Annotated in this window: 47 protein-coding genes (1 of these 47 running past the window's edge); 26 read left to right on the forward strand and 21 right to left on the reverse strand. The window is 62.1% G+C overall.

From position 1 onward, the window contains the following. The 3 genes from F6X62_RS05420 to F6X62_RS05430 all read left to right on the forward strand — a co-directional run. Nucleotides 1-2751 (forward strand): DUF637 domain-containing protein (locus F6X62_RS05420; protein ID WP_178117525.1); only part of this gene is annotated, 2751 nt, incomplete at its 5' end. A gap of 2 nt (nucleotides 2752-2753) precedes the next feature. Next, nucleotides 2754-3308 (forward strand): hypothetical protein, encoded by a 555-nt coding sequence (locus tag F6X62_RS05425; RefSeq protein ID WP_153772904.1) that lies wholly within the window; start codon nucleotides 2754-2756, stop codon nucleotides 3306-3308. 246 nt (nucleotides 3309-3554) lie between these two features. Next, nucleotides 3555-4421, forward strand: a complete 867-nt coding sequence (locus F6X62_RS05430) for a hypothetical protein (RefSeq protein WP_153772905.1) — start codon at nucleotides 3555-3557, stop codon at nucleotides 4419-4421. On the opposite strand, the gene nfi is transcribed toward F6X62_RS05430, so the two are convergent. Next, nucleotides 4405-5103, reverse strand: a complete 699-nt coding sequence (gene nfi / locus F6X62_RS05435) for a deoxyribonuclease V (RefSeq protein ID WP_153772906.1) — start codon at nucleotides 5101-5103, stop codon at nucleotides 4405-4407. The two genes, F6X62_RS05430 and nfi, sit on opposite strands and share 17 nt — an antisense overlap. Before the next feature lie 145 nt (nucleotides 5104-5248). Beyond that, nucleotides 5249-5602 carry a hypothetical protein gene (locus F6X62_RS05440; protein ID WP_063543983.1) on the reverse strand — a complete coding sequence of 118 codons (354 nt, stop codon included), beginning with the start codon at nucleotides 5600-5602 and terminating at the stop codon, nucleotides 5249-5251. Nucleotides 5603-5933: 331 nt separating this feature from the next. Here F6X62_RS05440 and F6X62_RS05445 point away from each other — a divergent pair, with 331 nt between their 5' ends. Continuing rightward, the gene (locus F6X62_RS05445; RefSeq protein ID WP_063543985.1) at nucleotides 5934-10799 is read left to right on the forward strand and encodes an NAD-glutamate dehydrogenase; all 4866 of its coding nucleotides are present in this window, start codon (nucleotides 5934-5936) and stop codon (nucleotides 10797-10799) included. 120 nt (nucleotides 10800-10919) lie between these two features. Here F6X62_RS05445 and F6X62_RS05450 read toward each other — a convergent pair whose 3' ends face one another. Next, nucleotides 10920-11738, reverse strand: a complete 819-nt coding sequence (locus F6X62_RS05450) for a pyruvate, water dikinase regulatory protein (protein ID WP_054892475.1) — start codon at nucleotides 11736-11738, stop codon at nucleotides 10920-10922. A 181-nt stretch (nucleotides 11739-11919) separates the two neighbouring features. Between F6X62_RS05450 and ppsA the strand changes: the two genes are divergently transcribed. From ppsA to F6X62_RS05490, 8 genes are all read left to right on the forward strand, one after another. Further along, entirely contained in the window at nucleotides 11920-14295 is a 2376-nt protein-coding gene (gene ppsA, locus F6X62_RS05455) for a phosphoenolpyruvate synthase (protein ID WP_054892474.1), read from the forward strand. Between the two features lie 167 nt (nucleotides 14296-14462). Then, nucleotides 14463-15428 carry an alpha/beta fold hydrolase gene (locus tag F6X62_RS05460; RefSeq protein ID WP_153772907.1) on the forward strand — a complete coding sequence of 322 codons (966 nt, stop codon included), beginning with the start codon at nucleotides 14463-14465 and terminating at the stop codon, nucleotides 15426-15428. 122 nt (nucleotides 15429-15550) lie between these two features. After that, on the forward strand, nucleotides 15551-16042 hold the full coding sequence (gene rraA / locus F6X62_RS05465) for a ribonuclease E activity regulator RraA (RefSeq protein ID WP_054892472.1): 492 nt from the start codon (nucleotides 15551-15553) through the stop codon (nucleotides 16040-16042). Nucleotides 16043-16069: 27 nt separating this feature from the next. Further along, nucleotides 16070-17065 (forward strand): zinc transporter ZntB, encoded by a 996-nt coding sequence (locus F6X62_RS05470; RefSeq protein ID WP_153772908.1) that lies wholly within the window; start codon nucleotides 16070-16072, stop codon nucleotides 17063-17065. A gap of 98 nt (nucleotides 17066-17163) precedes the next feature. After that, the gene (locus tag F6X62_RS05475) at nucleotides 17164-17418 is read left to right on the forward strand and encodes a hypothetical protein (protein WP_054892470.1); all 255 of its coding nucleotides are present in this window, start codon (nucleotides 17164-17166) and stop codon (nucleotides 17416-17418) included. A 2-nt stretch (nucleotides 17419-17420) separates the two neighbouring features. Beyond that, entirely contained in the window at nucleotides 17421-18245 is an 825-nt protein-coding gene (locus F6X62_RS05480; protein WP_054892469.1) for a mechanosensitive ion channel domain-containing protein, read from the forward strand. Nucleotides 18246-18356: 111 nt separating this feature from the next. Continuing rightward, nucleotides 18357-18923 carry an RNA polymerase sigma factor SigX gene (gene sigX, locus F6X62_RS05485; protein ID WP_054892468.1) on the forward strand — a complete coding sequence of 189 codons (567 nt, stop codon included), beginning with the start codon at nucleotides 18357-18359 and terminating at the stop codon, nucleotides 18921-18923. A 111-nt stretch (nucleotides 18924-19034) separates the two neighbouring features. Beyond that, nucleotides 19035-20072: an OmpA family protein gene (locus F6X62_RS05490; RefSeq protein ID WP_054892467.1), complete on the forward strand. Its 1038-nt coding sequence runs from the start codon at nucleotides 19035-19037 to the stop codon at nucleotides 20070-20072. 131 nt (nucleotides 20073-20203) lie between these two features. Here F6X62_RS05490 and F6X62_RS05495 read toward each other — a convergent pair whose 3' ends face one another. The 4 genes from F6X62_RS05495 to F6X62_RS05510 form a co-directional block, all read right to left on the reverse strand. Continuing rightward, nucleotides 20204-21874, reverse strand: a complete 1671-nt coding sequence (locus tag F6X62_RS05495; RefSeq protein WP_153772909.1) for a bifunctional protein-serine/threonine kinase/phosphatase — start codon at nucleotides 21872-21874, stop codon at nucleotides 20204-20206. Nucleotides 21875-21878: 4 nt separating this feature from the next. Then, entirely contained in the window at nucleotides 21879-23090 is a 1212-nt protein-coding gene (locus F6X62_RS05500) for a NarK/NasA family nitrate transporter (RefSeq protein ID WP_054892465.1), read from the reverse strand. 181 nt (nucleotides 23091-23271) lie between these two features. Next, on the reverse strand, nucleotides 23272-23847 hold the full coding sequence (locus F6X62_RS05505; RefSeq protein WP_153772910.1) for an ANTAR domain-containing response regulator: 576 nt from the start codon (nucleotides 23845-23847) through the stop codon (nucleotides 23272-23274). An 11-nt stretch (nucleotides 23848-23858) separates the two neighbouring features. Further along, nucleotides 23859-25073 carry a CmpA/NrtA family ABC transporter substrate-binding protein gene (locus F6X62_RS05510; protein ID WP_153772911.1) on the reverse strand — a complete coding sequence of 405 codons (1215 nt, stop codon included), beginning with the start codon at nucleotides 25071-25073 and terminating at the stop codon, nucleotides 23859-23861. 128 nt (nucleotides 25074-25201) lie between these two features. On the opposite strand from F6X62_RS05510, the gene F6X62_RS05515 reads away from it, so the two are divergent. Next, on the forward strand, nucleotides 25202-26224 hold the full coding sequence (locus F6X62_RS05515; RefSeq protein WP_063543995.1) for a quinone-dependent dihydroorotate dehydrogenase: 1023 nt from the start codon (nucleotides 25202-25204) through the stop codon (nucleotides 26222-26224). A 102-nt stretch (nucleotides 26225-26326) separates the two neighbouring features. On the opposite strand, the gene rmf is transcribed toward F6X62_RS05515, so the two are convergent. Then, nucleotides 26327-26542 carry a ribosome modulation factor gene (gene rmf, locus F6X62_RS05520; RefSeq protein WP_080642046.1) on the reverse strand — a complete coding sequence of 72 codons (216 nt, stop codon included), beginning with the start codon at nucleotides 26540-26542 and terminating at the stop codon, nucleotides 26327-26329. Between the two features lie 549 nt (nucleotides 26543-27091). Between rmf and rlmKL the strand changes: the two genes are divergently transcribed. Both rlmKL and F6X62_RS05530 read left to right on the forward strand, forming a co-directional pair. Then, entirely contained in the window at nucleotides 27092-29284 is a 2193-nt protein-coding gene (rlmKL, locus tag F6X62_RS05525) for a bifunctional 23S rRNA (guanine(2069)-N(7))-methyltransferase RlmK/23S rRNA (guanine(2445)-N(2))-methyltransferase RlmL (RefSeq protein WP_063543997.1), read from the forward strand. Between the two features lie 94 nt (nucleotides 29285-29378). Continuing rightward, nucleotides 29379-31766 carry a diguanylate cyclase gene (locus F6X62_RS05530; RefSeq protein WP_153772912.1) on the forward strand — a complete coding sequence of 796 codons (2388 nt, stop codon included), beginning with the start codon at nucleotides 29379-29381 and terminating at the stop codon, nucleotides 31764-31766. A 41-nt stretch (nucleotides 31767-31807) separates the two neighbouring features. Here the strand turns inward: F6X62_RS05530 and dacB are convergent, their stop codons facing one another. Further along, a complete protein-coding gene (gene dacB, locus F6X62_RS05535; RefSeq protein WP_153772913.1) occupies nucleotides 31808-33271 on the reverse strand; it encodes a D-alanyl-D-alanine carboxypeptidase/D-alanyl-D-alanine-endopeptidase in 1464 nt (487 codons plus the stop codon). A 186-nt stretch (nucleotides 33272-33457) separates the two neighbouring features. Here dacB and F6X62_RS05540 point away from each other — a divergent pair, with 186 nt between their 5' ends. Then, entirely contained in the window at nucleotides 33458-33802 is a 345-nt protein-coding gene (locus tag F6X62_RS05540) for a YggL family protein (protein ID WP_054892459.1), read from the forward strand. 7 nt (nucleotides 33803-33809) lie between these two features. Here F6X62_RS05540 and F6X62_RS05545 read toward each other — a convergent pair whose 3' ends face one another. From F6X62_RS05545 to F6X62_RS05570, 6 genes are all read right to left on the reverse strand, one after another. After that, complete coding sequence (locus tag F6X62_RS05545; protein WP_153772914.1) at nucleotides 33810-37409, reverse strand: ATP-binding protein; 3600 nt, start codon at nucleotides 37407-37409, stop codon at nucleotides 33810-33812. A gap of 8 nt (nucleotides 37410-37417) precedes the next feature. Then, nucleotides 37418-38038 carry a response regulator transcription factor gene (locus F6X62_RS05550; RefSeq protein ID WP_063544006.1) on the reverse strand — a complete coding sequence of 207 codons (621 nt, stop codon included), beginning with the start codon at nucleotides 38036-38038 and terminating at the stop codon, nucleotides 37418-37420. A 277-nt stretch (nucleotides 38039-38315) separates the two neighbouring features. Beyond that, nucleotides 38316-39647, reverse strand: coding sequence for a deoxyguanosinetriphosphate triphosphohydrolase (locus F6X62_RS05555; RefSeq protein ID WP_125930368.1), 1332 nt, complete (start codon nucleotides 39645-39647; stop codon nucleotides 38316-38318). 75 nt (nucleotides 39648-39722) lie between these two features. Beyond that, nucleotides 39723-40052: a hypothetical protein gene (locus F6X62_RS05560; RefSeq protein ID WP_054892455.1), complete on the reverse strand. Its 330-nt coding sequence runs from the start codon at nucleotides 40050-40052 to the stop codon at nucleotides 39723-39725. Further along, the gene (locus F6X62_RS05565) at nucleotides 40049-40423 is read right to left on the reverse strand and encodes a phage holin family protein (RefSeq protein WP_054892454.1); all 375 of its coding nucleotides are present in this window, start codon (nucleotides 40421-40423) and stop codon (nucleotides 40049-40051) included. Before F6X62_RS05565 ends, F6X62_RS05560 begins: the two co-directional genes overlap by 4 nt. Before the next feature lie 9 nt (nucleotides 40424-40432). Next, a complete protein-coding gene (locus tag F6X62_RS05570; protein ID WP_054892453.1) occupies nucleotides 40433-40747 on the reverse strand; it encodes a YqjD family protein in 315 nt (104 codons plus the stop codon). Nucleotides 40748-41059: 312 nt separating this feature from the next. Here F6X62_RS05570 and F6X62_RS05575 point away from each other — a divergent pair, with 312 nt between their 5' ends. From F6X62_RS05575 to F6X62_RS05595, 5 genes are all read left to right on the forward strand, one after another. Beyond that, nucleotides 41060-42268, forward strand: a complete 1209-nt coding sequence (locus F6X62_RS05575; RefSeq protein WP_153772915.1) for an ammonium transporter — start codon at nucleotides 41060-41062, stop codon at nucleotides 42266-42268. Between the two features lie 68 nt (nucleotides 42269-42336). Then, entirely contained in the window at nucleotides 42337-42573 is a 237-nt protein-coding gene (locus F6X62_RS05580) for a glutaredoxin family protein (RefSeq protein ID WP_063544014.1), read from the forward strand. Between the two features lie 90 nt (nucleotides 42574-42663). Then, nucleotides 42664-43095, forward strand: coding sequence for a D-Ala-D-Ala carboxypeptidase family metallohydrolase (locus F6X62_RS05585; RefSeq protein ID WP_153772916.1), 432 nt, complete (start codon nucleotides 42664-42666; stop codon nucleotides 43093-43095). 71 nt (nucleotides 43096-43166) lie between these two features. After that, on the forward strand, nucleotides 43167-43475 hold the full coding sequence (locus F6X62_RS05590) for a hypothetical protein (RefSeq protein WP_054892451.1): 309 nt from the start codon (nucleotides 43167-43169) through the stop codon (nucleotides 43473-43475). Nucleotides 43476-43524: 49 nt separating this feature from the next. Continuing rightward, nucleotides 43525-44409, forward strand: a complete 885-nt coding sequence (locus F6X62_RS05595; RefSeq protein WP_153772917.1) for a pseudouridine synthase — start codon at nucleotides 43525-43527, stop codon at nucleotides 44407-44409. A 37-nt stretch (nucleotides 44410-44446) separates the two neighbouring features. On the opposite strand, the gene F6X62_RS05600 is transcribed toward F6X62_RS05595, so the two are convergent. The 3 genes from F6X62_RS05600 to acnA all read right to left on the reverse strand — a co-directional run bounded on the left by F6X62_RS05600 (nucleotide 44447) and on the right by acnA (nucleotide 49833). Next, complete coding sequence (locus F6X62_RS05600) at nucleotides 44447-46012, reverse strand: PAS domain-containing methyl-accepting chemotaxis protein (protein WP_153772918.1); 1566 nt, start codon at nucleotides 46010-46012, stop codon at nucleotides 44447-44449. A 199-nt stretch (nucleotides 46013-46211) separates the two neighbouring features. Further along, on the reverse strand, nucleotides 46212-46988 hold the full coding sequence (locus F6X62_RS05605) for a CPBP family intramembrane glutamic endopeptidase (protein WP_153772919.1): 777 nt from the start codon (nucleotides 46986-46988) through the stop codon (nucleotides 46212-46214). 103 nt (nucleotides 46989-47091) lie between these two features. Further along, nucleotides 47092-49833, reverse strand: coding sequence for an aconitate hydratase AcnA (gene acnA / locus F6X62_RS05610; protein ID WP_153772920.1), 2742 nt, complete (start codon nucleotides 49831-49833; stop codon nucleotides 47092-47094). Nucleotides 49834-50047: 214 nt separating this feature from the next. On the opposite strand from acnA, the gene rlmM reads away from it, so the two are divergent. From rlmM to F6X62_RS05630, 4 genes are all read left to right on the forward strand, one after another. Next, a complete protein-coding gene (gene rlmM / locus F6X62_RS05615; RefSeq protein WP_054892446.1) occupies nucleotides 50048-51112 on the forward strand; it encodes a 23S rRNA (cytidine(2498)-2'-O)-methyltransferase RlmM in 1065 nt (354 codons plus the stop codon). An 81-nt stretch (nucleotides 51113-51193) separates the two neighbouring features. After that, nucleotides 51194-51436, forward strand: coding sequence for a sulfurtransferase TusA (gene tusA, locus F6X62_RS05620; RefSeq protein WP_054892445.1), 243 nt, complete (start codon nucleotides 51194-51196; stop codon nucleotides 51434-51436). A gap of 56 nt (nucleotides 51437-51492) precedes the next feature. After that, complete coding sequence (pdxB, locus tag F6X62_RS05625; RefSeq protein ID WP_153772921.1) at nucleotides 51493-52635, forward strand: 4-phosphoerythronate dehydrogenase PdxB; 1143 nt, start codon at nucleotides 51493-51495, stop codon at nucleotides 52633-52635. 195 nt (nucleotides 52636-52830) lie between these two features. Further along, entirely contained in the window at nucleotides 52831-55026 is a 2196-nt protein-coding gene (locus tag F6X62_RS05630) for a TonB-dependent siderophore receptor (protein ID WP_153772922.1), read from the forward strand. 113 nt (nucleotides 55027-55139) lie between these two features. Here the strand turns inward: F6X62_RS05630 and F6X62_RS05635 are convergent, their stop codons facing one another. Together F6X62_RS05635 and F6X62_RS05640 are read right to left on the reverse strand one after the other, a co-directional pair. Beyond that, nucleotides 55140-56216: a pyridoxal phosphate-dependent aminotransferase gene (locus F6X62_RS05635; RefSeq protein WP_153772923.1), complete on the reverse strand. Its 1077-nt coding sequence runs from the start codon at nucleotides 56214-56216 to the stop codon at nucleotides 55140-55142. 70 nt (nucleotides 56217-56286) lie between these two features. Beyond that, entirely contained in the window at nucleotides 56287-56892 is a 606-nt protein-coding gene (locus tag F6X62_RS05640; RefSeq protein WP_153772924.1) for a biliverdin-producing heme oxygenase, read from the reverse strand. Between the two features lie 97 nt (nucleotides 56893-56989). On the opposite strand from F6X62_RS05640, the gene F6X62_RS05645 reads away from it, so the two are divergent. Next, nucleotides 56990-57535 carry a histidine phosphatase family protein gene (locus tag F6X62_RS05645; RefSeq protein WP_153772925.1) on the forward strand — a complete coding sequence of 182 codons (546 nt, stop codon included), beginning with the start codon at nucleotides 56990-56992 and terminating at the stop codon, nucleotides 57533-57535. Nucleotides 57536-57543: 8 nt separating this feature from the next. Here the strand turns inward: F6X62_RS05645 and F6X62_RS05650 are convergent, their stop codons facing one another. Next, a protein-coding gene (locus F6X62_RS05650) for a sulfite exporter TauE/SafE family protein (protein WP_054892440.1) crosses the window boundary here: on the reverse strand, nucleotides 57544-57671 show its 3' portion. 658 nt of this gene lie beyond the right edge of the window; 128 of the gene's 786 nt are visible here — the last part of the coding sequence; its start codon lies off the right edge, out of view — the gene reads right to left on this strand; its stop codon occupies nucleotides 57544-57546.

Below are 57671 nucleotides of genomic sequence, written 5' to 3' on the forward strand. Positions count from 1 at the left end.
CGCCTGGACATGCTCGCCACCGACTCGATCCGCAACGCCCAGGGCGGGATCATCGCCGGTCGTGAAGTGAGCCTGACCGCGCTGACCGGCGATGTGATCAACGAACGCAGCGTTACCCGCCTGGAAGGCCGGGCCGGTGGCGAGCATGTGACCAAGGACCTGGTCGACACTGCAGCACGCATCGAGGCGGCGAACGACCTGACCGTCACCGCCGGGCGCGATATCGGCAACGTGGGTGGGGTGGTCAAGGCGGGTGGCGATATCAGGCTGGATGCCGGTCGCGACCTGTCCATCGTCAGCCAGGAAGGCGTCGACAGCCACGAGTATCAACGCCGCCGTGTCAGCGGCCACGACACCAGCATCACCCAGTACGGCAGCGAGATCAGCGCAGGTGGCAACCTCACCGCCACGGCAGGTCAGGACCTGAGCATCGTTGCCAGCGAAGTCGAGGCACGCCGCGACCTGGCCCTGCAGGCCGGCCGCGACGTGACCCTGGCTGCTGCGGCGAACGAGGAGCACAGCTACGCCAAGGGCAAGAAGGGCAAGACCAAGTACGAGCGACAGGAGGATGACGTCGAGCAGCAGTCTGCCGTGGTGAAGGCCGGCGGCGACCTGGCCATCGACGCCGGACGTGACCTGCGCCTCGTGGCGAGCAAAGTCAGCGCCGGCGAGGAAGCCTACCTGGTGGCGGGCGACAAGCTGGAGCTGTTGGCGGCCAACGACAGCCAGTACTCGCTGTACGACATGAGCAAGAAAGGCGGCTGGGGCAGCAAGCAGACCCAGCGCGACGAAGTCACCGACGTCAAGGCGGTGGGCAGCGAAGTCAGCAGCGGTGGCGACCTGACGCTCAAGAGCGGCGGCGATCAGTTGTACCAGGGGGCGAAGCTCGCCTCGGGTGCTGATCTGACCATTGATAGTGGCGGCGCGGTGACGTTCGAGGCGGTCAAGGACCTGCATCAGGAGAGTCACGAGAAGAGCAAGTCCAACGTTGGCTGGTTCAGCATGAAGGGCGAGGGCCGTACGGATGAAACGGTTCGCCAGAGCGAGCTGGTCGCCAAAGGCGACCTGGTGATCAATGCCGTTGGCAAGATTCATGTGGATGTGCGCCAGGTCAACCAGCAGACGGTGAGCGAGTCCATCGATGCCATGGTCAAGGCCGATCCCAAGCTGGCCTGGCTCAAGCAGGTCGAAGCACAAGGTGGCGTGGACTGGCGTCAGGTCAAGGAAATCCACGACTCGTTCAAGTACAGCAATTCGGGGCTGGGGCCGGCTGCTCAGCTCGCGATTGCGATCGTCATGGCGGCCGTCGTCGGCCCTGCCGCAGCGGCTTGGGCCAACGGCGGTGTCGCTGGAGCCGCCGTCGGGGCCGTTGCCACGGGCGCTGCGACCAATGCTTCGGTAAGCGTCGTCAATAATCGAGGCAATCTGGGGGCTGTGGTCAAGGATGTGACCTCCTCCGATGCGATGAAAGGCTATGTCATTTCGGGTGTGGCTGCAGGTCTGACAGCGGCCTATTTCGATGGCTGGACGGGAACGAAAACTGACCCAGTCACGGGCAAAGTCCTTGGGCCCGAACTGAACACGATCAAAGGCGTAGGTCAGTTCGCAGCCAACCAGACGTTGCAGAATGGCACCTCCCTGCTGCTGAGCAAGGCCCTTGGGCAGGGCGGCAGTGCCAGCGATGCGTTGAAAAGCGCGCTGTTCAATACGCTGGCGGCAGCCAGTTTCAATGCGGTGGGGGATTACACCAAGCAGTTCGGCATCGAGAACGGCAGCCTCCCCAAGATTGCCATCCATGCGATGGTGGGTGGCTTGCTGTCGAAGGCCACTGGCGGTGACTTCAGAACGGGTGCTTTGGCGGGGGGCGCGAATGAAGCGCTGGTGGTACAGCTCGACAAGCTGGTTGGAGGAAATGAAAACCTGCTGACCATGAGCTCGCAGATCGTCGGGGTGCTGGCGGCGGCAAGCCAGGAGGATGCCGATGCCAGTTCGTTGGACAAAGCCGCATGGGTCGCCAAGAACGGCACGCAATACAACTATCTGGAACACCTGGATGTCCTGGCTTTTGCCAAAGACATGAATGGCTGTGGTACGGACGAAAGCTGTCAGACGGACAAGTGGATAAAAGAGAAATACGACGACGAGAGCTTGCGTAACGTAGAGGATGCCCAGAATACTTACGGGCCTCAAAGAGCCAAGGAGAAATCGCTTCAGATCGCCCAAAGCATAGACACACTGATGTCTGTCCAGTGTACGACGGCTAGGTGCGAAACATACAAGACAGCTCTATTGGAGCGCTCGATTGACAGCTATGCGCGCCTGAGTAAAGTCCTGAACGAATGGGCGCCTACGCTGGACCGCCTGGGGCTTGTTGGTGGCGCTGCTGCAGGTAAACAGGCCGGGTCTAGGCCTGTTGGAGTACCTGAACGTGCGGAGCTTGCGCAGGTTCAGCGGGCAGTGGACTATCTTGCAGGGACAAAAGCAACATCGATTGAGTTTTTGCCGAAAGCTACGCGGAATAGTGCAGGACAGATAGAGGCGAACATTACTCAGAGCAGCGCCATAAAGACTCTTGAGTCTAATGGTTATAAAAAGACAATTTCTCAAGATGGCTCAGTTACTGTGTTAACTAATGGAGGGAAAACCTATCGATTCTATCCATCTTCAACGTCCACAGGGCAGCCGTCCGCGTCGTTGACTATAGAAGGGGTGAAAAAACCAACTGCGAAAATCAGGTTTTCAGGAGAGTAGTCGTGACTGTTTTGAACGTTGAAGATAAAGATTTGAATTCTTTTCTTGATAGGCTGTCAGGTGTCATAGATTTTAATAAAGACTTGCCGGCGAATGTTTTCGTTGGTGGTGGATTTCTGTTTTGGTTTTTTGAGAGACCATTGCTCTGCTTTTCTGAAATTTTTTCGGGATTGGTATCGAATAGCCTTTCCAGTTTTAAGTCAGATGTTTTTATAAAGTTTTCAGGTGATGAGCGATTAAGTAACTCTTGTTTTTCCTTCGATGGAAACGATTTAGAGAAAGATGTTCGTTATTTGAGTAAAAGGTTTGAAAATTTTTTTGATGGAACAGTTGGTTATCCAATAGTTTTATGCGATAGCGCGTGCAAATGGGTTGCCTTCGAAAGCGCATATGAGGAATTTGGCGTTGTTGCTGTGAAAAAATCAGAGCTTCAAGAGGGTTTTTACGAGTACTTAAACTCAAATTTGATCTCGATGGATGAGTTGGCTGAACTGGCATCCAGTTGCACCGCGGAAGGTATAATCGCAAAGGCTCTGATCTCTTCCTATTCTAACTAATCGGGCAAAAGCAGCAGGGCGTGCCACTGAAGCGGGCTCCATTTTACTCAACAGCGTAATCTGGTCAAAAGATCCCTTTCAGTATAGTGGGAATAAGGACTCGGTACCCCAAGGTATCAATTGATGATGTGAAAGTGGCCACCTACAAGCTGGCACCGAAGCGGGGCAGGTGGATAAATTCGAGGCGTGCTCGAACTGTAGCGGTTTACTGAAGGATGCCGATGTGATTACCGGAAGGAAGCTCTGATGATTATCAAAAGAAATGCGATAAGCAACCAGGGCGGATTGTGGACTTTTCGGGGCGTACCCTATACCGGGGGAGCGTTGGAGTTCTCGAATGGTCATGTGGTTGGAGGAGGTATGTATGAAGATGGCCGCTATGTTGATGGCTACCGCAGCGAGTTTATTATTGGGGAGGTGCGTAATAGTATCGAAATGGAGCGAGACTATACGGGGGAGCAGTTTTATTGGGGGGATAGTGTCTACAATGGATTTTCCTATGAGTTCAGTGGTGATGTATGTGTCAGCGAGCGCTTGTATGAATATGGCTGGGTGATAGAGGAAGTAACATATTTCCCAGATGGACAGTTGCGAACTGTCGAGATCGGGGAGGATGTTCCACAGAGTTATGGGTGGTTCGAAGGCGGTGGACTGGAAGCGATGACGGTTCACCAGAATAATATTTTCATGTTTTCCTTGATATTTTCATTGGAAGGTCTGACGCGGTTGACTCTGTTGGGTGACTATTTTTCTAAACTACCGCAAGTGATCGGGTGCATAAGGTTTCCTGTGTTGCGTGATAAAGCGGAGCTCTCCTCTCTTAAGTATGCGTCCCGGGTTTCACTCATTGGAGATGGTATTGACAAGGCTGTGGTTGATTACATCTTTATGGGGGGCAATGAGCGCTGTATCAGAGAGTTAGAGCTGGATGGTGTCAATGGTACACCGGAAATTCTGCAGTGTTTGAAAAATTATCAGCAGTTGAGTGTATTGAAAGTTGTGGTCGCTAAGGATTGCGTTGACTGGTGGCGTGAAGGGTGCGTCCAGTTTCAGGTACTTTGTCCCGAATGTGACGTATATTTAAATAATCGGAAGGTTAGTTTGGAAGGGTGATGGGGTGTTTGTTCTGTTCGTAGAATTGCCTTCCGTATCGATCTGCAAGCCGGGTCGTTTCTGGTAGTCGATAGTGGCGTGTTGCATTCAATACCCAGTGACAGGCAGTTTCAAGGGAGATTCGGTGGCCGATTGAAACGAACACGGGTTTTACATTTTTTTGAGTCCTGAGCGCGGCCCCGATCAGTTTGTCGCCGTCGAACAGGCCTGATTGGCATCCCCTTTCATTAAGCGGAGGTGCGTATTCACCAATGAAGCGACTTTTTCCGCATCCAATAGTAGGTATGTCATAAAGTACCCCCAAATGCGATGCCAAGCCAAACCGACGAGGGTGAGCTATACCTTGCCCGTCGCAGATGATCAGGTCAGGTCGGTGGGTTATAGCCGATAAGAGCTTTACGATAGAAGGTAGTTCTCTAAACGAAAAAAGACCAGGCACATAGGGAAACGAAGTCGTACCCGACCATGCATGCTCTTCGATGATTTCCAGGCTTTCTGCGTCAACCACAACAATAGAGGCTATGAGTGTATCGTTTTCTTTGTGGTAGGCGACATCAATGCCTGCGATACTAGAAATAGGCCCAAGCTGATCTTGCTTGACTACAAGTTTAGATAGTCGTATCTGTAGATCGATAGCCTCGCTTGGGGTTATATCCCAAGGGTGTTGTATGACTGGCTGCATGTGGACTGTTCTCGCTAAATCAAATGGGTGAGGTTGTCGCGCTGATCGGCAAGTACACAAAGGCGACCCTTGGGTCGCCTTTGTTGTGTGCGCTGTCGATGCTTGCTTACCCCTGTGCGGGCTGACCCGCAACGGGAGCGCCGTCTCAGATCTCGGAAACGAACGTCCCCGTTCCCTCGAGAATATTGCGCAGCGTCAGCGCCACTTCCTCCAGATCGCTTCCGGCCGACGTAAGCAGGATCTCCAGCGATTCATCACCCCTGAGTGCATCCCGATCCCCTGGTGAAACCTCGATCAGCAGGCGCTCGGCACTCAAGGTCACTTTCAGCCCGTCCAGCGTCGACGGTTCGTCGTCCAGCGTGAGATCGACGGTGTCTTCGTCCGGATAGCGGGTGAGCAGGAACATCTGGCCCTTGTCGCTGTGGCAGCACAGGGTCGCCATGTTGTCTTCCTCGTCATCGCAGGGGGTGGCGAAGAGCAGGGCGGTTTTCAGTTGCATGGGCAGCTCGGTTCAAGGAAATGAAATGCGATTGTGCCAGTCTGGGCCTTGCGCATAAACGCAATGTTACCGCCCTTTGACCGAATATGTCGCAGCGCTGCAAGCCGGGATGACCGCTCAGTCGTTAAGCTGCCCAGTTGATGGACAACCGTAAAGACACAGCCACCGGCAGTCGTCTTTGCAGCTGCCCATCCCTGGAACATGGACGCGAAGGAAGCGTCCTACGCCTTGGTTTTACCGTCTTCCTGCTACGGGTTGACTATCGTTGATCCGTACATGGCGCACGTACACGACGCTTCACCTATAACAAAGCCCAAGCGGAGTACCACAGATGGCGTTTTTCACCGCAGCCAGCAAAGCCGACTTCCAGCATCAACTGCAGGCGGCCCTGGCGCAGCACATCAGCGAGCAGTCCCTGCCACAAGTGGCGCTGTTCGCCGAACAGTTCTTCGGCATCATCTCTCTGGACGAACTCACCCAGCGTCGGCTGTCCGACCTGGCCGGCTGCACCCTCTCTGCCTGGCGCACCATCGAGCGCTTCGACCCGAACACTGCGCAAGTGCGGGTCTACAACCCTGACTACGAACGCCACGGCTGGCAGTCCACGCACACCGTGGTCGAAGTCCTGCACCATGACCTGCCGTTCCTGGTCGACTCGGTACGCACCGAACTCAACCGCCGCGGCTACAGCATCCACACCCTGCAGACCACCGTGCTCAGCGCCCGCCGCGGGCCGAAGGGCGAGCTGCTCGAACTGCTGCCCAAGGGCACCCAGGGTGAAGGCGTCAGCCACGAGTCGCTGATGTACCTGGAGATCGACCGCTGCGCCAATGCCGCCGAGCTGACCAGCCTGACCCGCGAGCTGGAGCTGGTACTGGCCGATGTGCGCGTCGTCGTCGCCGACTTCGACCCGATGAAGGCCAAGGTCCGCGACCTGCTGGCGCTGGTGGGCGAAAACGCCTTCGGCCCGGCGCAGAACGACAAGGCCGAGGTGCAGAGCTTCCTCACCTGGCTGCTGGACAACCACTTCACCTTCCTCGGCTATGAAGAGTTCGTGGTCGAGTCCGACGCTGCCGGCGGCAGCCTGGTCTACGACGAATCGTCCTTCCTCGGCCTGCCGCGCGTGCTGCGCAGCGGCCTGAGCAATGAAGACCTGCGCATCGAGGACTACGCCGTCAGCTACCTGCGCGAGCCGCGCCTGCTGTCGTTCGCCAAGGCTTCGCAACCAAGCCGCGTGCACCGTCCGGCTTACCCGGACTACGTGTCGATTCGCCAGATCGATGCCGATGGCAAGGTCATCAAGGAATGCCGCTTCATGGGCCTGTACACCTCGACGGTGTACGGTGAAAGCGTGTACACCATCCCGTACATCCGCGGGAAAGTCGCCGAGATCGAGCGCCGTTCGCACTTCGATCCCAAGGCGCACCTGGGCAAGGAACTCACGCAGGTGCTCGAAGTGCTGCCGCGCGACGACCTGTTCCAGACCCCGATCGACGAGCTGTTCAACACCGTCATGTCGATCGTGCAGATCCAGGAGCGCAACAAGATCCGCGTGTTCCTGCGCAAGGACCCGTACGGACGCTTCTGCTACTGCCTGGCCTACGTACCGCGTGAAATCTACTCCACCGAAGTGCGCCAGAAGATCCAGCAGGTGCTGATGGAGCGCCTGAAGGCTACCGACTGTGAGTTCTGGACCTTCTTCTCCGAGTCGGTGCTGGCACGTGTGCAGTTGATCCTGCGGGTCGACCCGAAGAACCGCATCGACATCGACCCGCAGCAGCTGGAAAACGAAGTGATCCAGGCCTGCCGCTCGTGGCAGGACGACTTCTCGGCGCTGGTGGTGGAGAACTTCGGCGAAGCCCAGGGCACCAACATCCTCGCCGACTTCCCCAAGGGCTTCCCGGCGGGTTACCGCGAGCGCTTCGCTGCGCATTCGGCGGTGGTGGACATGCAGCATGTGCTGGCATTGTCCGAAGCCAAGCCGCTGGCCATGAGCTTCTACCAGCCACTCACCCAACTGGGCGAGCGCCAGCTGCACTGCAAGCTGTACCACGCCGACACGCCGCTGGCGCTGTCCGACGTGCTGCCGATCCTGGAGAACCTCGGCCTGCGCGTGCTGGGTGAATTCCCGTACCGCCTGCGCCACGCCAACGGTCGCGAGTTCTGGATCCATGACTTCGCCTTCACCTACAGCGAAGGCCTGAACCTGGACCTGCAGCAGCTCAACGACACCCTGCAGGATGCCTTCATCCACATCGTCAAGGGCGACGCCGAGAACGACGCGTTCAACCGCCTGGTGCTCACCGCTGGCCTGCCATGGCGCGATGTGGCACTGCTGCGCGCCTATGCCCGCTACATGAAGCAGATCCGCCTGGGCTTCGATCTGGGCTACATCGCCAGCACCCTGAACAACCACACCGACATCGCCCGCGAGCTGACGCGGTTGTTCAAGACCCGCTTCTACCTCGCGCGCAAGCTCGGCCAGGATGACCTGGACGACAAGCAGCAGCGCCTGGAGCAGGCGATCCTCACCGCCCTGGACGACGTCCAGGTGCTCAACGAGGACCGCATCCTGCGTCGCTACCTGGACCTGATCAAGGCCACCCTGCGCACCAACTTCTACCAGCCCGACGCCGCTGGCCAGAGCAAGTCGTACTTCAGCTTCAAGTTCAACCCGCGCCTGATTCCCGAGCTGCCCAAGCCCGTACCGAAATTCGAGATCTTCGTCTATTCGCCGCGGGTCGAAGGCGTGCACCTGCGCTTTGGCAACGTCGCCCGCGGCGGCCTGCGCTGGTCGGACCGCGAGGAAGACTACCGCACCGAAGTGCTGGGCCTGGTCAAGGCGCAGCAGGTGAAGAACTCGGTGATCGTGCCGGTCGGCGCCAAGGGCGGCTTCCTGCCGCGTCGCCTGCCACTGGGTGGCGGCCGCGACGAGATCGCCGCCGAGGGTATCGCCTGCTACCGCATCTTCATCAGTGGCCTGCTCGACATCACCGACAACCTCAAGGACGGTGGGGTGGTGCCGCCGGCCAACGTGGTGCGTCATGACGACGACGACCCCTACCTGGTAGTAGCTGCAGACAAAGGCACCGCGACTTTCTCCGACATCGCCAACGGCATCGCCAACGACTACGGCTTCTGGCTCGGCGATGCCTTCGCCTCCGGTGGTTCGGCTGGCTACGACCATAAAGGCATGGGCATCACTGCCCGTGGCGCCTGGGTGGGCGTGCAGCGCCACTTCCGTGAGCGCGGCATCAACGTGCAGGAAGATCCGATCACCGTGGTCGGCATCGGCGACATGGCCGGCGACGTGTTCGGCAACGGCCTGCTGATGTCCGACAAGCTGCAACTGGTAGCCGCATTCAACCACCTGCACATCTTCGTCGACCCGAATCCGGACCCGGCCACCAGCTTCGCCGAGCGCAAGCGCCTGTTCGAGCTGCCGCGTTCGGCCTGGACCGACTACAACAGCGCGATCATGTCCGAAGGCGGCGGGATCTTCCCGCGTAGCGCCAAGAGCATCGCCATCAGCCCGCAGATGAAGGAACGCTTCGCCATCGAAGCCGACCGCCTTACCCCGACCGAACTGCTGCATGCATTGCTGCAGGCGCCGGTCGACCTGCTGTGGAATGGCGGCATCGGCACCTACGTCAAGGCCAGCAGCGAAAGCCACGCCGATGTCGGCGACAAGGCCAACGACGCCCTGCGCGTCAACGGCAACGAGCTGCGCTGCAAGGTGGTGGGCGAGGGCGGCAACCTTGGCATGACCCAGCTCGGTCGCGTCGAGTTCGGCCTGCATGGCGGCGCCACCAACACCGACTTCATCGACAACGCCGGTGGCGTGGACTGCTCCGACCACGAGGTCAACATCAAGATCCTGCTCAACGAAGTGGTGCAGGCTGGCGACATGACCGAGAAGCAGCGCAACCAGCTGCTGGGCAGCATGACCGAGGAAGTTTCCTCGCTGGTGCTCGGCAACAACTACAAGCAGACCCAGGCCCTGTCGCTTGCGGCCCGCCGCGCCCGCGAGCGGATCGCCGAGTACAAGCGCCTGATGGCCGACCTCGAGTCGCGGGGCAAGCTGGACCGCGCCATCGAGTTCCTGCCGACCGAAGAGCAACTGGCCGAACGCCTGGCGGCCGGCCAGGGCCTGACCCGTGCCGAGCTGTCGGTGCTGATCTCGTACAGCAAGATCGATCTCAAGGAGCAACTGCTCAAGTCGCTGGTGCCGGACGACGACTACCTGACCCGTGACATGGAGACGGCGTTCCCGCCGTCACTGGTCAGCAAGTTCGCCGAGGCCATGCGCCGTCACCGCCTCAAGCGCGAGATCGTCAGCAACCAGATCGCCAACGACCTGGTCAACAACATGGGCATCACCTTCGTGCAGCGCCTGAAGGAGTCCACCGGCATGAGCCCGGCCAACGTTGCCGGTGCGTATGTGATCGTGCGCGACATCTTCCACCTGCCGCACTGGTTCCGCCAGATCGAGGCCCTGGACTACCAGGTGCCCGCCGAGATCCAGCTGACCCTCATGGACGAGCTGATGCGCCTGGGACGTCGTGCCACCCGCTGGTTCCTGCGCAGCCGTCGCAACGAGCAGGATGCCGGTCGTGACGCTGCCCATTTCGGGCCGAAGATCGCGCAACTGGGGCTCAAGCTCGACGAACTGCTGGAAGGGCCGACCCGCGAACGCTGGCAGGCGCGCTACCAGGGCTTCGTCGAAGCCGGGGTGCCGGAGTTGCTGGCGCGCATGGTGGCAGGCACTACTCACCTGTACACTCTGCTGCCGATCATCGAAGCTTCGGATGTCACCGGTCACGATCCGGCGCAGGTGGCCAAGGCGTTCTTCGCCGTGGGCAGCGCGCTCGACCTGACCTGGTACCTGCAGGAAATCAGCAACCTGCCAGTGGAGAACAACTGGCAGGCCCTGGCCCGCGAAGCGTTCCGCGACGACATCGACCTGCAGCAGCGCGCGATCACCATTTCCGTGTTGCAGATGGCCGATGCACCGGACGACATGGACGCCCGCGTGGCCCTGTGGGCCGAGCAGCACCGGGTGATGGTCGAGCGCTGGCGCGCCATGCTGGACGACCTGCGCAACGCCACAGGCACCGACTATGCGATGTACGCGGTGGCCAACCGCGAGCTGGTCGACCTGGCGCTGAGTGGGCAGTCGGTGGTGATTCCATCCTGACCTTGGCCCTGAAATGAAAAAGCCCCGGCAGCAATGCCGGGGCTTTTTTGTTCGTCTCTAGCGGCCCTGTGGGCTGTGGCTCGCCGCTGCGACTTGCCCGCTAAAAGGCTTCCGCCGATCTTACTTGAACCGCCGCTCCACGCCTTTCTCCACGAGAATCTTCGCCGAAATCTCTTCCACCGAAAAATGCGTGGAGTTGATGTTGGGAATGTTCTCCCGGCGGAACAGGTTCTCCACCTCGCGCACTTCGAATTCGCACTGGGCAAAGCTCGAATAGCGGCTGTTGGGTTTGCGTTCGTGGCGAATGGCGGTCAGGCGGTCGGGGTCGATGGTCAGGCCGAACAGCTTGTTGTGGTGCTTTTTCAGCACCGCTGGCAACTGCAGGCGCTCCATGTCGTCTTCGGTCAGCGGGTAGTTGGCGGCGCGGATGCCGAACTGCATGGCCATGTACAGGCAGGTTGGTGTCTTGCCGCAGCGCGACACACCCACCAGGATCAGGTCGGCCTTGTCGTAGTAATGGGTGCGCGCACCATCGTCGTTGTCCAGGGCGAAGTTGACTGCCTCGATGCGCTCCATGTAGTTGGAATTGCCACCGATCGAGTGTGATTTGCCCACGGAATACGACGAATGGGCGGTCAATTCCTGCTCGAGCGGGGATAAAAACGTCGAAAAGATGTCGATCATGAAGCCATTGGACGTAGCCATGACCTCGCGGATGTCCTGGTTGACGATGGTATCGAAGATAATGGGGCGCACACCGTCGCGCTCGGCCGCGGCATTGATCTGCTGGACCATGGCGCGCGCCTTGTCGAGCGTATCGATGTAGGGGCGGGTGAATTTGGCGAAGGGAATGCTTTCGAACTGCGCCAGCAGGCTTTGGCCCAGTGTTTCGGCCGTGATGCCGGTACCGTCGGAGATGAAGAACGCGGATCGTTTCATTTGCACCTGAGGCCTTAAGCTGCCGAATGTTTCTGGATATGATAGGTTCGGTTTGCCGAACGCGGTCGTTCGGCATTCTCACTTATTTTCCAGGTCCAGGCCACAAGCGTCCCGGCCCAGCCGCAGAGTCGACAGGCGGGCGCCCTTGAGCTTTTCCAATACAGTTAGTGGAGAGATCACCTTGGTAGAGTACGTAGTTTCCCTCGATAAGCTCGGCGTCCATGATGTGGAGCATGTGGGGGGCAAGAACGCATCCCTGGGCGAGATGATCAGTAATCTTGCCGGTGCCGGCGTATCGGTGCCGGGCGGCTTTGCCACTACGGCTCAGGCGTATCGCGACTTTCTCGAACAAAGTGGCCTGAACGACCGCATCCATGCCGCGCTCGACGCGCTGGATGTCGACGATGTCAACGCCTTGGCCAAGACCGGCGCACAGATTCGCCAGTGGGTGATGGAGGCCGATTTCCCGGCACGTCTGGACGCCGAAATCCGCACCGCCTTCGCCGAAATGGCTGCCGGCAACGACAACATGGCCGTGGCCGTGCGCTCTTCGGCGACCGCCGAAGACTTGCCGGATGCTTCGTTCGCCGGCCAGCAGGAAACCTTCCTCAATATCCGTGGCGTCGACAACGTGATCCGCGCGGCCAAGGAAGTGTTCGCCTCGCTGTTCAACGACCGCGCCATTTCCTACCGCGTGCACCAGGGCTTCGACCACAAGCTGGTCGCCCTGTCGGCCGGCGTGCAGCGCATGGTGCGTTCGGAAACCGGCACCGCTGGCGTCATGTTCACCCTCGACACCGAGTCGGGCTTCCGCGATGTGGTGTTCATCACCGGCGCCTACGGCCTGGGTGAAACCGTCGTGCAGGGTGCGGTCAACCCTGACGAATTCTACGTGCACAAGAACACCCTGCAGGCAGGCCGCCCGGCCATCCTGCGCCGCAACCTGGGCAGCAAGGCGATCAAGATGGTCTACGGCGACGAAGCCAAGGCCGGTCGTTCGGTCAAGACTGTCGAGGTCGACCGTGCCGAGCGTGCGCGCTTCTGCCTGAGCGACGCCGAGGTCAACGAACTCGCCAAGCAGGCGATGATCATCGAGCAGCACTACCAGCGCCCGATGGACATCGAATGGGCCAAGGACGGTGACGACGGCAAGCTGTACATCGTGCAGGCTCGCCCCGAGACCGTGAAGAGCCGCGCCAGCGCCAATGTCATGGAGCGCTACCTGCTTAAAGAGAAGGGCACGGTATTGGTCGAAGGTCGCGCCATTGGCCAGCGTATCGGCGCCGGCAAGGTCCGCGTGATCCACGATGTGTCCGAGATGGACAAGGTGCAGCCAGGCGACGTACTGGTTTCCGACATGACCGACCCGGACTGGGAACCGGTCATGAAGCGCGCCAGCGCCATCGTCACCAACCGTGGCGGACGCACCTGCCACGCCGCGATCATCGCCCGTGAGCTGGGTATCCCGGCCGTGGTCGGTTGCGGCAACGCCACCCAGGTGTTGAAAGATGGCCAGGGCGTGACCGTATCCTGCGCCGAAGGCGACACCGGCTTCATTTTCGAGGGCGAGCTGGGCTTCGACGTCAAGCAGAACTCGGTGGATGCCATGCCGGAGCTGCCGTTCAAGATCATGATGAACGTCGGCAACCCCGACCGCGCCTTCGATTTCGCCCAACTGCCCAATGCGGGCGTGGGTCTGGCGCGCCTGGAGTTCATCATCAACCGCATGATCGGCGTGCACCCCAAGGCTCTGCTCAACTACGCCGGCCTGCCGCCTGAGCTGAAAGAGAGCGTCGACAAGCGCATCGCTGGCTACAGCGATCCGGTGGGCTTCTATGTCGAGAAGCTGGTCGAGGGCATCAGCACCCTGGCCGCAGCTTTCTACCCGAAAAAGGTGATCGTGCGCCTGTCGGACTTCAAGTCCAACGAGTATGCCAACCTGATCGGCGGCAAGCTCTACGAGCCTGAAGAAGAAAACCCGATGCTGGGCTTCCGCGGTGCCTCGCGCTACATCAGCGAGTCGTTCCGTGACTGCTTCGAGCTCGAGTGCCGCGCCCTCAAGCGCGTGCGCAACGAGATGGGCCTGACCAATGTCGAGATCATGGTGCCGTTCGTGCGCACCCTGGGCGAAGCCAGCCAGGTCGTCGACCTGCTCGCCGAGAATGGCCTGGCTCGCGGCGACAATGGACTGCGCGTGATCATGATGTGCGAGCTGCCGTCCAACGCCATCCTCGCCGAAGAGTTCCTGGAATACTTCGACGGCTTCTCGATCGGCTCCAACGACCTGACCCAGCTTACCCTGGGCCTGGACCGCGACTCGGGGATCATCGCCCACCTGTTCGACGAGCGAAATCCTGCGGTCAAGAAGCTGCTGGCCAATGCCATCGCCGCGTGCAACAAGGCTGGCAAGTACATCGGCATCTGCGGCCAGGGCCCATCGGACCACCCTGACCTCGCCAAGTGGCTGATGGAGCAGGGCATCGAGAGCGTCTCGCTGAACCCGGACTCGGTACTCGAGACCTGGTTCTTCCTGGCCGAAGGTCAGGGCGCCGCTTGATGTAACCCGCGCGGGGCGCGTCCTGACGCGCTTCGCGTTTCTGCCTTTTCGCGGGCAAACCCGCTGCCACCGAGCCCTGTGGCAGCGGGTTTGCCCGCGAATGCGCTGCAGCCCAGGTTCAGCGTGGCAGTTCCCCTTCCTGTTTCCCCTTTTCATTCTGTGAATCCATGCAAAGCAGCAGCACCCTTTTTCCCGTGGCCCTGCTCAGTGCCGAGCGCCGCGGCGACCTCTGTGAAGACGTTTACCGGATCAAGGCGGGCAACAGCCCCGACGCCAGTGTCGAACTGGCCCTGACCCGTCTCGGGCTTGCCGATCAGCACGCCACCCCCGGGGTGCCGGTGATTCTCCTGCACGGCAGTTTCTCCAATCGTCGTTTCTGGTACTCGCCCAAGGGCATTGGCCTGGGTGCTTTCCTCGCACGTGCCGGTTTCGACGTGTGGATTCCGGAAATGCGCGGGCATGGCCTGTCGCCGCGCAACCGCCAGTGGCGACAGAACACCGTGGCCGACTACGCGCGTTTCGACCTGCCGGTGATCGGCGCCTTCGTCCAGGAAATGGCCGGCCAGGCGCCGCACTGGATTGGCCATTCGCTGGGCGGCACCACCTTGGCGGCCGCACTGGGTGGCGGCTACCTGGACAGCGCCTGCGTGGCCAGCGTGGCGTTGTTCGGCACCCAGGTCAGCCGGGTCTACTGGCCGTTGAAAGTGCCGCCCGTGGCGTGGGGGGCGCGCTTGCTGGTCAAGCGTTTTGCCCAGCTCTCCGGCCCCAGGTTGAAGCGTGGGCCGGAGGACGAGCCGATCGGGCTGGCCCTGGAAAGCTTGCGTTGGCATGGCCTGTTCGGCCGTTTCGGAGTCAAGGACCGAGACTGGTGGGCGGGGTTGGCGCAGATGGATGTACCGCTGCTGGCGGTCGCGGGTGCGGCGGATTTCCAGGATCCGGTGTGGGCCTGTCGCAAACTGTTCGAGCAGTGGGGCGATGAACGCAAGCAGTTCCTGCGCCTGGGCCGTGAAGAGGGCTTCGAAGCCTTCGGGCATGTCGACATGCTGGTGAGCAAGGCGGCGCAGACGCAGGTGTGGCCGCTGGTGGCGCGCTGGCTGAGCGACGTTCAGGCGCCGCCCGCCACAATTGAGTAAGCAGGTCATTCGCGGGCAAGTCGTAGCGCCGAACTGACTGCCTGGTCCCGGATGACTGCAACGGCCTTCAGGGTGTAGCCTTGGCCGATACCCGCTTTCGTTGTGACTGACAGGAGCTTCTCATGCAGCATTACGTAACGCCCGACCTGTGCGACGCCTACCCGGACCTGGTCCAGGTGCTGGAGCCGATGTTCAGCAATTTCGGCGGCCGCGATTCCTTCGGCGGCCAGATCGTCACCATCAAGTGCTTCGAGGACAACTCCCTGGTCAAGGAGCAGGTCGAGCTCGACGGCAAGGGCAAGGTCCTGGTGGTCGATGGCGGCGGATCGCTGCGCCGGGCGCTGCTGGGCGACATGCTCGCGGAAAAAGCGGCGAAGAATGGCTGGGAAGGCCTGGTGATCTACGGCTGTGTGCGTGACGTGGATGTGCTGGTGCAGACCGATGTCGGCGTGCAGGCCCTGGCCAGCCATCCGATGAAGACCGACAAGCGCGGCATTGGCGACCTCGACGTCGTGGTCAGCTTTGCCGGCGTCACTTTTCGCCCCGGCGAATACATCTACGCCGACAACAATGGCGTGATCGTCTCGCCAAGCCCCCTGAAAATGCCGGAGTGATGCGCCGCGCGCGCTGATGGAGCATTGATGTTCGAGGAAGACAACGCGCAGTGGGGGCTGGTCCATGCCCTGGTGCTCGACGGCAAGGGAGGCGCGCGCGCCATTGCCCGTACCGAGTTGGACAACCTGCAATTGCAGGCGCAAGAGAGCCTGTGGTTGCACTGGGACCGCAGTCATCCGCAAACCCGCACCTGGCTGCTGCACGACAGCGGCCTGAGCGAGTTCGCCTGCGACCTTCTGCTCGAGGAGAACACTCGCCCACGCCTGCTGGCGTTGGCCAACGAGCAGTTGCTGCTGTTTCTGCGCGGGGTCAACCTCAACCCTGGCGCAGAGCCGGAAGACATGGTCTCGGTGCGCATCTTCGCCGAAGCGCAGCGCGTCATTTCGTTGCGGCTGCGGCCTTTGCGCGCGAGCGATGAAGTCTTGCAGCAACTGGATGAGGGCAGGGGGCCGAAATCGGCCTCCGAACTGCTGCTGCTGATGGGTGAACTGTTGACCGAAAAGGTCCAGGCACTGGTCAGCGACCTGTCCGAAGCGGTCGATCTCGAGGAAGAAAAGGTAGAATCCGACGAACGGTATAGCCCGGCCCAGGGCAACCTGCAGCAGATTCGTCGTCGTGCCGCCGGCCTGCGTCGCTTCCTGGCGCCGCAGCGTGACATCTATGCTCAGCTTTCGCGCAACAAGTGGAGTTGGTTCGCCGACGCCGATGCCGATTACTGGAACGAGCTGAACAACAGCCTGATCCGTTATCTCGAGGAGCTGGAACTGGCCCGAGAGCGCGCTGCGCTGGTGCTGGAAGGCGAGGACCGGCGGCGCAGCGAGCGGATGAACCGGACCATGTACCGCTTCGGCATCATCACCTGCATCTTCCTGCCGATGAGCTTCATCACCGGCCTGCTCGGCATCAATGTCGGTGGTATTCCAGGGGCCGAGAACCCCTACGGCTTCCTGTTCGCCTGCCTGGTGGTGTTGGGGCTGGCCGCAGGGCAATGGTGGTTGTTGCGCAAGTTGCGCTGGGTCTGAGCGACGATCACGTATGTATTTTGAAACATTCGTCCCACATCGCTGTGTGACCCGTTGGCCAGAGCTCTCGTCTTTGACTGACATCACGCGAGGTGCCCATGCACGATCCGTTTGAAGAATCCCTGCGCGACCTGCTCAAGGCGTCGCCGTCCGGCCATGACCGAGATGACGATGCCTGCCTGGGGCGCGTGCTCAAAACCGCCAACCGTCAGGTTGGCGCGGGCGATCTGTTCAGCCTGCTGGGCCGCTGGAGCCAGGCGCTGCTGATCGCTGTCAACAATGGCTCGGCGCATGTCGCGCCGGTGCGCCGTACCCCTGCCGCTGGCAGACAGAAAGCTGATAAGGCCGATTGAATATGGAACTCGATCTCTGGACCCAGAGCCTGGTCACCGCCATGACTGCCCTTTGGACCAAGGTGGCGAACTTCATCCCCAACCTGTTCGGCGCGCTGGTCGTGGTGCTGCTCGGTTTCGTGGTGGCCAAGCTGCTCGACACACTGCTGTCCAAGCTGCTCGCCAAGTTCGGTCTCGACCGCCTGATGAGCGGGACCGGGCTGACCAAGATGCTCGGCCGAGTCGGTATCCAGGTGCCGATCTCGACCTTGATCGGCAAGATCGTCTACTGGTTCATCCTACTGATCTTCCTGGTTTCCGCCGCCGAATCGCTGGGCCTGGAGCGGGTTTCCGCCACCCTCGACATGCTTGCCCTCTACCTGCCCAAAGTATTTGGTGCGGCGCTGGTATTGCTGGCCGGTGTACTGCTGGCGCAACTGGTCAACGGCCTGGTGCGCGGCGCTGCCGAAGGCATCGGCCTGGAATACGCAGCGGGCGTCGGGCGCATTGCCCAGGGGCTGGTCATCATCATCGCGATCTCGGTGGCGATCAGCCAGCTTGAGGTCAAGACCGACCTGCTCAACCATGTGATCGTCATCGGATTGATTACCGTTGGTCTGGCCGTGGCCCTGGCAATGGGCCTGGGCAGCCGGGAAATCGCCGGACAGATCCTTGCCGGGATCTACGTGCGCGAGTTGTATCAGGTTGGCCAGCAGGTGCGGATTGGAGAGGTCGAAGGGCATATCGAAGAGATCGGGACGGTCAAGACGACGCTGCTGACCGATGATGGCGAGTTGGTGTCGCTGTCCAATCGGGTGCTGCTCGAGCAGCGCGTCAATAGCCGCTAACCGCACAAAGCTGTTAATGTATGCCGCCGCAAAAATCGGCCCAAGGGCTGAGCGGCGACATTGACCTGACTGTCGGCCAGATCCGTTTTGAATAAAGTCTATTCGCCGCCCATGCGTTACGACCCCCGCGAGCTCACCGACGAGGAGTTGGTGGCGCGTTCGCATGAGGAGCTGTTTCATGTTACCCGCGCCTATGAGGAACTCATGCGGCGCTACCAGCGGACCCTGTTCAACGTCTGTGCACGTTATCTGGGGAACGATCGGGATGCTGACGATGTCTGTCAGGAGGTCATGCTGAAAGTGTTGTACGGCCTGAAGAATTTCGAGGGCAAATCGAAGTTCAAGACCTGGCTCTACAGCATCACCTACAACGAATGTATCACCCAGTACCGCAAGGAGCGTCGCAAGAGAAGGTTGATGGATGCCCTGAGCCTGGACCCCGTCGAAGAGGCGTCCGAGGACAAGGCTCCGAAACCTGAAGAAAAAGGCGGGCTGGATAAATGGCTGGTGTATGTGAACCCGATCGACCGGGAGATTCTGGTGCTACGTTTTGTCGCAGAGCTGGAGTTTCAGGAGATCGCCGACATCATGCACATGGGCCTGAGCGCCACGAAAATGCGTTACAAGCGTGCGCTCGACAAGCTTCGTGAGAAATTTGCGGACTCGGCTGAAACTTAGTCTTATGCAAATGGCTCAAACGAATCGGCAAGGTCTGCTAGACTTGCCGTCGAGTTGTCCCCCCGGATTTTGGTGGGGCTGCTTAACTATCACCAGATGGGGATTTAACGGATGAAATTGAAAAATACCTTGGGCTTGGCCATTGGTTCGCTCGTAGCCGCCACCTCGATTGGCGCTATGGCACAAGGCCAAGGCGCCGTCGAAACCGAGATCTTCTACAAGAAGGAGTTCTTCGACAGCCAGCGCGACTTCAAGAACGACGGCAACCTGTTCGGCGGCTCGATCGGTTACTTCCTGACCGACGACGTTGAACTGCGTCTGGGCTACGACGAAGTTCACAACGCTCGTGGCGACGACGGCAAGAACATCAAGGGCTCGAACACCGCCCTGGATGCCGTTTACCACTTCAACAACCCGTACGACGCTATCCGTCCGTACGTTTCGGCTGGTTTCTCCCACCAGTCGCTGGGCCAGACCGGCCGTGGCGGTCGTGACCACTCCACCTTCGCCAACCTGGGCGCTGGTGCCAAGTGGTACATCACCGACATGTTCTACGCCCGTGCCGGCGTTGAAGCCCAATACAACATCGACAAAGGTGACACCGAGTGGGCACCGAGCGTCGGCGTTGGCCTGAACTTCGGCGGTAGCCCGAAGCAGTCCGCAGCTCCTGCTCCTGCTCCGGTTGCCGAAGTCTGCACCGACAGCGACAACGACGGCGTCTGCGACAACGTCGACAAGTGCCCTGACACCCCGGCCAACGTTACCGTTGACGCCGACGGCTGCCCGGCTGCCGCTGAAAACGTCCGCGTTGAGCTGGACGTGAAGTTCGACTTCGACAAGTCGGTCGTCAAGCCTAACAGCTACGGCGACATCAAGAACCTGGCTGACTTCATGAAGCAGTACCCACAAACCACCACCGTGGTTGAAGGTCACACTGACTCCGTAGGTCCAGACGCTTACAACCAGAAGCTGTCCGAGCGTCGTGCCAATGCTGTCAAGCAGGTTCTGACCCAGCAGTACGGCATCGAATCCAACCGTGTTGACTCGGTTGGCTACGGTGAGACCCGTCCAGTTGCTGACAACGCCACCGAAGCTGGCCGCGCCGTTAACCGTCGCGTAGAAGCTCAGGTAGAAGCCCAGGCCAAGTAACTGGTTTGAAGCTTCACGAAAAACCCGGCCTCGGCCGGGTTTTTCTTTGCCTGGGATTTGGGAAGCGGGCCTGCATCTCGGTGCCCTGCATTTGTAGGAGCGGGCTTGCCCGCGAATGATCCCGCCCAGGCTCACCCTTTAAGCAGGATGTACAGCAGCACCAGGTTCAACACCATCGACAACAGCGCCAAGGTTCGCCAGACCTTCAGCGGCTCGCGCTCCAGCAGGGGGCGAGGGCGCATGGCCAACTCCTGGCGGTCACCGCGTTCGAGCAGCAGCAGCCATTGTTCGGCAGTTTCGAAACGTTGTGCAGGGTCCACCGAGACGGCTTTTTCCAGGCTGCGCTGCAACCATTCCGGCAGGTCGGGACGATAGCGCGCAGCATTGACTGGCGTTGCGAAGCGTGGGCGCTGGAACGCCTCGACTTCGCCATACGGATAGTGCCCGGTCAGCAGGTAGTACAGGGTCACGCCAACGGCATAGAGATCCTGACGGGGTGTCGGCGGCTCACCATCGAAGGCTTCCGGGGCAATGAACGAAGGTGTGCCGGGCAGATCGTGCGGTTGATCCTCTGACAGCCCTGGGCAATACGCCAGGCCGAAATCCAGCAGGCGCAGTTGACCATCTTCACCCAGGTGCAGGTTTTCCGGCTTGATATCGCGGTGCAGCAGGTTGCGCCGGTGCAGCACGCCCACCGCCTGCAGCAACTGGCGCGTCAGTTCCAGCCATTGTGGTAGTGGCAAGGGCCCATGCTCGGCGAACAGGCTGGCAAGCGTCTGTCCGGGATATTGGCGCATGAGGTAGTACAGGTGCTGGCGCTGGCTGGCGGCATTCACCTCGGGGAAGTGTCGGCCAGCAACCCGGCGCAGAAACCATTCTTCGAGCAGCAGCCGCTGGGCGGCGCCTTGATCGGTTTCGCGGGCCGGTGGGAGGGTCTTGAGCAACCATGTCTGGCCCTGGGCATCCTTGACCTGGTAGAGCAAGGATTGTCGGCTCTGGGCGAGCAGCCCCTCAACACACCAGCCATCGATGCGCTGGCCCGTACGCAGGGCGGTTGGTATCGGCCATTCCTGCAACTGCGCAAGGGTGTCGCCCAGATTCGCCGAGCCCGGTTGTTCGACCCTGACCAGCAATGCGCTGGCGTTGTCCTGGCTGCCACACAGGTGCGCGGTGGCGACCAGGGTATCGGCGGCCACCTGCAAGTCAGGCTGCTCACGCAGGATCGACAGGATCTGCTGATCGCTCAGGCTTGACCAGACACCATCGCTGAGCAGCACGAAGCACTCGCCTGGCTGCAGTTCACCCTCCCGGTAATCGACCAGCAGGTGTTGGTCCAGACCCAAGGCGCGCTTGAGCACATGATGCATCCCTGGCTGGTCCCAGACATGGTCATCGCTCAGGCACGACAGGCGACCGTCGTGCCAGTGGTAGGCGCGGCAGTCGCCGACATGGGCGAGGGTGAACCGCTTGCCGCGCAGCACCAGGGCGGTCAGCGTGGTCATCAGCGGTTGACCGTTGCCCTGGGCACGCAGCCAGCGGTTCTGCGCCAGCAGCAGCCGATCCAAGGCCTGGGCCACCCCCCAGGTGGCGGGGGTGGAATAGTAGTCCAGTGCCAAGGCCTGCAGGCTGGCCCTGGCGGCCAGGCCACCATCGGCGCACTGGCTGACGCCGTCGGCGATGGCGAACAGGTAGCCCTTGCTGGCGGCCAGCTCTGCGGCCGGGGTGACCAGGCGCAGGGCATCCTGGTTTTCCGGGCGCGGGCCGGTGGCGCTGGCCTGGGCGAACGCCAGTTGCAAGCTCATGCGGTCAGACCCGCGCCGCCGTTACGGCAGCCGAACCCCAGGTGGTGCGCCAGCGACGCTTGACCCCATACAGGCCGAACCAGGCGAGCAACCCCAGGCTGGCGAACAGCCACAGGCCAAGCTGATAGTCGCCGCTGTGCTGCTTGATTGCACCCAGGCCTGCCGCCAGCAGGAAGCCGCCGATACCACCGGCCATGCCGATCAGGCCGGTCATGACCCCGATTTCCTGGCGGAAGCGTTGCGGCACCAATTGGAACACCGCACCGTTGCCAGCGCCCAGGCCAAGCATGGCGCTGACGAACAGGGCCAGGGCTGCCGCGGCGCTGGACAGGTTGAAGCCGACCGCAGCGATGCACACCGCCGCCACACTGTACATCCCGAGCAAGGTGCGGATGCCACCGAAACGGTCGGCGAGGGCCCCGCCCAGCGGGCGCATGAGGCTGCCGGCGAATACGCAGGCCGCCGTGTAGTAGCCGGCGGTGATCGGGCTCAGGCCATACTGGTCGCTGAAGTAGCCCGGCAGGGCGCTGGCCAGGCCGATGAAGCCACCGAAGGTGACGCTGTAGAAGAACATGAACCACCAGCTGTCACGGTCGCCCAGGGCCTTGAAATAGTCGGCCATCGCCTTGGGCTTGGGGCGCTGTGGGGCGTTGCGTGCCAGCAGGGCAAAGGCCACGAGAGTGATCACCAGCGGGATGACGGCGAAACCGAACACGTTGTTCCAGCCGAAACCTGCGGCCAGCACCGGGGCGAGCAGGGCTGCGAACACCGTTCCGGAATTACCCGCACCAGCGATGCCCATGGCCTTGCCTTGGTGCTGAGGTGGATACCACTGCGACGCCAACGGCAGCGACACGGCGAACGAGGCACCTGCAACGCCGAGGAACACGCCCAGCAGCAGCGCCTGTTCGTAACTGTGGATGCCCATGAACCAGGCGCAGGCCAGGGCGACGATTACCACGACCTGGCCGATCAGCCCGGCAGTCTTGGGAGACAGTCGGTCGACCAGCATGCCCATGATAAAGCGCAATATGGCACCGGCCAGGATCGGTGTTGCGACCATCAGGCCCCGTTGCTGGGCAGTCAGCTGCAGGTCGGCGGAGATCTGCACCGCCAAGGGACCGAGCAGGTACCAGACCATGAAGCTCAGGTCGAAGTAGAGGAAGGCAGCAAACAGCGTAGGCACATGCCCGGATTTCCAGAAGCTCGTATTCATTGAACACCTCGCGCGGCTTGCAACGGTTGTCATGCCCTGCCTGCGCAGGGCGCAAATGAAAAAGACGTCGCTACCCGGTCCATCAGCGTGGAGGGGAGAGCGACGTCTTTGTCGGGATGATGTGGCAACCGCCGTTGGCTACCTGAGCTATTGGCTGAGCAAGAGCCGGGCCAACATCGACTCAGCCAAGCATCTCGGACATGGCGATGATCTGCTCGGCCACCTGAATCAGCTTCTGCTGACGGCTCATGGCCTGGCGACGCATCAGGGTGTAGGCCTGCTCTTCATTGCAGTCCTTCATCTTCATCAGCAGGCCCTTGGCCTGTTCGATGCGCTTGCGTTCGGCCAATTGCTGGTCGCGAGCCAGCAGCTGCGCCTTGAGCGCCTGGTCGCTCTCGAAGCGGGCCATGGCCACGTCGAGGATCGGCTGCAGGCGCGCTGCATGGATGCCTTCGACGATGTAGGCGCTGACGCCGGCCTGGATCGCCTGGCGCATCACCCTCGGATCATGCTCGTCGGTGAACAGCACGATGGGCCGTGGCTGGTCGCGACTGACCAGCACCACCTGTTCCATCACATCTCGACCCGGTGACTCGGTATCGATCAGCACGACATCCGGACGCACCGTTTCGACGCAGGTAGGCAGGTCGATGGTCAGCCCCGGCGCCTCGATCACATCGAAGCCAGTTTCGATCAGGGCGGCCTTGAGGCGACCGACCTTCTTCTCGGTATCATCGATCAGCAGAATACGCAGCATGGTGGCCACCTTCACGAACCAACCCGCATGTGCGGGGCGTCATCCAGGGCGTGCAGGCGGAAACTGCGGGCATAGGCATGGGGGTCGCTGCCGTCCCAGCGGATGCCGTCGATCAGCAGGCTGCTGCGCATCGGTTCATCTGCGCAGGGCACGCCCACGGCCTGGGCTGCTTCACGGTACAGCGCCAGTTGCTGCACACGCGTGGCCACCGCCAGGTAGTCCGGATCCTCGCGCAGCAGGCCCCAGCGTCGGAACTGGGTCATGAACCACATGCCGTCGGACAGATAGGGCAGGTTCGCCCGACCTTGGTCATGCACGCGCAGGGCGTGACGATCCTGCCAGCGGTTGCCCAGCCCGTCGTGGTAGTCGCCCAGCAGGCGCGGTTCGATGTTGCTGACTGGCGTATCCAGGTAGGCCCTGCCGCTGAGCAGTTGCGCCGTACCTCGGCGATTTTCCGCGCTTTGCTCGATGAAACGGCTGGCGGCGAGTATCGCCTTGATCAGTGCGCGGGCGCTGTTGGGGTAGTGCTCGACGAAAGCGCGTGTGCTGGCCAGAACCTTTTCTGGATGGTCCGGCCAGATCGATTGACTGGTTGCCAGGGTGAAACCCTGGTTCTGCCCCACGGCGTCTGCCGACCAGGGCTCGCCGGCACAGAAGCCATCAATGCGCCCGGCCTGCAGGTGCGCGACCATCTGTGCCGGTGGCACCACCACGCTGTCGACATCGTGCAACGGGTGGATGCCCTGGCTGGCCAGCCAGTAGTACAGCCACATGGCGTGGGTGCCGGTGGGAAACGTCTGGGCGAAGGTCAGGCGTGCGCCACGCTGGTGCACCAGCCGTGCCAGTGCTTCAGGGCTGGTCACGCCCTTGCGCTGCAGTTCCGGGGAAAGGTTGATGGCCTGGGCATTCTGATTCAGGCCCATGAGCACCGCCATATCATTGGCCACGGCACCGCCCATGCCCAGGTGCATGGCGTAGACCAGCCCGTACAGGCAGTGGGCAGCATCCAGTTCGCCGCTGGCGAGTTTGTCTCGGGTCCCGGCCCAGGAGGCCTGACGCTGCAGATTGAGGGTCAGACCCTGGAGCTGGGCGAAGCCCTGCGTGGCCGCGACCACCACCGAGGCGCAGTCGGTCAGGGCCATGAAACCGATGTTCAGGCTGGGTTTCTCGGGTGCATCGCTGCCGTTGACCCAGGCCAAGGGTGTTGTCGGAGGGGCTGTGTTCACGAAATATCCTCACCCGTACCGATCGGGTTGCCAGCGCTTCGAAGCAACCCATGTGCCAAGGCCCTGTCGCGCGGACGGCGCGCTGGCTATAATCGCATCCCTCACTCACCCCCGAGTCCTGCCTGCCCATGTATACCCTGGCCCGCCAGCTGCTGTTCAAGCTCTCCCCGGAAACCTCCCACGACCTGTCGCTCGACCTCATCGGCGCCGGTGGCCGCCTTGGCCTCAATGGCCTGCTGTGCAAGCGCCCGGCCTCGGTGCCGGTGACCGTCATGGGCTTGAACTTCGCCAACCCCGTGGGCCTTGCCGCAGGCCTGGACAAGAACGGCGCGGCGATCGATGGCTTCGCCCAGCTCGGCTTCGGCTTCGTCGAGATCGGCACTGTCACCCCGCGGCCACAGCCTGGCAATCCGAAGCCACGGTTGTTCCGCCTGCCGGAAGCGACTGCGATCATCAACCGCATGGGCTTCAACAACCTGGGTGTGGATCACCTGCTGGAACGGGTGCGCGCGGCGCGTTATGACGGCGTGCTGGGCATCAACATCGGCAAGAATTTCGACACGCCAGTCGAGCGTGCCCAGGACGACTACCTGATCTGCCTCGAAAAAGTCTACACCCAGGCCAGCTACATCACGGTCAACGTCAGCTCGCCCAACACTCCCGGCCTGCGCAGCCTGCAATTCGGTGATTCGCTCAAGCAACTGCTCGACGCGCTGGCCGAGCGTCGTGAGCAGCTGGCGAGCGAGCACGGCAAACGCGTGCCGCTGGCGATCAAGATCGCACCGGACATGAGCGATGAGGAAACCGCGCTGGTGGCGGCAGCCCTGGTCGAGTCGGGCATGGATGCGGTAATCGCGACCAATACCACTTTGGGTCGCGAAGGGGTCGAAGGGCTGCCGTTCGGGGGCGAGGCGGGTGGGCTTTCCGGGGCGCCGGTGCTGGAGAAGAGCACTCACATCGTCAAGGTGCTGGCTGCTGAACTGGGCGGCAAGTTGCCGATCATCGCTGCGGGCGGAATCACCGAAGGTCGCCATGCCGCCGAGAAAATCGCGGCCGGTGCGAGCCTGGTGCAGATCTATTCGGGCTTCATCTACAAGGGCCCTGCACTGATTCGCGAAGCGGTGGATGCAATTGCGGCGCTGCCCCGCTAACAAAGACGCGGCCCAATAAAAAGGGCCCCTTCAAGGGGCCCCTGGGCCGCAGCCCGCCGCCCGGATGGGGCGTGCATGGTGACTCGAATTCAGTGTCCTCGTTCAGCCAACGGCGTGATTTTCGTTGAGTCTCTGGATGCCAGCGGTGCCGGTCATGCCGTCCCAGTTGTCGCCGCGACCTTCACGCCAACCGTTGATCCATGCCTGGCGAACGGATGGCAGATTGAAGGGGCAAAGTTCGCGGGATTTGCCGGTTACCCCGTATTGGTAGCCACGTGAATATGCTCTTTCCAACGGATCACGCTTAAGTCTTCTCATAGGGTGTTGCCCTCACTTGTTGACTGTAATGTCCCGTCGGCCTCTCCGAGGCCGGGCAGAATCTTTCTGCCGGTTTTGCGCTCGCTGCCGGCGTGGCGAGCTGAAAGTGCCGCCTCGTTGCGAAGCGGCCTGAGGTCAGTTCTAACCAATGCGGGTCACAGTGTGAATGATCAATTTGTCATAAGGACGTAACCTTTCCAGGGGTGAGGGGATAAGTAAATAAATGCGACTCAACCTTGTTTAGGTTTTGTCCCGCTATGATGAGGGTTTGCCGATGATTGAAATCATTTGGCCATTGGCGCCATCGAACTGACGCAACATCTGGTAATGCGACGAAGGGTCACATCGATGCCTTCGTTAGACGAAATTTTCACACTGCCCGACGATCAAACCGCCTTGCGCCACCTGGCGCTGGATGTCGATCGGGTGGCCCGGTTTGCCGAATGATCGGCACGCCACCCGGATACCTGCTGGAAGGGTATCCGGCAAACTCAGGCAACAGCGATGCGTCGCGTTGCCAGCACACAGCCCAGAGGCTCTGGAATCTACATGTCGGACTCACTCGAACTCTATCTCACCTGCCCCAAAGGCCTGGAAGGGCTGCTTGCGGAAGAAGCCCGCGGCCTGGGCCTGGCCGACGTGCGCGAGCACACCTCGGCGATCCGCGGCGCGGCCGACATGGAAACTGCCTACCGGCTGTGCCTCTGGTCGCGCCTGGCCAACCGCGTGCTGTTGGTGGTCAAGCGCTTCGCCATGAAAAACGCCGACGACCTCTATGATGGCGTGCACGGTGTCGACTGGCAGGACCACCTGGCCGCCGACGGCACCCTGGCGGTGGAGTTCAGTGGCCATGGATCGGGCATCGACAACACCCACTTCGGTGCGCTCAAGGTCAAGGACGCCATTGTCGACAAGCTGCGCAACCGTGAAGGCCAGCGCCCATCCGTGGACAAGATCGACCCCGACCTGCGTGTCCACCTGCGCCTGGACCGCGGCGAAGCCATCCTGTCCATCGACCTTTCCGGCCACAGCCTGCACCAACGCGGCTACCGCCTGCAGCAGGGTGCTGCACCGCTCAAGGAAAACCTGGCTGCCGCGGTGTTGATCCGCGCCGGTTGGCCGCGTATTGCCGCCGAGGGCGGCGCGTTGGCCGACCCCATGTGCGGTGTCGGGACCTTCCTCGTCGAAGCTGCGATGATTGCCGCCGATATTGCACCGAACCTCAAGCGCGAGCGTTGGGGCTTCAGTGCCTGGCAGGGCCATGTCCCAGCGCTGTGGCGCAAGGTGCATGACGAGGCCCAGGCCCGTGCCCAGGCGGGCCTGGCCAAGCCGCCTTTGTGGATTCGCGGCTACGAGGCCGATCCGCGGTTGATTCAGCCCGGACGCAACAACGTCGAGCGCGCAGGCCTGGGTGACTGGGTGAAGATCTACCAGGGCGAAGTCGCCAGCTTCGAGCCGCGCCCGGACCAGAACCAGAAAGGCCTGGTCATCAGCAACCCGCCCTATGGCGAGCGTCTGGGGGACGAGGCGAGCCTGCTCTACCTCTACCAGAACCTCGGCGAGCGCCTGCGCCAGGCCTGCATGGGCTGGGAAGCGGCGGTGTTCACCGGCGCACCCGAATTGGGCAAGCGCATGGGCATCCGCAGCCACAAGCAGTATGCGTTCTGGAACGGTGCGCTGCCGTGCAAGCTGTTGCTGTTCAAGGTCCAGCCCGACCAGTTCGTGACGGGTGAGCGTCGCCCGACCGATGATCAGGCCGGCGACTCGCGTGCGGCACCGGCCGTGGCCCATGAACCGGCACGCCTTTCCGAAGGCGCGCAGATGTTCGCCAACCGCTTGCAGAAGAATCTGAAGCAGCTGGGCAAGTGGGCCCGCCGCGAGCAGGTCGACTGCTACCGTCTGTACGATGCCGACATGCCCGAATATGCCCTGGCGGTCGACCTGTATCATGATTGGGTGCACGTTCAGGAGTACGCGGCGCCGCGTTCGGTCGACCCGGACAAGGCCCAGGCGCGCCTGCTCGATGCCTTGGCGGCGATTCCCCAGGCCCTGGGTGTCGATCCTCAGCGCGTGGTGCTCAAGCGCCGCGAGCGTCAGGGTGGCACACGCCAGTATGAGCGTCAGGCCACGGAAGGGCGCTTCCAGGAAGTCAGCGAAGGCGGCGTCAAGCTGCTGGTCAACCTGACCGACTACCTGGACACCGGCCTGTTCCTCGATCACCGTCCGATTCGTCTGCGTATCCAGCGCGAAGCATCGGGCAAGCGCTTCCTCAACCTGTTCTGCTACACCGCTACCGCCACCGTGCATGCGGCCAAGGGTGGTGCGCGCAGTACCACCAGCGTCGACCTGTCGAAAACCTACCTGGATTGGGCGCGGCGCAACCTGTCGCTCAATGGCTTCTCCGAGCGCAACCGCCTGGAACAGAGCGATGTGATGGCCTGGCTGGAGAATGCCCAGGACAGCTACGACCTGATCTTCATCGACCCACCGACCTTCTCCAACTCCAAGCGCATGGAGGGGGTGTTCGACGTGCAGCGTGACCACGTGCGTCTGCTCGACCTGGCGATGGCGCGTCTGGCGCCGGGGGGCGTGTTGTACTTCTCCAACAACTTCCGCAAGTTCCAGCTCGACGAGCACCTGCTCGAGCGCTATGCGGTGGAAGAGATCAGCGCACAGACCCTGGATCCGGACTTTGCCCGCAATAACCGCATCCACCGCGCCTGGCGCCTGCAGCTACGCTGAAGAGAAGAAGTGCATTGCAGGGCTGATGGCTAATGGCTATAAATCAGCTCAGGGCCGAACAATTCGCAGGACGCTGACGTGGTGAGAATGCTCTATGTCGAGGGTGCGTGCGAAGATGTTCGGCCTGATCAGCGAGGCGCTCTCGGCCTGGGCCGTTGCGCTGTTCGCGCTGGTGGCCGGCGGGTTGCTCACTGCTGCGCTGGCCTTCGCCGCCCACGCCTTCTACAAGCAGCAGTTGCGTCAGCGCTTCGAGCTGCTGGCCAGTGAGCGCTACAGCCGTATCGCCGAACGCTTCGAGGATCAGGAACAGCGCCTGGACGGTCTGCGGCGCTTCTTCACCTATTCCAGTGACATTCTCCCCGAGGAGTTCGACGGTTACGCCCGCCCCTTGTTGCACCGTACCCAGGCATATTCCTGGGCGCCGCGGGTCGAAGCCGACGAGCGCGATGCCTTCGAGCGCCGCGCCAGCACCTGGCTGGGGCGCCCCTATCAGATTCGTGATTTCGATGCCCAAGGCCTTTGGCAGGCATCGCCGTCACGGGCCTTCTATTACCCGGTGCTCTACACCCAGGCCACCCATCAGCACGACCAGCCTTACGGGCTCGACCTGCGTAGCCAGCCTCAGCGCCAGGATGCGCTGGATCGCGCCACCACGCCCGGCAGCCTGGCGGTCTCCTCCCCACTGGACATGATCGATGTCGAGCCGGCCTACACCCGTGGCCTGCTGATCGTCGCACCGGTGTTCACCGCGTCGGCGCCGAGCGGGCCGCCTGCCGGTTATGTCATGGCCTTGTTGAGCATGCGTCAGCTGATTGGCGAGGGGCTGCCGACCGCGTCGGACGACAACCTCGTGGTACGTATCCTCGATCTGTCGGGCAGCCAGGGCCATGAGACGTTGTACGATTCGGGCAACCTTGGCGCGCCATTGCCTTTGACCAGCAGCCAGTTGCTGCATCTGGCCGACCATCACTATCAGCTCGATATTCGCCCCAGCGAAGCCTTCCTCCAGGCCAACCGTTCCTCGGCGGTGTTCACCGTGACACTGCTCGGTGGCTTGTTGAGCCTGTTGCTCAGCGCCTTGCTCTACAGCCTGTTCAGCCAGCGTCAGCGTGCTTTGACCCTGGTAGAGCAGCGCACGGCAGCACTGCGCGTGAGCGAGCAGTCGCTGCGTGAGACTCACAACCAGCTACGCAGCGTGCTGGATGCCGCGACCCAGGTAGCGATCATTGCCACCAGCCTGCGGGGCGTGATCAGCACCTTCAATGCGGGAGCCCAGCGCATGCTGGGGTACTCGGCCGACGAAGCGCTCGGTCACCTGGCGCTGGAGGATCTGGTCCAGCCGGACGAACTGCGCCAGCGTGCCCATGCCTTGAGCCTGCGCTACGGGCGCGAGATCACGGCAGGCCAGGCGATGTTCGCCGAAACCGTGCAGGAAGGTACAGGGGAGCCCGGGGAGTGGACCCTGGTGCGCAAGGACGGCAGTCATTTGCTGGCCAACATGCTGGTGACGGCGGTGCTCGACGAGCAAGGCTTGTGGGTGGGTTACCTGGCCATTTGCATCGATGTCACCGAGCGTCGTCGTGTTCATGAAGCGTTGGCCGCCCGTGACCGGCTGCTGGAGAAGCTCAGTGCCGAGGTCCCGGGCGGCATCTACCAATATCGTCTGGATGCCGACGGCCATTCGTGTTTTCCCTACGCCAGCGCCGGGCTGCTGGACATTTATGAAGTGGATCTGCAGCTGCTGCGCCAAGACGCATCGACGGTGTTCGAGCGCATTCATCCGGACGATCTTGATCGGGTGCGCCGTTCGGTGCGCCAGTCGGCCGAGCGTATGACGCCCTGGCGCGAGGAGTACCGCGTCTGCCTGCCCCGCGCCGGTCTGCGTTGGGTGCGGGGGGAGGCAACGCCGGAGATCGGGGAGGAGGGCTGTACCCTTTGGCATGGCTATCTGACGGACATCTCCGATCTCAAGCGGGTGGAGGAGGAGTTGCGTGCATTGTCGGTGACTGATGTCCTTACCGGCATCCACAATCGGCGTTACTTCCAGGAGCGACTCAAGGTCGAGCTGGAGCGGGCCCAGCGTGATGATCTGGACCTGGCAGTGATCATGCTCGATATCGACCACTTCAAATGCATCAACGACCAGTTTGGCCATGCTGTCGGCGATCGCGTGTTGCGCAGCCTTTGCCAGCGGATTGGCCATCGCTTGCGGCGGACCGATGTGTTCTGCCGGCTGGGAGGCGAGGAGTTCATGGTGCTGTGCCCGGGTAGCAATGCCGAGCAAGCCCGCAAGCTTGCGTTGGAGCTGTGGCAGGGGGTACGCGGTGTGCCGGTCGAGGGGGTCGGCAGAGTGACGGCCAGTTTCGGCGTAGCGGGATGGCGTGTCGGTGAAGGGGCCGATGCCTTGTTGCTGCGAGCGGATGCGGGGGTCTATGCGGCCAAGCAGGCCGGGCGCGATCGCGTGGAGGCGGAGTTGCCTTGAGGTGGCCGGGGCTGCGTGACAGCCCCGGTTTTCCCTTTCTGTCAGGGCACTACGCCGACAGTCCCGGTGCCGACCTTGGGCTGGCGGTAGAGCTCCAGCAACACCTGATCCAGTACCTGGGAGGCGCCCCACGGCTTTGGATCATTGAGAATCGCCGACACGGCCCAGGTATGACCGTTGCTGTCGCGACTGAAGCCTGCGATCGCGCGTACGGTATTGAGGGTGCCGGTCTTGATGTGCGCCTCGCCGGTCATGGCGGTGCGCTTCAGGCGCTTGCGCATGGTGCCATCCATGCCCACCAATGGCATCGAGCTGATGAATTCGGCCGCATAGGGGCTCTTCCACGCGGCTTGCAGCAAAGCCGCCATTTCACGTGTGCTGACACGTTCGGCGCGTGACAGGCCAGAGCCGTTTTCCATCACGAGGTGCGGTGCGGTGATGCCTTTCTTGGCCAGCCACTGGCGCACGACACGCTGTGCCGCGCGGGCATCGTCGCCGTCGGCATCGGTGCGAAATTGCGCGCCCAGGCTGAGGAACAGTTGCTGGGCCATGGTGTTGTTGCTGTATTTGTTGATATCGCGGATCACCTCGACCAGGTCTGGCGAGAAGGCCCGGGCCAGCAGGCGTGCGCTCTTGGGCACGTTTCCGATGCGGTCACGGCCCTGGATGCTGCCGCCGAGCTCGTTCCAGATCGCTCTGACCGCACCGGCCGCATAGGCGGGGTGGTCGAGCAGGGCCAGATAAGTTTGCGAGTTGCAGCCGTCGCCGAGCTGGCCACTGACCGTGACGCTCACGCCATCGGGCTGCACCACGGGGTTGTAGCGTACATCGCCGGTGCATTGCTTGGAGGCCACGGCCTTGACCTGATTGTCGATGCGGATGCTGGCGATGGGCGGCTCGACCGAAACCACGACCTTGCCGCCATCGTTGCGGGCCACGAAGCGCAGGGCCTTGAGGTTGACCAGCAGCGAGTCCGGCTTGACCAGGAAGGGCTTGTTGACGTCACCGCCATCATCGTCGAAATGCGGCAGGGTGGGTTGAACGAAATGGCTGCGGTCCAGTACCAGGTCCCCGGTGACGGTGCGCACACCGTTGGCACGCAGGTCACGCATCAGCAACCAGAGCTTTTCCATGTTCAGTTTCGGATCGCCGCCACCCTTGAGGTAGAGGTTACCGTTGAGCACGCCGTTGTTCAGGGTGCCATCGGTGTAGAACTCGGTCTTCCACTGAAAGGTCGGGCCGAGCAATTCGAGAGCGGCGTAGGTGGTCACCAGCTTCATGGTCGAGGCCGGGTTGACCGAGACATCGGCATTGAAGATGGTCGGCGTGCCCGGTCCATCGAGTGGCAGCATCACCAGCGACAGGGCATTGTCCTGCAGCTTGTTGGTCTTGAGTGCCTGCTGCACCTTCGGTGGCAAGCTGGTGTTGACGGCGGCAGCCTGGCTGGGCAAGGCGATGGGAAGGAGCAGGCCGGCGAAAAGCAGTGGGCGAAGCGTCTTGATCATGAGTGCTGTAACCCTGCGGGCGAGGGAAAGGGACGACGGGGCTGTAAGAGATGATGGCCCCTTGGCGAAATATAGTGCGCATTATGCCCCAAGCGTGCTGTTTGTGGGCAGGTTCGACACAAAAGCGCCGCTCTGGCGCGGAAACTGGTAAAGTGCCGCGCGTAATTACTCAAGAGGATTGTTTCAATGGCTACCAACCGTTCCCGTCGTCTGCGCAAGAAGCTGTGCGTGGATGAATTCCAGGAATTGGGTTTCGAACTGAACCTGGACTTCAAGGAAGACCTGTCCGACGAAGCCATCGATGCCTTCCTCGACGCTTTCCTGGCAGAAGCCATGGACGCCAACGGCCTGGACTATGTCGGTGGTGATGACTTCGGCCTGGTCTGCCTGGCCAAGCGTGGCTCGGTCAGCGAAGAGCAGCGCGCCACTGTCGAGGCGTGGCTCAAAGGCCGCAGCGAGCTCACCAAGATCGAAGTCAGCCCGCTGCTGGATGCCTGGTATCCGGACAAGCCGATCAACTCGGCTTCCTGATCCCGCGTCACTGTGCCTTGGCTGGTCGGCAACGCTGACCGGCCAAGGCCTTTTCTATGCGGCGCATCTGCCGCGCCAGTGCCTGGCGACGCAGTTTCAGTTGCGTCGACGACATACCCTCTGTTTCCAGCGCCTGGCAAGCCTCCATCAATCCCTTTGCGTCCAACATGCGTGCCACGCCAAGAATCTTGTGCGCCTGGTCGACGATGGCCTGTGCGTCGTGCTCGGGGTCCAGGGCCATCAGTAGAGTGAGGTCCTGCTCGAGACTCAGTTGCAGTGTAGCCAGCATTCTTGCCCGGTCCTCGCAGCGGTCACCGACGATCTTCGCCAGTGCGTCGAGGTCGAAAGGTTCTTGTGATTGCCGCCGTTGCGAGGGGCTCACGCTGGCCAGATGCAAGCCGAGGGTTTGCAGGCTGATGGGCTTGAGCAGGCAGTCGTCCATGCCGGCGTTCAGGCAACGCTGGCGCACTTCCGGTTGGGCGTTGGCGGTGTAGCCGAGAATGGTGCAAGGCGTCTTGCCTCGTTGGCGTTCTTCACTGCGCAGGACTTCTGCCAGTTGGTAGCCATTCATGCGCGGCATATTGCAGTCCAGGATCAGCACGTCGAAGTCTGTGTGCCGCCATTTTTCCAGCCCTTCCTGACCGTCGCGGGCGCTGTCATGCCAGAGCCCCAGGTAGGTCAGTTGCTGGGCCATCAACTGCAGGTTGGCGGGATGGTCGTCGATGACAAGAACCCTGAGCCGCGTGTCGGGTGCCTCTATGTGCGGGGGCCGCACGACGCTGTCCGGGGGCGGTGCCACGCGCTGCAGCGGCATCAGCAGTCGTACCTGGGTACCCACGCCCTGCAGGCTCTTGATCGCCAGTTGGCCGCCCATCATTTCGCACAGGGTGCGACAGATCGCCAGGCCCAGCCCAGTGCCGGCACGGGCGCTTTCGCTCTGTGGGTCGACCTGTACGAAGGGGGTGAACAACCGTCGCAAGTCGTCATCGTGAATGCCGATCCCGCTGTCGCGCACTTCCAGCTCGAGCATGTCGCGCTCGCTTTCCTGCACCGAGGCTTTGATGCGTACATGGCCATCGTTGGTGAATTTGATCGAGTTGCTGACCAGGTTGGAGAGCACCTGCTTGAAACGCAGTGGATCGAGCAGGGCGTGGCAACGTGCCGAGGGATCTATGACCACTTCCAGCAGCAGGCCTTTTTCTCGGGCCTGACCTTCGAATACCCGTCGTACCGATTCGATCAGGGATGCCAGATCGATCGGTTCGGGGCTCAGGGACATATGCCCGGACTCTATTCTGACGATGTCGAGAATATCGCCAATCAGCCCGAGCAGGTCCCTGGCCGAATGATAGGCGACCTCGATCGACGCTTTGTCCAACTGCCCCTGATCGGCGCGTCTGGCCGCGAGTTCGAGCATGCCGATGACGGCGTTCATCGGCGTGCGGATTTCATGGCTGATGGTCGCCAGGAAGGTGCTCTTGGCCCGGTTGGCATCGTCGGCCTGCTGTTTCGCGAGGCGCAGGTCCTGGATCAGCTTGCGGCGTTCGCTGATGTCGATCCAGCCGCCGATGATGCCTTGCACTTCGCCCAGCGAGTCGCGGTAGGGAAGGATCCAGTGGTAGATGGTCAGTTCGCGGTCTTTAAGGCGCAGGGGGCGGTCGATGATCAGCGGCGTGCCTGCTTCCATTACTTGCAGATAGTCGGTTTGGATCTGCCGGGTATAGTCGCAGTTGCTGAACAGGCTTTCATGGAGCAGTTTGCCCATGACCGCGTCGGCACTCGCGTCGACGGCCTCCAGATAGCTGTCGTTACAGCTTTGCAACCGTCCTTCGCGATCGCGTACGTACATCGGGTGAGGGGTCCCATTGAGCAGGGCGCGCATGAACTCGAGCTGATCGTTCAAGGCGCGTTCTGCCCGGCGACGCTGCCGTATCTGGCGTCGCAAGTAGGCGTTCCAGGCCAGCGCCAGTAACAGCAGGATGCCGATCCCCAGCACGACCTGCAGCACCAGACGCTGGTACTCGCGCCATTGGCCACCATCGTGCAATGCATAACCGCGCCAGCGACTGTTGATGACACCCAGCTCTTCAGGCGTGATGCTCAGCAAGGCTTTGTCGAGGATGGAGGCCAGGGGGCTGGCGTCCTTGACGCTGGCCATGGAGAAGGTGGCCGGGTCGTTGCCGACGGTGCTGCGGATCACCAGATCGTTGTTGGCGGCGATGGCGTGGTTGGCATCCAGCAGCGTGGTGATGGCTGCGTCCACGGCGCCGCTGCCCAGCAGGGCCATGGAGTAGAAAGTGCTTTCGGTCTCGATCAGTCGGATCTTCGGGTGTGCCGTCGCCAGCAGGACGGAGGGGGAGGTATGTCGTGTAACGGCGACCCGGCGGCCATTCAGATGTTCCAGCGACGTGTACGGTCGGCCGCTGCGGGTAACCAGTACATAGGGGCTCTCGAGATACGGGCGACTGAGTTGCAGGTCTGTTCGGGCAGGCGATGCGATGGCAAGTGCAGCAATCAGGTCAGCACTGCCCTGCGCGAGTGACTGGATCATTTCCTTTATCCCGGTAGCGCGTTGGATCTCGAAACGCAAGCCGGTGCGCAGTCGAACCAGCTCCAGCAGGTCGGCAGTGATACCGCGGAAATGGCCGTTGCCGTCGAAGAATGACAGGGGAGCCGAGGTATCGTTTACCACCACGCGCATGCTCGGGTGATCATGTAGCCATTGCTGCTCGCGCGGCGTCAGTTGCAGCCGACGATCGGTAAGCAGCAGGTCGCTGCCCGCGCTCCAGCGCTTGAAGATCGAATTCCTGACGCTGGCCGGCTGGCTGTCCAGGATGGTGTTGATCAGGCCCATCAACAGCTGATCCTGGGCACGCACGGCAAAGCTGAAGCCCACGGCTTCGTGCTTGCCGAAATTGCTCATGCGCAGTTGTGGCAGATGACCGCGGGTAAGCTGGAAGTGAGTCGAAATGGTATCGCCGAGAAAGACGTCGGCCTGGCCAAATGCGACAGCGTTCAGCGCTTCGGAGGTGGAACCGAAGGTTTTCAGCTGGGCTTGCGGGTAAAGCGCATGTATATCCTCGAGCGGCAGGTAATGATAGAGCGTGCTCAGGCGCAAGTCGGCGAGCCCCAGGTCGAGGGGGCGTGTCTCGTCTTCGCGGGTGACCAGAACGGGGCGATCTACAGCGTAGGGTTTGGACAGCGCCACCCCCTCGACCGCGGCCTCATAGCCGTTTGCACTGCCAAGCAGATCGATGCGCCCGGCCTTGAGTGCTTCCACTGCGTCCTGGCGATGATTAAAGCGCAGCACCTTTATTTCCAGCCCCAGTGCCCTGCCGATCAGGCCGGCATACTCCGCTGTCAAGCCTTGATATTCGCTGCCATTGGTGACGTCGAAGGGCGGATTGTTGGGCGCGGAGGTTCCCAGTGTCAGGCTGGTGCGGCATTGCAGCCATTGCTGCTGCGCGGTCGAAAAAGCTGGCACGGTTGCTTCGGAGGTGGAGCGGACCAGCAGGTTGAGTTTCCTGGGGGCGGGCTCCTGCTTCGTTTGAGCCTGGCAACCCAGGCTGAGCAGGGTCAGCAGCACGCAGGCGATGTACCTCGGCATGATCCACCTCAGACCAGCGCGTTGCGCTTGGCCACTTCGATCAGGTCGACCAAGGTATCGACCCTTAACTTCTGCATCAGGCGTTTTTTGTAGGTGCTGACAGTCTTGTTGCTGAGGAACATGCCTTTGGCTATTTCCTTGTTGCTGCGCCCCTGTGCGAAAAGTTGAAGAACCATCAACTCTCTGTCGTTAACTTGTCGGAAAAGATCCATGTCACGAGCGGATATTTCCTGGTGGGGGTTCATTGCCTGGCTGGGGAAGTAGTTGTAACCAGAAAGTACGGCCTTGACTGCGCTGAGCAATTCACTCAGATCTTCCTGCTTGCATACGAATCCGGCAGCGCCTGAGTGCATGCAACGGATCGCGAACAACGCAGGCGACTGTGCCGTCAGTACCAGCACTTTCAGTGGCAGCCCCATGGTCTGAAAACGTGCCAGGACTTCCAAACCGTCGAGCTTGGGGATGCTGATGTCGAGGATCACCAGGTCAGGCTGGGTCTCACGGATCATCTGCATGGCCTCGACGCCGTTGTCAGATTCGCCAATGACCTTGTAGCTCTGATTTTCCAGCAACATGCGAATGGCCAGGCGAATCACGGGGTGGTCATCAACAATAAATATGGAGCTCATATCAACTTCCCAGTCGGCGATTGTCAGATGCAAACAAAACCTTATCGCAGTTGACCGCCTTCGCGCATGAGAGGCTAGGCGTAACGCCATATATGGGAAAAGACCTACGTCCAAGTACTACACGCAGCTTGGATATGTATGAGTTTTGTAAGGAGTCAAGACGAGAAAGTCACTAAATCTCAAATTATTCTTCTGAGTATTTAATGGCGCAGTGGTTGCGTAGGAAGTTTCTTTCAAGAGGGACGGCAAGCTGCGGCTGACCGTCCCTCGTTGTCTGTCAATGAGGGCTGGAGCGTCCTGTCATTTCTCCAGCCATTTCACTGGCGTAGCTGTCGGTCATGCCAGCGATGAAGTCGATCATGCGCAGGAAGGCGTTGTGCAGGGTGCCGTGTGGGTCGGGGGCGTGGTTGCCGATCAGGTCCAGCACACGACGACTCTTGAATGACGGCGTGCGCCCACCGTGTTGCTCGAGCGCTGCGCCGCAGAAGGCATTGAGGAGGATCTCCAGCGTGGTATAGGCGCCGATCTCGTGCAGGGTCTTGCGCTTGTCCTGGAAGATCTTCTTGCGCGCGATATCCTTGGCCTGCAGCACACAGTGCTTGGCCGGTCCGTGCATGTGCTCGACCAGGTCCCCTGCCAGATGCCCGGCCAGCAGTGCCTGTTGCTGTTCGACGAAGGCCTCGGCGGCGGCGTTGGTCAAGTGCTCGATGGCCTTGCCGCGCAGAATGGCCAGCTTGCGCCGACGAGAATCCGCCGGGCCCAGTTGCCGATAGGTGTCGGGCAGGTCGTCACCGACCAGGTCCAGCAGTAGCGCCTCGACCTCGGCGTACTGCAGCAGCTCCATCTCCAGGCCGTCCTCCAGGTCGATCAGCGCGTAGCAGATGTCGTCCGCGGCCTCCATCAGGTACACCAGCGGGTGACGAGCCCAGCGTTGTTCCTCGAGCTGTGGCAGGCCCAGCTTGTGAGCGATCTGCTGCAGCAGCGGCAGTTCGCTCTGGTAGCAGCCGAACTTGTGTTTCTTGTACCCCAGCGCGTCGGCATGACGGGCGCTCCATGGGTACTTGAGGTAGGTGCCGAGGGTGGCGTAGGTCAGGCGGGTGCCGCCGTCGAACTGGTGGTATTCCAGCTGGGTGAGCACGCGAAAACCCTGGGCGTTACCTTCGAAGTTGAGGAAGTCGGCACGTTGGTCGTCGCTCATGTCGTCGAGCCACCCACGGCCCGCTGCCTGCTGAAACCAGTGGCGGATGGCGTCTTCACCGGAGTGGCCGAACGGTGGGTTGCCGATGTCGTGAGCCAGGCAGGCCGATTGCACGATCATGCCCAGGTCGCTTGGTGCACACCAGTCGGGCAGGTTGGCGCGCAGGGTCTCGCCGACCCTCATGCCCAGCGAGCGGCCTACGCAACTGACTTCGAGGGAGTGGGTGAGGCGGGTGTGGATGTGGTCGTTGCTGGACACCGGGTGGACCTGGGTCTTGCGCCCCAGGCGGCGGAAGGCGCCGGAGAAGATGATGCGGTCATGGTCCTTGTGGAATGGGCTGCGGCCCAGTTCTTCGGGGCTGTACAAGGCTTTGCCGAGGCGTTCGCGGTTGAGCAGGGTATGCCAGTCCAAGGCTCGATCTCCCGTCAGATGGTGGCCATAGCTTCCCGTGTCACGGGCGCCCGCGCAAGCGGCGGGCGCCTCGTTTCAGCGATGACGGCCGTTCTGCAGGAACAGGCGCACCAGAGGGGCCAGGCTGCCACCCAGGCGCACCAGGCGCGCCAGGTTGCCGCTGCGCACGCCCTTTCCGGTCAGAAAGCCCATGGCGACCACGACACCCAGGCCCCACAGCGGGGCGTGCTTGATGCCGAGGCCATCCTGGACCGATGCGCCCATGCCGCGCAGGCGCTGGACCGGCTCGAGCAGTTGACGGGACTCGTGGCGGATCTCCTGGCGGTGCATTTCCAGACGCAGGCGTAGCAGCGCCTTGCGCAGTTCGCGAGGATTACGGGTATTAGGCAGTTCAGGCAGGCTCATGGCAACAGGCGCTCCCGGTCCTTGGCGAGTTCTTCGAGGGTGCTGTTGAACGGTGAAGATTCATCGAACACAGCGGCCTTCAGGCGCAGGCCGCAAAAGAGTGCCGCGGCGCTGTAGAACACGCAAAGGCCGACGATGCCGGCCAATCGGTAGCTGTCCCACAGCAGTACCAGGATCAGCCCGGAGAGCGCGGTCAGCAGGAGCAGGGCGAATACCAGTGCCAGGCCTGCGAACAGCAGCAGGCGAAGGGTACGGCCTTTCTGCTCCTGCAATTCGATGCCGAACAGTTCGATGTGGCTGTGCAGCAGCCCCAGGATGGCCGCGCCGAGGCGTCTGCCGGAAGCGCCGGCGCCGATGGCGTCGTTGTCCATGCGTCCTCCTCAGCGGCGGCTGGCGAGCAGGCCGACCAGCAGCCCGACACCGGCTGCGATGCCGATGGCCTGCCATGGGTTTTCCTGTACGTACTCCTCGGCACTGCCCAGCGCTGCCTGACCGCGCTCGCGGACCGAGTCCTGGGTCAGTTGCAGGCTTTCGCGGGCCTGCTGCAGGCGATCGTGGATCTGGCCACGCAGCTCGTCGGCCTGGTCGCCCGCCAGATTGGCGGTGTCGGCGAGCAATTTCTCGGTGTCGCGCACCAGTGCCTGGAAGTCAGCCATCAAGATCTCTTGTGCAGTCTTTGCCGATTTGCTGGCCATTGGGTCTCTCCCTGTCGATGTGTGTGGCTATTTCGAGTGATGAGTGTGGCGGAAGGTTCACCACTTGTCGCTGGTACGGCGTTTGCTTTGTTCTGCCGTGTCGCGGGGCGTCGATGCCGGGCGCTGCCCCGTATGCGTGCAAGGCCCTGGCCGACACCGATAAACCTTAACCCAATCCACGACAAACCCAAGAAAAAACCACTCCCTGTGTAGCCGCTCCCCCAAAACGGGGCGCACGGCAGGCACCGATCAGGTGCGCGAGCAAGGTTTCTGAACTGTCCTGGTGCACTTTTCAGCAGGTCTGCCCATTCCATGGAAAACATGCATAGCGCGATGGACTCACTCGTCCATGGCTCCAACACCCTGTTCATCCTCATGGGGGCCATTCTGGTCCTGGCCATGCACGCGGGTTTCGCCTTTCTCGAGGTCGGTACCGTGCGGCACAAGAACCAGGTCAATGCCCTGTGCAAGATTCTCAGCGACTTCGCCGTCTCGGCGCTGGTGTATTTCTTCATCGGCTACTGGATCGCCTATGGCGTCAGCTTTTTCCAGCCGGCTGCGGAGTTGGCCAGCGATCATGGCTATGCCTTGGTCAAGTGCTTCTTCCTGCTGACCTTCGCTGCGGCGATTCCGGCAATCATCTCCGGAGGCATCGCCGAGCGTGCACGTTTTGCCCCGCAGTTATGTGCCACCGCGCTGATCGTGGCCTTCGTCTACCCCTTCTTCGAAGGGGCGGTGTGGAACGGCAACCTGGGCGTCCAGGCCTGGTTGCAAGCCCGGTTTGGCGCACCGTTCCATGACTTTGCCGGTTCGGTGGTGGTGCATGCCATGGGCGGCTGGCTGGCGCTGGCTGCCGTCATCCTGCTCGGTGCCCGTCGCGGACGGTACCGTGATGGACGGCTGGTGGCTTTCGCTCCTTCCAGTATCCCGTTCCTCGCGCTGGGGTCGTGGATCCTGATCATCGGCTGGTTCGGCTTCAACGTCATGAGTGCACAAACCCTGGAGGGTGTCAGCGGCCTGGTGGCGATCAATTCGCTGATGGCGATGGTCGGCGGCACGCTGTCGGCCTTGCTGGTCGGGCGCAATGACCCGGGCTTCCTGCACAATGGCCCACTGGCCGGATTGGTGGCGGTGTGTGCCGGTTCCGATCTCATGCACCCGGTTGGCGCGCTGGTGACCGGGCTGGTGGCGGGAGCACTGTTCGTGTGGTGCTTCACTGCCTCGCAGAATCGCTGGAAAGTCGACGATGTACTTGGCGTATGGCCGCTACATGGTGTATGCGGCGTTTGGGGCGGTTTGGCGTGCGGTATCTTCGGCCAGTCGGCGCTCGGAGGGCTGGGCGGTGTCAGCCTGGCGAGCCAGTTGTTTGGCAGCCTGGCAGGCGTACTGGTGGCCTTGGCTGGTGGCTTTGCCGTGTACGGGCTGGTCAAGGCGGTACATGGTTTGCGCTTGAGCCATGAGCAGGAGTTCCAGGGGGCGGACCTGTCCCTGCACCGTATCGGCGCTACCAGTCAGGATTGAGCAGCAGATGCAGGCGGCTCCCGGCGGGCCTAGAATGAGCGTCTCTTCACTGGGCCCGGGAACTGATAATGCTGCCTGAATGCCAATTGTTCGGCACCTTGGGGTGCCATTTGTGTGAAGTCGCCGAGGCTGTGTTGATGCCGTTCGTCGAGCACGGGCTGTGGGTCGAATTGGTTGATATCGCCGATGATGAAGCCATGTTCGAGCGTTACGGCTTGATCATCCCTGTCTTGCGTCGCTGCGACAGCGGCACCGAACTGCTCTGGCCGTTCGACGCGCAGCAGGTGGCGGCGTTCCTCAAGTGACAGGTAGGGGGGAGCGTTTCCTTCATCCCGTCCGGTGTGGTCCTGGTCGATGATGCTGGCCCGATACAGCCGATCACCCGGGGACACATCATGTTTCTTACGCCGAACTTCACGCTCGAAGAGATGACGTTTTCGCTGGCCGCCGCGCACAACGCTATACCCAACGATCCCGATCCCGAGGCTTTGGCCAATCTGCGCTTGCTGTGCGGGGTGCTCGAAGAGGTGCGAGCCTTGATCGACTCCCCGATCCAGATCACCAGCGGTTTTCGCAATGAAACCGTCAACCAGCTTGTGGGCGGCGTGCGCAACAGTGCGCATTGCCTCGGCCTGGCCGCCGACATGTGCGTGAAAACGATGACGCCCCGGCAACTGGCCGAATGCATTCGCGACAGTTGCATTGTGTTCGATCAACTGATCCTGGAATTCGACACCTGGGTTCACCTGGCCATTTCACGCGACAACCCCAGGCGCCAGGTAATGACTGTTCGCAAGGGGACCGGCCACCTGCCAGGCTTGCAATGAGCTGTTGCGAATTGACGGAATGGCCACGGTATTCGTATGCTGTATAAAGATACAGTATTTGGGGTGAGGCGATGCACAATGTCGAGCAACTGAAGTACAGCGTCAACCGCATGCCCCCGGAAGCGGTGTGCGATGCGGTGCTCGAGCTGCGCATGGAGGGCTTGGTGACCGACGACCGTACTCCGTTCGGCAAGGTCCATTTCAATACCTGCTTTGCCGAGATCGAGGCACTGTTCCAGCGCGCAGGCTTTCATCGCCCGCTGGATGTCGTTGGCTACGAGGGGGTGGTCTACGCCCTTTATGATGCCGGACGCTGGGAGGCGGTGCAGGTGTTGCGCTGGCTCAAGTCGCGTTGTGAGCAAGTTGGCGAGGCTGGTTGAGTGAGCGGGCATTGGCGATAATGCCCGCTCATTGATTACAGAGCCTGCCATGTCCACGCCGTTCGACCCAGCTCACCAGCAAGCCAGTACCGTTTGTTTGCCGCCTGGCGATTGGATCACGGTCCTCGATTGCCTGTGCGATCACTTCAAGGGCATTGGCCGTGACCAATGGCTCGATCGCTTCAGTCGAGGGCGAGTGCTCGATGCCGAGGGCAGGGCAGTGGCGGCCGATCTGCCTTACCGCCGTGGCATGCGTCTGCATTACTTTCGTGAAGTCCCCAATGAAAGGCCCATTCCCGTGGAGGAAACGATCCTGCATTGCGATGAGCACCTGGTGGTGGCGGACAAGCCGCATTTCCTGCCAGTCACACCCACGGGCGAATATGTCGAGCACACCCTGCTGCGACGCCTGATCCGTCGTCTGGACAATCCCCACCTGGTGCCGCTGCACCGCATCGACCGGCATACGGCGGGGTTGGTACTGTTCTCGTCCAATCCGCAGTCGCGCAGCGCCTATCAGCGGCTGTTTCCCGAGCGGCGCATCGACAAGCGCTACCAGGCCATCGCTGCTGCGCTGCCGACGCGGGAGTTTCCGTTGGTGCACCGTAGTCGGCTGGAGCATGGTGAGCCGTTCTTTCGCATGCGTGAGGTCGAAGGGGTGGCGAACAGCGAGACCCTGGCCGAAGTCCTGGAGAAGAACGGTAACCTGTGGCGTTACGGGCTCTCGCCCGTGACCGGCAAGACCCATCAGTTGAGAGTGCACATGGCGGCACTGGGCGCCGCGATCAGCAACGACCCGTTCTATCCGACATTGCTCGAGGGCGAGGACGACTACGAGCGGCCATTGAAACTGCTGGCGCAAAGTCTAGGGTTCGACGATCCGCTGACGGGTGAAAAGCGGTATTTCCAGAGCCGTTTGAGTCTGGACTGGTAAAAAAAGGGGCTGCCTCACGCAGCCCCTTTTTTGTCACTCAGCGGTTGAACCGCTCCACTAGCGAGTACTGCGTTCCAGCCGTACTGGTCAGTTCTTCACTGAGCAGTGCCGAATGCTGCGCCTGCTCTGCCGTCTGGTCGGCCAGATCGGCTATGGTGCTGATGTTACGGCTGATCTCGTCCGCCACTGCAGTCTGTTCTTCCGTGGCAGCAGCGATCTGGGTAGCCATGTCGGTGATGTTGGCCACCGCTTCGCTGATCCCTACCAGCGCCTGGTCGGCTTGCATCACTCGCTCGACGCCTTCCTCGGCCTGACGGTGGCCGGTCTCCATGGTTTGCACGGCATTGCTGGCAGTCTGCTGCAGCTTGGCAATCAGGCCGTGGATCTGTCCGGTGGATTCGGCGGTACGTTGCGCCAGCTGGCGCACTTCGTCGGCAACCACGGCGAAGCCCCGGCCCATTTCGCCGGCGCGGGCCGCTTCGATGGCAGCATTGAGCGCAAGCAGGTTGGTCTGGTCGGCGATGCCCTTGATCACATCGACCACACCACCGATCTCGTCGCTGTCCTTGGCCAACTGGGTGACGGTCTGGCCGGTTTCACCCACCGCTGCGGAGAGGCGTTCGATGGCTTCGCGGGTTTCCCCGGCGATCTGACGGCCCTGGCTGGTCAGGCGATTGGCTTCCTGGGTGGCATCGGCGGTGCGCTGCACGTGGTTCGCCACTTCTTGTGTCGTGGCAGCCATCTGGTTGACGGCAGCGGCGACTTGCTCGGTCTCCACGCGCTGGCGCTCCAGCCCCGAAGAACTCTTGTGCGCCAGCACATCGGACTGGCGCGCCTGCTCGCTCAGGTGCTCGGCACTGTCCTGCAGCCGGGTGAGGCAGGTTTTCAGGCGTGATTCCTGGCTGAGCATGGCCATTTCCAGGCGTGCCTGCACGCCACGGCTGTCGGTGAACATCTGCGCGATCAGCGGATCGGAAGTGGTCTGTTCGGCCAGACGCAACAGGCGCTTGAGGCCGCGCTGCTGCCAGGTGAGGCCAAGCAGGCCGAGGGGAACAGAAACGGCAGCAGCCAGGGCAAAGCCCCAGGAGTGGCCGAGCCAGTTGCCGATGAGGAAGCCGATCTGGCTGATGAGAATGAACGGCAGCCAGTCCTGCAGTACCGGCAACCACTTGTCACGACGCGGCACTGCCGACTTGCCCTGGTTCAGACGCTGGTAAAGCGCTTCGGCGCGACGGATCTGTTCGGCCGTGGGCTTGACCCGCACCGACTCGAAACCGACGACCTGGTTGTTGTCGAAGATCGGCGTGACGTAGGCATTGACCCAGTAATGGTCGCCCGACTTGCAGCGGTTCTTGACGATCCCCATCCACGGCAGGCCCTGCTTGAGGGTCTGCCACATGTGGGCGAACACTGCTGGGGGCACGTCAGGGTGGCGTACCAGATTGTGTGGCGCTCCCGTGAGCTCTTCGCGTGAGAAACCGCTGATTTCGATGAAAGCATCGTTGCAGTAGGTGATCACGCCTTTGGCGTTGGTGGTGGAAATCAACCGCTGCTGGGCAGGGAAAGTCCGTTCTCTCTGGGTAATCGGCTGGTTGTTACGCATTGGCTGTTCAATCCGCAAGGCTTTCGACAGGTATCGGCAAGCCCATGGTTTTATTGAATGAATATTTAACTTGCTTGATCTGGAGCAATAAGTGGCCATGAGCCATCAGCTAGGGAAGCGGCTCGTTGGTTGCATTTGCACTCAAGATGTCAGCATTTTTAACGATTTATGACGTTATGGTCCGATCATGACTCGTTGTTCAGCCTGGGGCCAGCATCGGATAGGTAAACAGTGCGAAATGGGTCAGGTTGACAGCGAAATGGCACAAGACCGCAGCGCTCAAGCCGCCGAGTCGATACGCCAGGCCGTAACCGATGCCTGCAAGGCTTGCCAGGTAGAACCACTGCCAGCCGCTCCCCAGATGCGCCAGGCCGAACAACAGCGCGGCCACGATCAATGCAAGCCCCTGGTGCCTGAACAGGCGTTGCAGCCCACCTTGGATATAGCCGCGGAACAGCAGCTCTTCGGTCAGGCTGACCAGCAGCAGGTTGTTCAGGGCCCAGATCCAGGTCTGTTCCGGCCATTTCGGCGCCCAACCCACTATCCCAAGCGACCAGGCGCCACCCAGGCAAGCCAGCAGTGTCAGCGGCAATACCAGCCCGAGGCTTGGCAGTAGACCGCGCCCGAGCAGGCTCAGGATCCAGGGGCAAGCCAGCAGAATCCAGAAGCCGATCAGCGGCTTGTCCAGGTTCAGGTACATGGAGAACGGCAGCGCGCCCTCGCTGAACACCACCTTGTCGATGACCTTTGCCCCCTGGAAACCGGGCAACCAGTGCAACGCCAGGGCAAGGGCCAGGACGATGAACAAGCCGTGCCCGAGCACTCGTTGCCAGCCTGCGGGTCGTCGCACCAGCAGTGCGGTACAACACAGGGCGAGCAAGGCGGGCAGGGCGGCGAGTCCCAGGTGGCCGTGGAACAGGGCCAGGGCATAGCCCAGACCAAGCAGGGCGAGGACGATCCAGTGGGCAGGCGACATCGGAAATCCGGTAGGTGGCAAATCGATATGATGCTTTGACTCACCCCGAGGGCGCCAGGACACGTCGCAGAGGCATCGCGGGCGAACCCGCGATGCCTTCCCTTCAACCGGCGATCAGTTGTCGCAGCACGTAGTGCAGAATCCCGCCCGACTTGAAGTACTCGACTTCATTGAGCGTGTCGATCCGGCACAGCACCTCGATCTCCTGTTGCTGGCCATCCTCGCGCAGGATGCGCAACTGCAGGTTCATGCCCGGGCGGATCTGTGCGCCACTGAGCCCCCGCACATCGATGCGCTCCTTGCCGGTCAGGCCCAGGCGCTTGCGATCGTCGCCAGCCTTGAACTGCAGGGGCAGAACGCCCATGCCTACCAGGTTGGAGCGGTGGATACGCTCGAAGCTCTCGGCCAACACTGCCTTGACCCCCAGCAGGTTGGTGCCCTTGGCGGCCCAGTCGCGGCTGGAGCCGGTGCCGTATTCCTGCCCGGCGATCACCACCAGCGGCGTGCCTTGCGCCTGGTAGCGCATGGCGGCATCGTAGATCGACAGTTTTTCGCCGCTGGGCACATGCAGCGTATTGCCGCCTTCCTCGCCGCCGAGCATTTCGTTGCGTATGCGGATGTTGGCAAAGGTGCCGCGCATCATCACTTCGTGGTTGCCGCGACGTGAACCATAGGAGTTGAAGTCGCGCGGCTCCACGCCCTTGTCGCGCAGGTAGCGACCGGCAGGGCTGTCGGCCTTGATGTTGCCGGCTGGAGAGATGTGGTCGGTGGTCACCGAGTCGCCGAGCAGCGCGAGAATGCGCGCCCCGTGCACGTCGGCTATTTCCGGCAGCGGGCCGCCGATATCGTCGAAGAACGGCGGGTGCTGGATGTAGGTGGAGTCGTCCTGCCAGACATAGGTAGCGGCCTGGGGTACTTCGATGGCCTGCCATTGGGCGTCACCGGCAAACACCTCGGCATACTCCTTGTGGAACATGGCGGTATCGACCTTGGCCACCGCGTCGGCGATTTCCTGTTGGCTGGGCCAGATATCGCGCAGGTATACCGGCTGGCCGTCCTTGCCAGTGCCCAGGGCATCCTGGGTGAGATCCACGCGCACGCTGCCGGCCAGGGCATAGGCCACCACCAGCGGTGGCGAGGCCAGCCAGTTGGTCTTGACCAGCGGGTGCACCCGGCCTTCGAAGTTGCGGTTACCCGACAGCACCGACGCCACGGTCAGGTCGGCGCTGCCGATCGCCTTCTCGATGGCCTCGTCCAGCGGGCCCGAGTTGCCGATGCAGGTGGTGCAGCCATAGCCGACCAGGTCGAAGCCCAACTGATCGAGGTAGGGGCTAAGGCCGGCCGCCTTGAAGTAGTCGGTGACCACTTTCGAACCTGGCGCCAGCGAACTCTTGACCCAGGGTTTGCGAGCCAGGCCTTTCTCGATGGCTTTCTTGGCGACCAGCCCGGCGGCCATCATCACGCTGGGGTTGGAGGTGTTGGTACAGGAGGTGATGGCCGCGATCACCACGGCGCCGTCGCGCAGCTTGTGGGTCTGGCCGTTGTGCGTGTAGTCGATCTCGCCGGCCTGGTCGGCGTTACCCACGGCAACACCGCCACCCCCTTCGCTTTCCAGGCGTCCGACCTCCTTGGCCAAGGGCTTGGGCTGCAGTTCGATGAAGCCGTCGAAGGCCTGGCTGACCTTGGACAGCGCCACTCGGTCCTGCGGGCGCTTGGGCCCGGCGAGGCTGGCTTCGACCTCGTGCATGTCCAGCGCCAGGCTGTCGCTGAACAGCGGTTCCTGGCCAGGCAGGCGCCACAGACCCTGGGCCTTGCAGTAGGCTTCGACCAGTTGCACGGTCTCGTCGGGGCGACCGGACAAGCGCAGGTAGTCGAGGGTGACGTCATCGACCGGGAAGAAGCCGCAGGTGGCGCCATATTCCGGCGCCATGTTGGCGATGGTGGCGCGGTCGGCCAGCGGCAGGTCGGCCAGGCCGTCGCCATAGAATTCGACGAACTTGCCGACCACGCCCTTCTTGCGCAGCATCTGCGTGACCGTCAGCACCAGGTCGGTGGCGGTGATGCCTTCGCGCAGCTTGCCGGTGAGCTTGAAACCGATCACCTCGGGGATCAGCATCGACACCGGCTGGCCGAGCATCGCCGCCTCCGCCTCGATGCCACCGACACCCCAGCCGAGCACGCCCAGGCCGTTGATCATGGTGGTGTGCGAGTCGGTGCCGACCAGGGTGTCGGGGAAGGCGTAGGTGCGCCCGTCTTCCTCGCGGGTCCACACGGTGCGGCCAAGGTATTCCAGGTTGACCTGGTGGCAGATCCCCGTGCCCGGTGGCACCACGCGGAAGTTGTCGAAGGCACTCTGGCCCCAGCGCAGGAAGGCGTAGCGTTCGCCGTTGCGCTGCATCTCGATGTCGACGTTCTGTTCGAAGGCTTCGGCGGTGGCGTAGCGGTCGACCATTACCGAGTGGTCGATCACCAGGTCAACCGGCGACAGCGGGTTGATCCGCTGGGGATCGCCGCCCGCCTTGGCCATGGCCGCGCGCATGGCGGCGAGGTCGACCACGGCGGGCACGCCGGTGAAGTCCTGCATCAGTACCCGCGCAGGTCGATACTGGATCTCGCGGTCGGAGCGTCGCTCTTGCAGCCAGCCGGCCAGGGCTCGCAAGTCGTCGCCGGTGACGGTTTCACCGTCTTCCCAGCGCAGCAGGTTTTCCAGCAGGACCTTGAGCGACATGGGCAGGCGTTGCAGGTCGCCCAACTGGCTGGCGGCCTCGGTGAGGCTGAAATAGTGGTAGGCGCGGTCGGCCACCTGGAGGGTCTTGAGGGTTTTCAGGCTATCGAGCGAGGGCATTGCCAACTCCTTGTGCTCCGGTGCCCGGCAGTCGTGGTTACCGGTATCACCGCTCTGTATCGGCCCGCACGGCACGGGCCAGGCTGAACAATCAGGTTAGACCGCTTTGGCGGGCCTGACGTTGTTCTGGACCTGCGGGGCATGTCGCAGGTTCCGAACTTCCTTTATCATTCGCCGCCCTGGCGCTGTCTGCGCCAGTGATGTGGAGTAAGAGATGAATACCCTGTTCATGCATTGCCGGCCCGGCTTCGAGGGCGAGGTCTGCGCCGAAATCAGCGAACACGCCGCGCACCTGGGCGTGGCCGGCTATGCCAAGGGCAAGCCGCAGAGCGCCAGCGCCGAATTCGTTTGCCTCGACGAAGGCGGTGCCGAACGCCTGATGCGTGAGCTGCGCTTCGACCGGCTGATCTTCCCGCGCCAATGGGCGCGCGGCGACTTCGTCGAGCTGCCGGAAACTGACCGGATCAGTGTGCTGCTCGAGCACCTGGCGGGCCTGCCGGTGTGTGGCAGCCTGTGGCTGGAGGTGCTCGACAGCAACGACGGCAAGGAGCTGTCGACCTTCTGCCGCAAATTCGAGGTGCCGCTGCGCAAGGCGCTGGAGAAGGCGGGGCGTCTGGTCGAGGATGCCAGCAAGCCACGCCTGCTGCTGACGTTCATCAGTGGCCGACGGGTGTTTCTCGGCCTGGCCGAAGCGGGCAATTCGGCGCTGTGGCCGATGGGCATCCCGCGCCTGAAGTTCCCGCGCGAGGCGCCGAGCCGCTCGACCCTCAAGCTTGAGGAAGCCTGGCACCAGTTCATCCCGCGCGATCAATGGGACCAACGCCTGAACGACGACATGACCGGCGTCGACCTGGGCGCTTCACCGGGTGGCTGGACCTACCAGCTGGTCAAGCGTGGCATGCTGGTCACCGCCATCGACAACGGCCCGATGGCTGAAAGCCTGATGGATACGGGGCTGGTGCAGCATTTGATGGCCGATGGCTTTACCTGGAAGCCCAAGCAGACCGTTGACTGGATGGTCTGCGACATCGTCGAGAAGCCCGCCCGCACGGCCTCGCTGATCGAAACCTGGCTGGGCGAGGGGTTGTGCCGCGAGGCCGTGGTCAACCTCAAGCTGCCGATGAAGCAGCGTCACGCCGAGGTGCGCAAGCTGCTCGATCGCATCGAGGCCTCGTTCAAGGCGCGCAAGGTCAAGGTGTCGATAGCCTGCAAACAGCTGTACCACGACCGCGAAGAGGTCACTTGCCACCTTCGCCGGCTCGACCTCAAGCCGCGTTGAGACGATCGGGGCCGTACTGCGGCCCCTGTTTGACCTGCACGCGGTTTGCGCGACAATACCCCACAATTTGCGGAGCCCACCATGACCGACTTCACTCCAGACGCGACCCTCGACGCCACCGGCCTGAACTGTCCGGAGCCGGTGATGATGCTGCATCAGCACGTGCGCAACCTCGCTGCTGGCGGCCTGCTCAAGGTCATCGCCACCGACCCCTCGACCCGCCGCGACATCCCCAAGTTCTGCACCTTCCTCGGCCATGAGCTGGTGCAACAGCAGGAAGACGCCGGCACCTACCTGTACTGGATTCGCAAGAAGGCCGACTGAGCTGGATCGCACAGGCCACAGCGCCTACACTGCGCTCCCCTGAAAGGAGAGCGCCCATGCTGATCGTTGCCGACGAAAATATCCCGCTGCTCGATGCCTTCTTCGCCGGATTCGGTGAAATCCGCCGTTACCCTGGCCGGGCCATCGATGCAGCCTGCGTCAGGGATGCCGATCTGCTGCTGGTGCGCTCGGTCACCCGCGTCGACCGGCAACTGCTCGAAGGCAGCAAGGTGCGCTTCGTCGGCACCTGCACCATCGGCACCGACCACCTTGATCTCGAATACTTCGCTCAGGCCGACATCCACTGGAGCAGCGCGCCTGGCTGCAACGCCCGCGGCGTGGTGGACTACGTGCTGGGCAGCCTGCTGACCCTGGCCGAGCTCGATGGCGTGGAGCTGCCCAAGCGGGTGTATGGCGTGGTTGGAGCCGGTGAGGTGGGCGGGCGTCTGGTCCGTGTACTGCGGGGCTTGGGCTGGCAGGTGCTGGTGTGCGATCCGCTGCGCGCAGCCAGCGAAGAGGGCGACTTCGTCAGCCTGGACAGGTTGCTTGAACAGTGTGACACCATCAGCCTGCATACCCCGCTGCAACGCGGCGGCGAACATCCGACCTGGCATCTGCTCGGTGCGCGGCAACTGGCCCGCCTGCGCCCAGGTGCCTGGCTGATCAATGCCAGCCGCGGGCCGGTGGTGGACAACGACGCCCTGCGCGAGCTGCTACTGGACCGCGAGGATGTCCACGCGGTGCTGGATGTCTGGGAGGGCGAGCCGCAGGTCGACCTGGCGCTGGCCGACCTGTGCACCCTGGCCACGCCGCATATCGCCGGCTACAGCCTCGATGGCAAGCAGCGCGGGACCGCGCAGATCTACCAGGCCTTCTGCCGTTCGCAAGGTTTGCCGGAGCAGGTGCACCTGGCCGACCTGCTGCCGTCGCCAGCGCTGGCACGCCTGGACTTCGATGCCAGCGCCGACCCGGCCTGGGCGCTGGCAACCCTGTGCCGTGCGGTCTACGACCCGCGTCGCGACGATGCGGATTTTCGTCGCAGCCTGAGCGAGGATCCCACCGAGCAACGTGCGGCATTCGACCTGCTGCGCAAGCAGTATCCGGTCCGTCGCGAGATCGAAGGGCTGGCGGTACGGGTACAGGGTGACGCACCACAGCTGGTGCAGGCCATCAATGCTCTGGGCGCGGTGCTGGTCTAGCCCGCCTCGGGTGCGGGTGTCTGCCAGGCGGGTTTACGGGCAATCTGTAAATTTCGTAAATAAGATTTAAACCTATTTGAGAATCGTTATATTCGCCATCCCTGACGGACCCGCCTTTTTGCCGGGCCGGTGGGCGAGGGGCCTGCCGACCGGGGCGCGGCTTGCTTCTCGCACACGATTTCAGGAGATGTACCGATGCACACCCGACCTTCCCCGCACCGCCTGGCGCTGGCCATCGTTGCCCTGGCCGCGCCTGTGGCAACGACTTCAGCATTCGCCGAGCAGGCGCTGGTCATCGAAGACACGCTGGTGACCGCCGAACGTGAGGCACGCCAGGCGCTGGGATCGTCGGTCATCACCGAAGAGGACATCAAGCGCCGCCCGCCGGCCAATGACCTGTCCGACATCATCCGCCGCGAACCGGGGGTCAACCTCACCGGCAACAGTGCCAGCGGCGCCCGTGGCAACAACCGGCAGATCGACCTGCGCGGCATGGGCCCGGAAAACACCCTGATCCTGATCGATGGCAAGCCATCGAGTGCACGCAACTCGGTGCGCTATGGCTGGAACGGCGACCGCGATACCCGCGGCGAGACCAACTGGGTGCCGGCCGAAGCGGTCGAGCGCATCGAGATCCTGCGTGGCCCCGCAGCTGCGCGCTATGGCTCGGGCGCCATGGGCGGGGTGGTCAACATCATCACCAAGCGCCCCAGCGAAGCACTCAAGGGTAGCGTCAGCCTGTATACCCTGATGCCGGAGGACAGCGCCGAGGGCGCCAGCCACCGGACCAACTTCAACCTCGGTGGTGGCCTGACCGACAACCTGGGGTTCCGTCTCTACGGCGGCCTGGCCAAGACCGACGCCGACGACCTGGACATCAACGCCGCACACGCTGGCAGCTCGACCGTGGCCGGGCGCGAGGGTGTGCGCAACAAGGATATCAACGGCCTGCTGAGCTGGAAGCTCAACGACGAGCATCGCCTGGAGATGAGCGCAGGCTACAGCCGCCAGGGCAATATCTACGCTGGCGACACCATGAACAGCAACGGCGGTGGCAACGCGCAACTGATCTCCAGCCTGTATGGCCACGAGACCAACGTGATGCAGCGCAACACCTACGACCTGACGCACCTGGGCGACTTCACCTGGGGCACCAGCAAGACCGTGCTGGCTTATGAGTACGTGCGCAACTGGCGCTTGAACGAGGGCATGGCCGGGCGTACCGAAGGGGCGATCGACGGCAACGATGCGGCATTCTCGCGCTTGCGCAACACGCGTCTGTCGAGCGAGGTCAACTTGCCGTTCGCCGTGGGCGCCACGGAGCACGTGCTGACCGTTGGCGGCGAGTACCTCTATGAAACCCTCAACGACCAGGGCTCGTTCCGTCCGCAAAGCTCCGACCCGACAGGCGTTGGCAACGACGTGATCGCAGGCTTCGACCGCAGCGATTCGAAGATGCAGGCGCGCAGCCATGCCTTGTTCGTCGAGGACAACATCATCATTGGCGCGACCACCGTCACGCCGGGTCTGCGTTTCGATCACCACGAGACCTTCGGCGACAACTTCAGCCCCAGCCTGAACCTGTCGCACAAGATCACCGACGAACTGACCTTCAAGGGCGGCATCGCCCGTGCCTACAAGACGCCGAACCTGTACCAGTCCAACCCCAGCTACCTGCTCTACAGCCGCGGCAATGGCTGCAGCGTGCAGCAGACCAACTCCGGCGGCTGCTACCTGCAGGGCAACGCCGACCTCAAGCCTGAGATCAGCATCAACAAGGAGATCGGCCTGCTGTATGACCGCGGCACCTGGCGTACCAGTGCGACCTATTTCCGCAACGACTACCAGAACAAGATCATTGGCGGCACCGACGTGGTCTACGCGATCAATGGCGGCAGTCGTGTGACCCAGTGGGAAAACGCCGGCAAGGCACGGGTAGAAGGCCTTGAGGGCAACCTGTTCGTCGAGCTCACCCCGAGCCTGGACTGGAACACCAACCTGACCTGGATGCTCGACAATGACAACCGTGAGACCGGCGAGCCGCTGTCGGTGATCCCCGAGTACACGGTCAACACCACCCTGGACTGGCGCGCGACCGACAAGTTGTCGCTGCAGCTGGCCGGTACCTGGTTCGGCAAGCAGAAGTCGCCGACCTGGAACTACCGCACCCAGGAGCGCTATGACGAGTCGGCGCAAAAGGATGTCGAAGCCTATGGGCTGGTGGATGTGAGTGCCGGGTACAAGTTCAACGCCAACTACGATGTGCGGGTGGGCGTGAACAACGTGTTCGACAAGCAGATCCTGCGCGGCGGCAACGCCAGCAGCGCCGGTGCCAACACCTACAACCAGCCGGGCAGGGCGCTGTTTGCGGCGTTGAATATTTCGTTCTGATATCAAGACACAGGTGGTCCCTGTGTAGGGGTAACTGTCTTACCGCACTGCATGGCACCGGCTTCGCCGGTGATCGCGGGACAAGCCCGCTCCTACAGGGCGTGTGACGTTTTTCAGGTCACCACTTTGGCGAACGCCTCGCGAAACCGCTGCATGTCTGCCTCGTTGCCCACGCTCACCCGCATCCAGTTCGGCCAGCTCGGCCACACCCGGCCTACCAGCACGCCCTCCTTGCCCAGGCGCTCGACGATAGGCTGGGCGGACTGGCGCAGGTCGATCATGAAGCAGTTGGCCTGGCTCTCCGTGCAGTGCCAGCCGCGCTTGCCAAGCCAGCTGATGGTCGCCTGGCGAAGTTGCGTGTTGTGGGCCTTGCGGGTCGCTACCAACTGACGATCTGCAAGGCTTGCCAGCCCCGCCAGCAGGGTTGGGGCGGCAGCGACGTTTTCGCCGTCATACACCTCAAGCCGCTGCAGCAGTGATGCCTGGGCGACCGCCAGCCCCAGGCGCGCGCCGGCCATGCCATAGAGTTTCGAGAACGTCTGCAACACCAGCAGCTCGGGGTGTTCGCGGACCAGGTCGACACAGCTTGGCGCATCGCTGAAATGGATGTAGGCCTCATCGACCACCACCACGCTACCGGCGGGCTTGTTCGCCAGCAGGCGCTCGATGTCACGTCGCGGTGTCAGGGTGCCGGTAGGGTTGTTGGGGTTGCACAGGTAGATCATCCCTGGTGCACGGTCGGCAGCGAGCATGGCGTCGATGTCATGGCCGTGGTGCTTGTCCAGCGCCACGGCATGCACCTGGGTGCCAAGGCTCCGGGCCGCTTCTACAGGTGCTTCGTAGGAGGGTTCGGCAATCACCAGGCTGCCACCTTGGGTGAAGGCCATTACCGCATGCTGCAGTGCAAGCTTGGAGCCGCAGAACACCTGGACCTGATCTGGTTCAAGCCCATGCTGCGCCGCGAACAGATCGATCAGGCGGTACTGCGCCTTGTACGGATAGCGCCCGCACTGGGCGATACCCTCGACCATGGCCTGGCGTGCCGAAGCACTCGGCCCCCAGGGACTTTCATTGAAATTGATCTGCACCAGGTCGTGGTCGGAGGGGGCGGCCTGTACCGCACCGAGCTTACCCAGAAAGGGCAGGGCAAGGCCCATGCCGACCAGCGCGCGACGTGACATATCGGTCATGCTTCGACTTCCTTGTTGTTACTGGTTACTTCAGAAGACGAAGCGTGAACAGGTCGATTAATGGTGGCACTTAGCGGTCAACTGCGTGCAACAACACCGCGCGCTGTTCCAGCCAGCGCTCGAAGCAGGTGAAGGTCGCGACCGCCGCAGCCACGGTGCGGGCCTGATTTTCGGGTGGCAGGGGGTGCCGATCCAGGCGTTCGAGAAAGCCGCGCCACTGGCTGACGGTGGCGCTGCCATACACATCGAGAAAACCACCGCCGCTGTCGGCGTCGATACCCAGGCGCTGCGCCATGGCACGCCTGAGCACCTGGCCACCGAGGGTGGAGCCCTCCACTACGTACATCACACCCAGCGCGCTGGCCTCATCGGTGATGGCTGGCAAGTCCCGGCACAGCGGCAGCGCGTCTATCTGCTCGGCGCTCAGCTTGAGCGCCTGCAGGTCGCGGCACAGCGCCCCAGCCTTGTTGCGCTCACTGCCCTGGTGCGTTGCCAGCAATGCTTCGAGCGGTGCGTGAAAGCCGTAGTACGCCTCGATGAGGCGGCGATAGGCGTCATGGTCGAAACCTTCGCTGAAAAACGGCAGGCGCGCCTCCAGGGCCTTGTGACAGGCTTGTGTACCTTCACGCAGAGCGAGCAGGACAGGACCGGGAGGGGGGCGGGAGGTGATGGTCATCGAATCGACTCTGATGGCTAATTGCCTGGGTTAGACTGACGATCCTAGCGCAGCGTTCCTCGATGCCCTAATCCTCATTTGCCAGAGAAACTCCAAGGTGAAAGCCGTCCGTCTGACCCTGATCTGTCATGCCCTGACCCACGCCCAGAAAACCGGGCGATTTGCGCTGGCCGACGATCCCGTACTGGGCGATGCCCCGCTGTTGAAGGCTGTGCCCGACGGAGTGCAAGTACTCAGCGCACCCGAACTGCGCGCCCGTGAAACCGCCGCCTGGCTCGCCCCCGAGGTGCGTATCGAGACGGCGCTGGCCGACTGTGACATGGGGCATTGGCAGGGCGTTGCGCTCAAGCAGTTGCAGCGCGAGCAGAGCGAAGCCCTGGCGTGCTTGCAGGTCGACGTGGACGCGGCGCCCCATGGTGGAGAGTCCTTCGCCGCGCTGCACAAGCGCGTGGCGCAGTGGCTGGAGGTATTCGACACGCCGGGCGACTGGTGGGCGGTCACGCACCCGATGGTGATGCGCGCCGCGATGGTCGAAGTGCTCGGCAGTTCGCTCGGGGTCTACCAGCGTATCGATGTCCCGCCGTGCTCACGGCTCGAACTCAGCCGAACCGAGGTCTGGCGCATGCGCCTGGGCCCGGCCTGAGGGGCGGATCAGAAGGCCAGCTTGTAGCCGATCAGCAGCAGCATGCCCGCCAGGCAGGGACGCAGCACACGATCGGAGATGCGGCCTGTGAGGTGGCTGCCCAGGTAGATGCCCGGCAGCGAGCCGAGCAGCAGGT

It is taken from the genome of Pseudomonas sp. MNR3A (genome assembly GCF_009650575.1).
Taxonomy (GTDB): domain Bacteria; phylum Pseudomonadota; class Gammaproteobacteria; order Pseudomonadales; family Pseudomonadaceae; genus Aquipseudomonas; species Aquipseudomonas machongensis.

Bases quoted from the DNA above. Each gene is read 5' to 3' on its own strand.
- sigX (WP_054892468.1), top strand. From the start codon at position 18,357: ATGCGTTACGACCCCCGCGAGCTCACCGACGAGGAGTTGGTGGCGCGT.
- rmf (WP_080642046.1), bottom strand. From the start codon at position 26,542: ATGAGAAGACTTAAGCGTGATCCGTTGGAAAGAGCATATTCACGTGGC.
- F6X62_RS05530 (WP_153772912.1), top strand. From the start codon at position 29,379: ATGTCGAGGGTGCGTGCGAAGATGTTCGGCCTGATCAGCGAGGCGCTC.
- F6X62_RS05550 (WP_063544006.1), bottom strand. From the start codon at position 38,038: ATGAGCTCCATATTTATTGTTGATGACCACCCCGTGATTCGCCTGGCC.
- F6X62_RS05605 (WP_153772919.1), bottom strand. From the start codon at position 46,988: ATGTCGCCTGCCCACTGGATCGTCCTCGCCCTGCTTGGTCTGGGCTAT.
- rraA (WP_054892472.1), top strand. From the start codon at position 15,551: ATGCAGCATTACGTAACGCCCGACCTGTGCGACGCCTACCCGGACCTG.
- F6X62_RS05495 (WP_153772909.1), bottom strand. From the start codon at position 21,874: ATGAGCTTGCAACTGGCGTTCGCCCAGGCCAGCGCCACCGGCCCGCGC.
- F6X62_RS05545 (WP_153772914.1), bottom strand. From the start codon at position 37,409: ATGCCGAGGTACATCGCCTGCGTGCTGCTGACCCTGCTCAGCCTGGGT.
- F6X62_RS05440 (WP_063543983.1), bottom strand. From the start codon at position 5,602: ATGCAACTGAAAACCGCCCTGCTCTTCGCCACCCCCTGCGATGACGAG.
- F6X62_RS05470 (WP_153772908.1), top strand. From the start codon at position 16,070: ATGTTCGAGGAAGACAACGCGCAGTGGGGGCTGGTCCATGCCCTGGTG.
- F6X62_RS05460 (WP_153772907.1), top strand. From the start codon at position 14,463: ATGCAAAGCAGCAGCACCCTTTTTCCCGTGGCCCTGCTCAGTGCCGAG.
- nfi (WP_153772906.1), bottom strand. From the start codon at position 5,103: ATGCAGCCAGTCATACAACACCCTTGGGATATAACCCCAAGCGAGGCT.
- F6X62_RS05480 (WP_054892469.1), top strand. From the start codon at position 17,421: ATGGAACTCGATCTCTGGACCCAGAGCCTGGTCACCGCCATGACTGCC.
- F6X62_RS05500 (WP_054892465.1), bottom strand. From the start codon at position 23,090: ATGAATACGAGCTTCTGGAAATCCGGGCATGTGCCTACGCTGTTTGCT.
- F6X62_RS05540 (WP_054892459.1), top strand. From the start codon at position 33,458: ATGGCTACCAACCGTTCCCGTCGTCTGCGCAAGAAGCTGTGCGTGGAT.
- F6X62_RS05590 (WP_054892451.1), top strand. From the start codon at position 43,167: ATGCACAATGTCGAGCAACTGAAGTACAGCGTCAACCGCATGCCCCCG.
- F6X62_RS05585 (WP_153772916.1), top strand. From the start codon at position 42,664: ATGTTTCTTACGCCGAACTTCACGCTCGAAGAGATGACGTTTTCGCTG.
- F6X62_RS05640 (WP_153772924.1), bottom strand. From the start codon at position 56,892: ATGACCATCACCTCCCGCCCCCCTCCCGGTCCTGTCCTGCTCGCTCTG.
- F6X62_RS05575 (WP_153772915.1), top strand. From the start codon at position 41,060: ATGGAAAACATGCATAGCGCGATGGACTCACTCGTCCATGGCTCCAAC.
- F6X62_RS05445 (WP_063543985.1), top strand. From the start codon at position 5,934: ATGGCGTTTTTCACCGCAGCCAGCAAAGCCGACTTCCAGCATCAACTG.
- F6X62_RS05570 (WP_054892453.1), bottom strand. From the start codon at position 40,747: ATGGCCAGCAAATCGGCAAAGACTGCACAAGAGATCTTGATGGCTGAC.
- dacB (WP_153772913.1), bottom strand. From the start codon at position 33,271: ATGATCAAGACGCTTCGCCCACTGCTTTTCGCCGGCCTGCTCCTTCCC.
- F6X62_RS05595 (WP_153772917.1), top strand. From the start codon at position 43,525: ATGTCCACGCCGTTCGACCCAGCTCACCAGCAAGCCAGTACCGTTTGT.
- F6X62_RS05490 (WP_054892467.1), top strand. From the start codon at position 19,035: ATGAAATTGAAAAATACCTTGGGCTTGGCCATTGGTTCGCTCGTAGCC.
- F6X62_RS05635 (WP_153772923.1), bottom strand. From the start codon at position 56,216: ATGACCGATATGTCACGTCGCGCGCTGGTCGGCATGGGCCTTGCCCTG.
- F6X62_RS05565 (WP_054892454.1), bottom strand. From the start codon at position 40,423: ATGGACAACGACGCCATCGGCGCCGGCGCTTCCGGCAGACGCCTCGGC.
- tusA (WP_054892445.1), top strand. From the start codon at position 51,194: ATGACCGACTTCACTCCAGACGCGACCCTCGACGCCACCGGCCTGAAC.
- F6X62_RS05600 (WP_153772918.1), bottom strand. From the start codon at position 46,012: ATGCGTAACAACCAGCCGATTACCCAGAGAGAACGGACTTTCCCTGCC.
- F6X62_RS05580 (WP_063544014.1), top strand. From the start codon at position 42,337: ATGCTGCCTGAATGCCAATTGTTCGGCACCTTGGGGTGCCATTTGTGT.
- F6X62_RS05515 (WP_063543995.1), top strand. From the start codon at position 25,202: ATGTATACCCTGGCCCGCCAGCTGCTGTTCAAGCTCTCCCCGGAAACC.
- F6X62_RS05560 (WP_054892455.1), bottom strand. From the start codon at position 40,052: ATGAGCCTGCCTGAACTGCCTAATACCCGTAATCCTCGCGAACTGCGC.
- F6X62_RS05630 (WP_153772922.1), top strand. From the start codon at position 52,831: ATGCACACCCGACCTTCCCCGCACCGCCTGGCGCTGGCCATCGTTGCC.
- F6X62_RS05475 (WP_054892470.1), top strand. From the start codon at position 17,164: ATGCACGATCCGTTTGAAGAATCCCTGCGCGACCTGCTCAAGGCGTCG.
- F6X62_RS05505 (WP_153772910.1), bottom strand. From the start codon at position 23,847: ATGCTGCGTATTCTGCTGATCGATGATACCGAGAAGAAGGTCGGTCGC.
- acnA (WP_153772920.1), bottom strand. From the start codon at position 49,833: ATGCCCTCGCTCGATAGCCTGAAAACCCTCAAGACCCTCCAGGTGGCC.
- pdxB (WP_153772921.1), top strand. From the start codon at position 51,493: ATGCTGATCGTTGCCGACGAAAATATCCCGCTGCTCGATGCCTTCTTC.
- rlmM (WP_054892446.1), top strand. From the start codon at position 50,048: ATGAATACCCTGTTCATGCATTGCCGGCCCGGCTTCGAGGGCGAGGTC.
- F6X62_RS05450 (WP_054892475.1), bottom strand. From the start codon at position 11,738: ATGAAACGATCCGCGTTCTTCATCTCCGACGGTACCGGCATCACGGCC.
- rlmKL (WP_063543997.1), top strand. From the start codon at position 27,092: ATGTCGGACTCACTCGAACTCTATCTCACCTGCCCCAAAGGCCTGGAA.
- F6X62_RS05430 (WP_153772905.1), top strand. From the start codon at position 3,555: ATGATTATCAAAAGAAATGCGATAAGCAACCAGGGCGGATTGTGGACT.